Annotated in this window: 50 protein-coding genes (2 of these 50 running past the window's edge); 18 read left to right on the forward strand and 32 right to left on the reverse strand. The window is 69.9% G+C overall.

Annotation, left to right across the window (positions count from 1 at the left end; translation table 11 throughout):
• Both ASF65_RS19505 and hisC read right to left on the reverse strand, forming a co-directional pair.
• Positions 1–132, reverse strand: partial view of a prephenate/arogenate dehydrogenase family protein gene (locus ASF65_RS19505; protein ID WP_055893155.1) — the beginning only. The gene continues 825 nt to the left of window position 1, outside the view; the window shows 132 of its 957 coding nt (coding positions 1–132); it begins with the start codon at positions 130–132; the stop codon falls past the left edge of the window.
• Positions 129–1,232: a histidinol-phosphate transaminase gene (hisC, locus tag ASF65_RS19510; protein WP_055893158.1), complete on the reverse strand. Its 1,104-nt coding sequence runs from the start codon at positions 1,230–1,232 to the stop codon at positions 129–131. Before hisC ends, ASF65_RS19505 begins: the two co-directional genes overlap by 4 nt.
• A 344-nt stretch (positions 1,233–1,576) precedes the next feature.
• Here hisC and ASF65_RS19515 point away from each other — a divergent pair, with 344 nt between their 5' ends.
• The 3 genes from ASF65_RS19515 (at position 1,577) to ASF65_RS19525 (ending at position 4,276) form a co-directional block, all read left to right on the forward strand.
• Positions 1,577–2,758 (forward strand): homoserine O-acetyltransferase, encoded by a 1,182-nt coding sequence (locus ASF65_RS19515; protein ID WP_055893160.1) that lies wholly within the window; start codon positions 1,577–1,579, stop codon positions 2,756–2,758.
• Positions 2,755–3,414: a methionine biosynthesis protein MetW gene (gene metW, locus ASF65_RS19520; RefSeq protein WP_082505864.1), complete on the forward strand. Its 660-nt coding sequence runs from the start codon at positions 2,755–2,757 to the stop codon at positions 3,412–3,414. Before ASF65_RS19515 ends, metW begins: the two co-directional genes overlap by 4 nt.
• A 157-nt stretch (positions 3,415–3,571) precedes the next feature.
• Positions 3,572–4,276, forward strand: a complete 705-nt coding sequence (locus tag ASF65_RS19525; protein ID WP_055893167.1) for a hypothetical protein — start codon at positions 3,572–3,574, stop codon at positions 4,274–4,276.
• A gap of 58 nt (positions 4,277–4,334) precedes the next feature.
• Here the strand turns inward: ASF65_RS19525 and ASF65_RS19530 are convergent, their stop codons facing one another.
• Both ASF65_RS19530 and ASF65_RS19535 read right to left on the reverse strand, forming a co-directional pair.
• Positions 4,335–5,318: an aldo/keto reductase gene (locus ASF65_RS19530; RefSeq protein ID WP_055893170.1), complete on the reverse strand. Its 984-nt coding sequence runs from the start codon at positions 5,316–5,318 to the stop codon at positions 4,335–4,337.
• A gap of 34 nt (positions 5,319–5,352) precedes the next feature.
• Positions 5,353–6,117, reverse strand: a complete 765-nt coding sequence (locus tag ASF65_RS19535) for a methyltransferase domain-containing protein (protein WP_055893414.1) — start codon at positions 6,115–6,117, stop codon at positions 5,353–5,355.
• A 74-nt stretch (positions 6,118–6,191) separates the two neighbouring features.
• Here ASF65_RS19535 and gloB point away from each other — a divergent pair, with 74 nt between their 5' ends.
• Together gloB and ASF65_RS19545 are read left to right on the forward strand one after the other, a co-directional pair.
• The gene (gene gloB / locus ASF65_RS19540; protein WP_055893173.1) at positions 6,192–6,962 is read left to right on the forward strand and encodes a hydroxyacylglutathione hydrolase; all 771 of its coding nucleotides are present in this window, start codon (positions 6,192–6,194) and stop codon (positions 6,960–6,962) included.
• Positions 6,959–7,405, forward strand: coding sequence for a cupin domain-containing protein (locus tag ASF65_RS19545; RefSeq protein WP_055893176.1), 447 nt, complete (start codon positions 6,959–6,961; stop codon positions 7,403–7,405). Before gloB ends, ASF65_RS19545 begins: the two co-directional genes overlap by 4 nt.
• An 18-nt stretch (positions 7,406–7,423) precedes the next feature.
• On the opposite strand, the gene ASF65_RS19550 is transcribed toward ASF65_RS19545, so the two are convergent.
• Complete coding sequence (locus ASF65_RS19550) at positions 7,424–9,346, reverse strand: methyl-accepting chemotaxis protein (RefSeq protein WP_055893179.1); 1,923 nt, start codon at positions 9,344–9,346, stop codon at positions 7,424–7,426.
• Positions 9,347–9,592: 246 nt separating this feature from the next.
• On the opposite strand from ASF65_RS19550, the gene ASF65_RS19555 reads away from it, so the two are divergent.
• From ASF65_RS19555 to ASF65_RS21600, 3 genes are all read left to right on the forward strand, one after another.
• Complete coding sequence (locus ASF65_RS19555; RefSeq protein ID WP_055893182.1) at positions 9,593–10,432, forward strand: PhzF family phenazine biosynthesis protein; 840 nt, start codon at positions 9,593–9,595, stop codon at positions 10,430–10,432.
• A gap of 30 nt (positions 10,433–10,462) precedes the next feature.
• Positions 10,463–11,053 carry a hypothetical protein gene (locus tag ASF65_RS19560; RefSeq protein ID WP_055893185.1) on the forward strand — a complete coding sequence of 197 codons (591 nt, stop codon included), beginning with the start codon at positions 10,463–10,465 and terminating at the stop codon, positions 11,051–11,053.
• A 128-nt stretch (positions 11,054–11,181) separates the two neighbouring features.
• Positions 11,182–11,340, forward strand: coding sequence for a hypothetical protein (locus ASF65_RS21600; protein WP_156369398.1), 159 nt, complete (start codon positions 11,182–11,184; stop codon positions 11,338–11,340).
• 175 nt (positions 11,341–11,515) lie between these two features.
• Here ASF65_RS21600 and ASF65_RS19565 read toward each other — a convergent pair whose 3' ends face one another.
• Positions 11,516–12,895, reverse strand: a complete 1,380-nt coding sequence (locus ASF65_RS19565; protein WP_162239510.1) for a polysaccharide biosynthesis/export family protein — start codon at positions 12,893–12,895, stop codon at positions 11,516–11,518.
• Positions 12,896–13,097: 202 nt separating this feature from the next.
• Between ASF65_RS19565 and ASF65_RS21730 the strand changes: the two genes are divergently transcribed.
• The 3 genes from ASF65_RS21730 to ASF65_RS21605 all read left to right on the forward strand — a co-directional run bounded on the left by ASF65_RS21730 (position 13,098) and on the right by ASF65_RS21605 (position 14,356).
• Positions 13,098–13,400, forward strand: coding sequence for a putative quinol monooxygenase (locus ASF65_RS21730; RefSeq protein WP_055893190.1), 303 nt, complete (start codon positions 13,098–13,100; stop codon positions 13,398–13,400).
• A 17-nt stretch (positions 13,401–13,417) separates the two neighbouring features.
• Positions 13,418–14,119, forward strand: a complete 702-nt coding sequence (gene trmD, locus ASF65_RS19575) for a tRNA (guanosine(37)-N1)-methyltransferase TrmD (RefSeq protein WP_055893193.1) — start codon at positions 13,418–13,420, stop codon at positions 14,117–14,119.
• 75 nt (positions 14,120–14,194) lie between these two features.
• Entirely contained in the window at positions 14,195–14,356 is a 162-nt protein-coding gene (locus ASF65_RS21605) for a hypothetical protein (protein ID WP_156369399.1), read from the forward strand.
• 153 nt (positions 14,357–14,509) lie between these two features.
• On the opposite strand, the gene cysC is transcribed toward ASF65_RS21605, so the two are convergent.
• The 4 genes from cysC to ASF65_RS19595 form a co-directional block, all read right to left on the reverse strand.
• Positions 14,510–16,132 carry an adenylyl-sulfate kinase gene (cysC, locus tag ASF65_RS19580; RefSeq protein ID WP_055893195.1) on the reverse strand — a complete coding sequence of 541 codons (1,623 nt, stop codon included), beginning with the start codon at positions 16,130–16,132 and terminating at the stop codon, positions 14,510–14,512.
• A gap of 32 nt (positions 16,133–16,164) precedes the next feature.
• Positions 16,165–17,022 carry a 3'(2'),5'-bisphosphate nucleotidase CysQ gene (gene cysQ / locus ASF65_RS19585; protein WP_055893198.1) on the reverse strand — a complete coding sequence of 286 codons (858 nt, stop codon included), beginning with the start codon at positions 17,020–17,022 and terminating at the stop codon, positions 16,165–16,167.
• A gap of 113 nt (positions 17,023–17,135) precedes the next feature.
• Entirely contained in the window at positions 17,136–17,825 is a 690-nt protein-coding gene (locus ASF65_RS19590) for an exopolysaccharide biosynthesis polyprenyl glycosylphosphotransferase (protein ID WP_055893201.1), read from the reverse strand.
• Positions 17,826–18,160: 335 nt separating this feature from the next.
• Positions 18,161–19,042, reverse strand: coding sequence for a LysR family transcriptional regulator (locus ASF65_RS19595; RefSeq protein WP_055893203.1), 882 nt, complete (start codon positions 19,040–19,042; stop codon positions 18,161–18,163).
• 108 nt (positions 19,043–19,150) lie between these two features.
• On the opposite strand from ASF65_RS19595, the gene ASF65_RS19600 reads away from it, so the two are divergent.
• Both ASF65_RS19600 and ASF65_RS19605 read left to right on the forward strand, forming a co-directional pair.
• Positions 19,151–20,647 (forward strand): CoA-acylating methylmalonate-semialdehyde dehydrogenase, encoded by a 1,497-nt coding sequence (locus ASF65_RS19600; RefSeq protein ID WP_055893207.1) that lies wholly within the window; start codon positions 19,151–19,153, stop codon positions 20,645–20,647.
• A 116-nt stretch (positions 20,648–20,763) separates the two neighbouring features.
• Positions 20,764–21,690: an AEC family transporter gene (locus ASF65_RS19605; RefSeq protein WP_055893210.1), complete on the forward strand. Its 927-nt coding sequence runs from the start codon at positions 20,764–20,766 to the stop codon at positions 21,688–21,690.
• 11 nt (positions 21,691–21,701) lie between these two features.
• Here ASF65_RS19605 and ASF65_RS19610 read toward each other — a convergent pair whose 3' ends face one another.
• The 14 genes from ASF65_RS19610 to ASF65_RS19675 form a co-directional block, all read right to left on the reverse strand.
• Positions 21,702–22,340: a nucleoside triphosphate hydrolase gene (locus ASF65_RS19610; RefSeq protein ID WP_055893212.1), complete on the reverse strand. Its 639-nt coding sequence runs from the start codon at positions 22,338–22,340 to the stop codon at positions 21,702–21,704.
• 20 nt (positions 22,341–22,360) lie between these two features.
• On the reverse strand, positions 22,361–23,890 hold the full coding sequence (gene cysG, locus ASF65_RS19615) for a siroheme synthase CysG (protein WP_055893214.1): 1,530 nt from the start codon (positions 23,888–23,890) through the stop codon (positions 22,361–22,363).
• The gene (locus ASF65_RS19620; RefSeq protein ID WP_055893216.1) at positions 23,859–26,522 is read right to left on the reverse strand and encodes a nitrate reductase; all 2,664 of its coding nucleotides are present in this window, start codon (positions 26,520–26,522) and stop codon (positions 23,859–23,861) included. The genes cysG and ASF65_RS19620 overlap by 32 nt, the downstream gene beginning before the upstream one ends.
• A gap of 1 nt (position 26,523) precedes the next feature.
• Entirely contained in the window at positions 26,524–26,967 is a 444-nt protein-coding gene (gene cynS / locus ASF65_RS19625; protein WP_055893218.1) for a cyanase, read from the reverse strand.
• A 10-nt stretch (positions 26,968–26,977) separates the two neighbouring features.
• Positions 26,978–27,328, reverse strand: coding sequence for a nitrite reductase small subunit NirD (gene nirD / locus ASF65_RS19630; protein ID WP_082505866.1), 351 nt, complete (start codon positions 27,326–27,328; stop codon positions 26,978–26,980).
• Positions 27,325–29,778: a nitrite reductase large subunit NirB gene (nirB, locus tag ASF65_RS19635; RefSeq protein ID WP_055893222.1), complete on the reverse strand. Its 2,454-nt coding sequence runs from the start codon at positions 29,776–29,778 to the stop codon at positions 27,325–27,327. Before nirB ends, nirD begins: the two co-directional genes overlap by 4 nt.
• A 78-nt stretch (positions 29,779–29,856) precedes the next feature.
• Positions 29,857–30,657, reverse strand: coding sequence for an ABC transporter ATP-binding protein (locus ASF65_RS19640; RefSeq protein WP_055893225.1), 801 nt, complete (start codon positions 30,655–30,657; stop codon positions 29,857–29,859).
• Between the two features lie 29 nt (positions 30,658–30,686).
• Complete coding sequence (gene ntrB, locus ASF65_RS19645; protein ID WP_055893228.1) at positions 30,687–31,586, reverse strand: nitrate ABC transporter permease; 900 nt, start codon at positions 31,584–31,586, stop codon at positions 30,687–30,689.
• A gap of 40 nt (positions 31,587–31,626) precedes the next feature.
• Positions 31,627–32,937, reverse strand: a complete 1,311-nt coding sequence (locus tag ASF65_RS19650) for a CmpA/NrtA family ABC transporter substrate-binding protein (RefSeq protein ID WP_055893231.1) — start codon at positions 32,935–32,937, stop codon at positions 31,627–31,629.
• Between the two features lie 346 nt (positions 32,938–33,283).
• Positions 33,284–34,483: a CmpA/NrtA family ABC transporter substrate-binding protein gene (locus tag ASF65_RS19655; RefSeq protein ID WP_055893233.1), complete on the reverse strand. Its 1,200-nt coding sequence runs from the start codon at positions 34,481–34,483 to the stop codon at positions 33,284–33,286.
• The gene (locus ASF65_RS19660; RefSeq protein WP_055893236.1) at positions 34,480–35,085 is read right to left on the reverse strand and encodes an ANTAR domain-containing protein; all 606 of its coding nucleotides are present in this window, start codon (positions 35,083–35,085) and stop codon (positions 34,480–34,482) included. Before ASF65_RS19660 ends, ASF65_RS19655 begins: the two co-directional genes overlap by 4 nt.
• A gap of 73 nt (positions 35,086–35,158) precedes the next feature.
• Positions 35,159–35,587, reverse strand: a complete 429-nt coding sequence (locus ASF65_RS19665) for a heme-binding protein (protein ID WP_055893237.1) — start codon at positions 35,585–35,587, stop codon at positions 35,159–35,161.
• A 69-nt stretch (positions 35,588–35,656) separates the two neighbouring features.
• The gene (locus ASF65_RS19670) at positions 35,657–36,916 is read right to left on the reverse strand and encodes an Hsp70 family protein (RefSeq protein ID WP_055893240.1); all 1,260 of its coding nucleotides are present in this window, start codon (positions 36,914–36,916) and stop codon (positions 35,657–35,659) included.
• A gap of 137 nt (positions 36,917–37,053) precedes the next feature.
• Positions 37,054–38,037, reverse strand: coding sequence for a glycosyltransferase family 2 protein (locus tag ASF65_RS19675; RefSeq protein ID WP_055893244.1), 984 nt, complete (start codon positions 38,035–38,037; stop codon positions 37,054–37,056).
• 126 nt (positions 38,038–38,163) lie between these two features.
• Between ASF65_RS19675 and ASF65_RS19680 the strand changes: the two genes are divergently transcribed.
• Genes ASF65_RS19680 through ASF65_RS19690 form a run of 3 tightly spaced genes read left to right on the forward strand, consistent with a single transcriptional unit; the run spans position 38,164 to position 41,062 of the window.
• On the forward strand, positions 38,164–39,381 hold the full coding sequence (locus ASF65_RS19680) for a glycosyltransferase (protein ID WP_055893247.1): 1,218 nt from the start codon (positions 38,164–38,166) through the stop codon (positions 39,379–39,381).
• Positions 39,378–40,184, forward strand: a complete 807-nt coding sequence (locus ASF65_RS19685; protein ID WP_055893251.1) for a WecB/TagA/CpsF family glycosyltransferase — start codon at positions 39,378–39,380, stop codon at positions 40,182–40,184. Before ASF65_RS19680 ends, ASF65_RS19685 begins: the two co-directional genes overlap by 4 nt.
• The gene (locus ASF65_RS19690) at positions 40,181–41,062 is read left to right on the forward strand and encodes a DUF6492 family protein (RefSeq protein ID WP_055893254.1); all 882 of its coding nucleotides are present in this window, start codon (positions 40,181–40,183) and stop codon (positions 41,060–41,062) included. Before ASF65_RS19685 ends, ASF65_RS19690 begins: the two co-directional genes overlap by 4 nt.
• A 13-nt stretch (positions 41,063–41,075) precedes the next feature.
• On the opposite strand, the gene ASF65_RS19695 is transcribed toward ASF65_RS19690, so the two are convergent.
• Positions 41,076–42,320: a lipopolysaccharide biosynthesis protein gene (locus ASF65_RS19695; RefSeq protein WP_244486851.1), complete on the reverse strand. Its 1,245-nt coding sequence runs from the start codon at positions 42,318–42,320 to the stop codon at positions 41,076–41,078.
• Between the two features lie 75 nt (positions 42,321–42,395).
• Between ASF65_RS19695 and ASF65_RS19700 the strand changes: the two genes are divergently transcribed.
• Together ASF65_RS19700 and ASF65_RS19705 are read left to right on the forward strand one after the other, a co-directional pair.
• On the forward strand, positions 42,396–43,505 hold the full coding sequence (locus tag ASF65_RS19700) for an endo-1,4-beta-xylanase (protein WP_055893260.1): 1,110 nt from the start codon (positions 42,396–42,398) through the stop codon (positions 43,503–43,505).
• Between the two features lie 98 nt (positions 43,506–43,603).
• The gene (locus ASF65_RS19705; protein ID WP_082505867.1) at positions 43,604–45,700 is read left to right on the forward strand and encodes a GumC family protein; all 2,097 of its coding nucleotides are present in this window, start codon (positions 43,604–43,606) and stop codon (positions 45,698–45,700) included.
• Between the two features lie 13 nt (positions 45,701–45,713).
• Here the strand turns inward: ASF65_RS19705 and ASF65_RS19710 are convergent, their stop codons facing one another.
• The 7 genes from ASF65_RS19710 to ASF65_RS19740 form a co-directional block, all read right to left on the reverse strand.
• Positions 45,714–47,669, reverse strand: a complete 1,956-nt coding sequence (locus ASF65_RS19710) for a nucleoside-diphosphate sugar epimerase/dehydratase (RefSeq protein WP_082505868.1) — start codon at positions 47,667–47,669, stop codon at positions 45,714–45,716.
• A 114-nt stretch (positions 47,670–47,783) separates the two neighbouring features.
• On the reverse strand, positions 47,784–49,598 hold the full coding sequence (edd, locus tag ASF65_RS19715; RefSeq protein ID WP_055893266.1) for a phosphogluconate dehydratase: 1,815 nt from the start codon (positions 49,596–49,598) through the stop codon (positions 47,784–47,786).
• 42 nt (positions 49,599–49,640) lie between these two features.
• Entirely contained in the window at positions 49,641–50,342 is a 702-nt protein-coding gene (pgl, locus tag ASF65_RS19720; protein WP_055893269.1) for a 6-phosphogluconolactonase, read from the reverse strand.
• Positions 50,343–50,349: 7 nt separating this feature from the next.
• Complete coding sequence (zwf, locus tag ASF65_RS19725) at positions 50,350–51,828, reverse strand: glucose-6-phosphate dehydrogenase (protein ID WP_055893272.1); 1,479 nt, start codon at positions 51,826–51,828, stop codon at positions 50,350–50,352.
• Between the two features lie 127 nt (positions 51,829–51,955).
• Positions 51,956–54,544 carry an HWE histidine kinase domain-containing protein gene (locus tag ASF65_RS19730; protein WP_055893273.1) on the reverse strand — a complete coding sequence of 863 codons (2,589 nt, stop codon included), beginning with the start codon at positions 54,542–54,544 and terminating at the stop codon, positions 51,956–51,958.
• Positions 54,541–55,215, reverse strand: a complete 675-nt coding sequence (locus tag ASF65_RS19735) for a biliverdin-producing heme oxygenase (protein WP_156369400.1) — start codon at positions 55,213–55,215, stop codon at positions 54,541–54,543. Before ASF65_RS19735 ends, ASF65_RS19730 begins: the two co-directional genes overlap by 4 nt.
• Positions 55,215–56,372, reverse strand: the 3' portion of a protein-coding gene (locus ASF65_RS19740) for an FAD-binding oxidoreductase (RefSeq protein WP_055893276.1). The gene runs 135 nt beyond the window's last position; 1,158 of the gene's 1,293 nt are visible here — the last part of the coding sequence; its start codon lies beyond the right edge, outside the window; the stop codon is at positions 55,215–55,217. The genes ASF65_RS19735 and ASF65_RS19740 overlap by 1 nt, the downstream gene beginning before the upstream one ends.

The raw sequence follows: 56,372 nt of genomic DNA on the forward strand, positions 1-56,372 counted from the left end.
CAGCGTCGCCTCGCGGCGCGTGGCGATCGAGACGTGGCGCGCAAGGCCCCGGTCGCGGATGTTGATCGCGATCGACGAGCCGATGAGGCCGATGCCGATCAGCGCGATCTTGTCGAAGAGCGGTTCGGTCATTGCGCGAGGAAGTCCTTCAGCGCCGCGACGACGCCCTCGTTGGCTTCGCTCGAGCCGACGGTGAGGCGCAACGCGTTGGGGAAGCCATAGCCTGCCACGCGCCGCAGGATGAAGCCGCGCTCGGTCAGGAAGGCGTCGGCATCGGCCGCGGTGCGGCCGGCCTCGTCGGGGAAGTGGACCAGCACGAAGTTGCCGACCGAGGGCGTGACCCGGAGGCCGAGCTCCGGCAGCTCGCGCGCCAAGCGCTCGAGCCACGCGTCGTTGTGCGCGACGGTCTTCTCGACATGGTCGCGATCGCGGATCGCGGCGGCGCCCGCGGCGATCGCCATGGCGTTGAGGTTGAACGGCCCGCGGATGCGGTCGAGCGCGTCGACGATGGCTTCGGGGGCGAGCATCCAGCCGATGCGCAGCGCCGCGAGGCCGTGGATCTTCGAGAAGGTGCGCGTCATCACGACATTGTCGAACGCGGCGACGAGCTTTTCGCCCGCCTCGTAGTCCTCGCGCCGGACGTATTCGGCATAGGCCGCGTCGAGAACGAGGAGGACGTGACCCGGCAGCGCGGCATGCAGCCGGCGGATCTCCGTCTCCGGCAGATAGGTGCCGGTCGGGTTGTTCGGGTTGGCGAGGAACACGATCTTCGTGCGTGTCGTGACGCAGGCGAGGATCGCGTCGACCTCGGCGCGCTCGTCCCACTCGCGCGCGACCACCGGCGTCGCCCCGGCGGCGCGAATGTAGATGTCGTAGACGAGGAACCCGTGCTCGGTGTGGATCGCCTCGTCGCCCGGCGACAGGAACGCCTGCGCGAGAAGCCCGAGAAGCTCGTCCGATCCGTTGCCGCACAGGATGCGCGAGGGGGCCAGCCCATGCACCTCGGCGATCGCCGCCTTCAAGGCGCCGGCCTGCCCGTCGGGATAGAGTTCGAGATGGGCCGCCACGTCGCGCAGCGCCGCCTGCACGTCGGGCGAGGCGCCGAACGGCGTTTCGTTGGACGAAAGCTTGTGCAGCTTGACGCCCGTCGGAGCCTTGCTCTTGCCCGGCACATAGGCCTCGATGTCGAGGACGCCGGGCTTGGGCTGGGGGCGCGCGGGAAGGCTGGTCATGGCGGGTCCTGACGGTCGGCCTGTGGGAGACATGCGCCCGCGCATACTCCCGACGGCCCGCCCTGTCGAGACGGGAGGGTGCCGCAGACCTGGGAGAGGGGGTGTCGGGTCGGCAAGGTTCAGCCCGGCCGTCGCACCCGATGACCTCGCTCATCCAACCTTTTCGGGCGGACGGGATCTGACCGCCGGAGTGCGTCGACGCCCTGGCCGATAGGCCCGCGATCGGTCGCGTCCGGATCCTTCCGGCCGTTCCGGAACCGTTCGCACGATCCCGATCCATGGTCCGGGGCGCCCTCGGCGCAACAATCCGTTGCGCTGCGGGACGGTCGGCGATAGCACGAGCCATGTCGATCATCGCCGATCCCGCCAACGAGGAAACCCTGAGCGCGCGCGAGGCACGCCAGCCGTCCTCGAAGGTCGCCTTCTTCGGCGAGGACGAGCCGCTGCGCCTCGACGCCGGCCGCACCCTTTCGCCCTTCCACATCGCCTACGAGACCTATGGCGAGCTCAACGCCGACAAATCCAACGCGATCTACGTCTGCCACGCGCTGACGGGCGACCAGTACGCGGCGAGCCCCAACCCGGTGACGGGCAAGCCCGGCTGGTGGACGAGCCTGATCGGGCCGGGAAAGCCGATCGACACCGACCGCTTCTTCGTCGTCTGCTCCAACGTCATCGGCTCCTGCATGGGCTCGACGGGGCCGGCCTCGGTCGACCTGTCGACGGGGCTTCCTTACGCGCTCGACCTGCCGGTGCTGACGATCGGCGACATGGTTCGGGCGCAGGCCATGCTGATGGATCGCCTCGGCATCGACCAGCTCTTTGCCGTGATCGGCGGCTCGATGGGCGGCATGCAGGTGCTGCAGTGGACGGTGGCCTATCCGGCCCGCGTCTTCGCGGCGCTGCCGATCGCCACGGGCGCGCGCCACTCCTCGCAGAACATCGCCTTCCATGAGGTCGGGCGGCAGGCGGTCATGGCCGACCCCGACTGGCGCGGCGGGCACTATCTCCAGGCCGGCACGCGGCCGCACAAGGGGCTGGCCGTCGCGCGCATGGCCGCGCACGTCACCTACCTGTCGGAGGCCGCGCTCCACCGCAAGTTCGGCCGCAACCTGCAGGACCGCGAGAAGCTCGGCTTCGGCTTCGAGGCCGACTTCCAGATCGAAAGTTATCTCCGCCACCAGGGCATGACCTTCGTCGACCGCTTCGACGCCAACGCCTATCTCTACCTGACGCGTGCCATGGACTATTTCGACATCGCGGCCGAGCACGGCGGGCGGCTTGCCGACGCCTTCAGAAACGCGAAGACGCGCTTCTGCCTCGTGTCCTTTTCGTCGGACTGGCTGTTCCCGACCAGCGAGAGCCGGGCGGTCGTCCATGCGCTGAACGCCAACGCCGCCTCGGTCTCCTTCGTCGAGATCGAGACAGACAAGGGCCACGACGCGTTCCTGCTCGACGAGCCGGAGTTCACCGGCGCCGTGCAGGGCTTCGTGTCGGCGGCCGCCAAGGCGAGGGGATTGCGATGAGTGCGGTGGAGAGCCGGCCCGTGCCGACGACGCCGGGCGTCGCGTTCGAGGACGCCGGCGCGCGCGTCGACCTGCGCACGATCGCCGAACTCGTCGAGCCGGGAAGCCGGGTTCTGGATATCGGCTGCGGCGACGGCTCGCTGATGGAACTGTTGCAGGCGCGGCGCGGGGTCGACGCGCGCGGCATCGAGCTGTCGCAGCCGGGCGTCAACGCCTGCGTGCGACGCGGCCTGTCGGTGATCCAGGGCGACGCCGACCGCGACCTCGTCCACTATCCCGATGCCGCCTTCGACTATGCGATCCTGTCGCAGACGATCCAGGCGACCGACAACCCCAAGCTCGTGCTCGCCGAACTCCTGCGGATCGGCCGGCGCGCCGTGGTGTCGTTCCCGAACTTCGGCCACTGGTCGGTGCGCTCGTCGCTCTTCTTCAAGGGGCGGATGCCGGTGACGAAGAGCCTGTCCTATTCCTGGTACGACACGCCCAACATCCACTTCTGCACCATCCGCGACTTCATCGAACTGACGCGCGAGGTCGGCGCCGAGGTGGAAAGCGCGATCGCGCTGGATTCGACCGGCAAACGTCTGGGGCTGAGCATGCCCTGGTGGTTCTGGAACCTTTTCGGACAGCAGGCGGTGTTCGTCCTGAAACGCTGACCCCGTGTCATTTTTGCGTGTGGAACTGGATGGTTTCGAATGCGTGTCTGTCGGGCGCCGTTCCGCCCCGTCGGAAGACTGGAGACCGAAAGTTCGAAAGTGCGACGGTATCCGGTTCCGAAAATTGTCGTCTCTGCCAGGCGGATATCCCGACGTCATGAGTTTTGATGAGATCTCGGCATTTTTGATTCACATGTTTCGCATCGTCGTGGGTCTTGCGACCGTTCCAGCGCTATTCTTTCTGACCGGCGTCGCCGTGTTCGCGCTGGCGACCGGCGGCGGGACGGAACAGGATCTTCAAGAGGCGATGCAGGTCAGCGGCATCTCGTTCGCCCTCATCGGTGCCATTCTGTTTGGCTGGGTCGTATTCGGTCTGCGCGGTGCGAAGCGCGTCGTTTCGGCCGTGCCGTGCGTCGGACTGTTTCTATTCGGCCTTCTCGGCGTCATCAGTAGCGACCACACCTATTTCGACCGCGCCAACCCCGACTACGCCCGGATTGCAGAACAACTCGGACAGGCCGTCCAAAGGGCCCGTCAGGGCGCAACGGATGCCGATGGCCTCGACCTCTCGACAATCCACGGAGGAAACTGGCGAACCGCTTGTCTCTTCGGGGGATACACCTATCCAAGCCGGACGATGCAGAGATTGGGCGCGAGGATCGATCCGCAGGATATGAATCGGCTCGCTCGACTTCGAGATCGCCTCGGCAGCCTCTCGGAAGTCGAGGAGTTCGACGCGATGGTCGCCTACGTCACTCCCGACGGTGGGGCCCGCTTCATCCACATTGAGGGTGCCTTCGGGTCCATGGGTCAGCACTTCGAGCGCTGTATCGAGAAGCCGTTGACCACGATCGCTTTGTAGGAACGCCCGATCGGTCTCGATCCGGCGCTCTTCGAAAGTCGGTGGTCCTGAACCCAGTTCAAAGCCCCACCGCCTTCATGCCCGCTTCCGGGTAGCGCTCGCCGGCGGCCGCTCCCGCCGGGAAGGCCTCGTCGATCTCGGCGAGATCGTCGGCGGTCAGCTCGACATGGACAGCCTCCGCGTTCTCCTCGAGATAGCGCATTCGCTTGGTGCCGGGGATCGGCACGATGTCGTCGCCTTGCGCGAGCACCCAGGCGAGCGCCAACTGCGAGGGGGCGGCGTTCTTCCGCTTGGCGATCGCCTTCACCGTGTCGACGAGCTTCAGGTTCTTGGCGAAATTATCCGGCGAGAAGCGCGGGCTCCCTTTCCGGAAATCATCGTCCGGCAGATCCTCGGGCGTCTGGAAGCGGCCGGTGAGGAAGCCGCGGCCGAGCGGCGAATAGGGCACGAAGCCGATGCCGAGCTCGCGCAAAGTGGGCAGGATCTCGGCCTCCGGGTCGCGGCTCCAGAGCGAGTACTCGGTCTGGAGGGCGGCGATCGGATGCGTCGCGTGCGCGCGCCGGATCGTCTCGGGGCCGGCCTCCGACAGGCCGAGAAAGCGCACCTTCCCTTCCTCCACGAGGCGGCCCATCTCGCCGACCGTGTCCTCGATCGGAACGTTCGGGTCGACCCGGTGCTGGTAGTAGAGGTCGATATGCTCGACCCCGAGGCGCTTCAGGCTGGCGTCGCAGGCGCGGCGCAGGTAGTCCGGTCGGCCGTTGATGCCGAGGCGCTCGCCGTTCGCTCCGCGCACGTTGCCGAACTTGGTGGCGAGCACCACACGGTCGCGCCGACCCTTCAGCGCGCGCCCGACGAGCTCCTCGTTGCGCCCGACGCCGTACATGTCGGCCGTGTCGAGGAAGGTGATGCCGAGGTCGAGCGCACGGTGGATCACGGACAGCGATTCGCCGTCGTCGCCCGCGCCGTAGAATTCCGACATGCCCATGCAGCCGAGGCCGAGGGCGGACACTTCGAGATGGGGGCCGAGCCTGCGCTGTTCCATGGATGCACTCCTGATCGATGGCCGAGGCCCGGAGCTAGGGTGCCTCGGGCGGCTTTTCGAGGTGCAGCGCCGGACGACCCTGCGGCACGAGGACCGGGCGCATTGCGCGGATGCGGCTGCGCTCGCGGCTGGTGACGGGAATGCCGCGATAGACGAGCTTCACCGCCTCGATGACGATCGCGCCCGCGAAGATCGGCCAGAAGCGGCGCCCGGCGCGATCCCAGGGGCCGGCGAGGTTGAGGAGGCGTTCGCGGCGGAATGGCGGAAAGAACAGCGCCTCCGAGAAGCCGGCGGGCGTGAACTGCGTGTCGCGCAGGAGGCGGGTCGCCTGCGCGCGCGACCAGGGGCGGCCGGAGCCGAAGGGCGTGTGCTCGAAGCGCGACCACATTCCGCCGCGGCTCGGCAGCACCATGACGAGGCGCCCGCCGGGCGCGAGGACCCGCCAGGCCTCGCCCAGCATCTCCGCCGGGTCCTCGGCGAACTCCAGCGCGTGCACCATGAGGATGCGGTCGACGGCCGCGTCGCCGAGCGGCAGTTCGGCGGGGTGGACGAGGGCGGCGAGCGACGGACGGTCGAGGGGCCAGTTCACCGCGCCTTGCGCGGCCGGCATGAAGGCGAGCGTGCGCTCCGACTCGCCGGTCAGCCGGTCGAGATAGGGGGTGACGTAGCCGAGCCCGACGAGGCGCTCGTCGCGGATCGGCTTCCACACGGTGCCGAGCGCCATGGCGAGCGAGCGCACGCAGGCATCGCCGAGCCGCGAGGCGTAGAAATCGCGCAGGTCCACGATGTCGGCGTTCACGGTCGTCATCCGCTCTCCCGGTGCAGGGCTCGCGCCCTACCTAGCGCGGGCAAGGCCAAGGCGCGAGGTTTGCGATGTCAGCGTATCCGATTCGGCAGTTTCCCTGCCGCGAGACCAATTTCGGTCTTCTCCTGCACGATCCGCAGGCGGGAAACACGATCGCGATCGACGCGCCGGAGGAGGGGCCGATCCTCGAAGCCCTGGAGCGCGAGGGCTGGCGCCTGACCCATATCCTGACCACCCATCACCACGGCGACCATGTCGCGGCGAACGCGGCGCTGAAGGCGCGGTTCGGGGCCGAGGTCATCGGCCCCGAGGCCGAGCGGGACCGCATTCCCGGCATCGACCGAGGTGTGCGCGGCGGCGACCGGTTCGAGATCGGGTCGCTCGGCGTCGAGGTGATCGACACGCCCGGCCACACCGCGGGGCACGTCGCCTACTTCGTCCCGCGCGCCAACGCGCTGTTTGCCGCCGATGCCCTCTTCTCGCTCGGCTGCGGCCGGCTGTTCGAGGGCGATGCGGCGACGATGTGGACAAGTCTCCAGCGCCTGCGCGCGCTGCCGGACGAGACGCTGCTCTATTGCGGGCACGAATACACCGCGACCAACGCGCGCTTTGCGGTCGACGTCGATCCCGGCAACCTTCTCCTGCAGGAGCGGGTGAAGGAGGTCGAGGCGCTGCGCGTGCGGGGCGAGGCGACGCTGCCCGTCGCGCTGGGGCGCGAGAAGCGCACCAACCCGTTCCTCAGGGCGGACGACCCGGAGCTTCAGGCCGCCTTCGGCATGGCGGGCGAGGACCCCGTCGCCGTGTTCGCGGCGCTTCGCCAGAAGAGGAACGGATATTGAGGGCGCGCGACGTCATTGCGGCGCTGAAGCTCGAACCCCATCCCGAGGGCGGCTGGTATCGCGAGACGTTCCGCGACACCGCCACGGACGAGACGGGGCGCGCGCGCTCGACCGCGATCTATTTCCTCTTGGATCTCGGCGAGACGTCGGAGTGGCACCGCGTGACGGATGCGGCCGAGACCTGGGCTTGGCATGCTGGCGCGCCGCTCGTCATCACCGTGTCGCCCAACGGGCACGACGCCTCGGCCCAGCGGCTGGGGCCCGGCATCCTCACCGGCGAGGCGCCCCAGTTCACCGTCCCGGCGGGCTGGTGGCAGACGGCGACGAGCCTCGGGGAATGGACGCTCGTCACCTGCACCGTCGCGCCGGGTTTCCGGTTCGAGAGCTTCGAGATGGCGCCGCCCGACTGGCGGCCGACGCCGCGCTCGCCGCGCTCGCGATAGCGCGGCGGACGAGCGGTCTCAGAACTCTTCCCAGTTGTCCTCGGCCGCTGCGGCATGGGAGCTTGCCTTCGCCTGAGCGACGCTTCGCATCTGGGCCACCGGCCGCGAGGTCGCCGGGACCGGGCGATGCGGAGCGCGCGCGGGCGCCGCCTCGGCGGCGAGGCCCCCGGCACGGGTGCGGAAGCGGCGGGTAAGGGCGGCGAGCTGCTCGGTCTCGGCCGAGAGCGCCTGCGCGGCGGCCGTCGTCTCCTCGACCATCGCCGCGTTCTGCTGCGTGACCTTGTCCATCTGGTCGGCGGCGGTCGACACTTCGCGCAGCGCCACTGCCTGCTCGCGGGCCGAACCCGCGATCTGGCCGACGATCCGGTTCATGTCGGCGACCTCGCCCATGATCTGCTCGAGGCTGCGCCCGGAGGCGGTGACGAGCTCGACGCCCGCATCGACCTGGGTGCCCGAGGCCGAGATCAGCGTCTTGATCTCCTTGGCGGCCTCGGCCGAGCGCTGGGCGAGTCCGCGCACTTCCTGCGCCACCACCGCGAACCCGCGTCCCGCCTCGCCGGCTCGCGCCGCCTCGACGCCGGCATTGAGCGCCAGAAGGTTGGTCTGGAAGGCGATCTCGTCGATCACGCCGATGATGCGGCTGATCTTGCCGGAGGAATCCTCGATCTCCGCCATGGCGGCCATCGCGCGCGCCACGACCGCGCCGCCGGCCTCGGCGTTCTTCTGCGTGGCGGCGGCCGATCCTTGCGCCTTGGAGGCGCCCTCGGCGGTGCCGTTGACCGCACGCGTCACCTCACCGAGCGCCGCGACGGTCTCCTCGAGATTGGCGGCCTGCTGCTCGGTGCGCTGGGCGAGATCGTTGGACGCGTTGGAAATCTCGCCGAGGCCGAGGCGGATCGTCCCGATCGCGCCGACCACCGCGCCGATCGCCGTCTCCAGCGAATCGACGGAGGCGTTGAAGGTCTGGCGGATCGGCTCGAACTCGGGCGCGACGCCCGCGTCCATGCGCACCGTCAGGTCGCCTGACGCGAGGCGTTCGAAGCTGGTCTCGACGAGGTGGACGAAGGCGCGCAGGTCCTCGGCGCGGGCGCTGTCGATCGCCGCCTGGCGTTCGCGGGTCGATGCCTGCGCCATGCGCGAGGCTTCGGCCTCGGCCTCCAGACGCTCCTTCGCGATCGCGGCGGTCTTGAACACCTGCACCGTCTCGGCCATGGCGCCGATCTCGTCGCGGCGTCCGAGGCCCGAGACCTCGACGGACTTGTCGCCTTCGGCCAGACGCCGCATGTCGGCCGTGAGGCGGATCACGGGCTTCGAGATCGAGCCGGCGATGGCGAAGGCCGCCCCGCACAGCGCGGCGAGGATCACCGCGCTCCAGCCGGCCGCCTTGTAGAGCGAGGAGCGGAACAGCGTCTCGAGGTCGTCGACGTAGACGCCGGTTCCGACCGTCCAGTTCCAGGGCGCGAACTGGGTGGTGAAGGAGAGCTTGGGCTGCGCCACGTCCTCGCCGACGCGGGTGCGATAGTAGCTGGTGAAGCCGCCGCCGTTCGCCGCGTTCGCGATCAACGCCCGGATGTGGTAGAGGCCGTTGCTGTCGCGCTCGTCCCAGCCGCTCTTGCCCTCCAGCTTCTGGTCGCCGTGGATGACGCGCGTGCCGTCCGGCAGGAAGGCGAAGACATATTCGCCCTTGCCGTAGCGCGCGTTGCGCACGGCTTCGCGAGCGGCGGTCTGCGCCTGGTCCTGCGTCAAGCGTCCCGCGTCCGCCTCCTCGGCGAAGTGCTTCATCACCGAAACGGCCGCCTCGACCTGCATCTGCAGCATGTGCTCGCGGTCGGCCCAGATCGTCGATCGCAGTTCCATGAGCTGGACCGCCATCACGGCGAGACTGCCCATCGCGGCGAGCGCGATGAGCATGGCGAGCTTGCGCGAAATCGTAAGACGCATGGTGCGGACGCTTCCCCCTTTGATCTTCTTGGAGGGGCAGGATCGCACCGCCGCCTTAATACTCTGTCTGCATTAGTATTGCTGGTGCGCGATCGATCTTGTCACGGCTGATCATCCTGGCGTCATGCGAGGAGCAATGGTGGATGCCGCCAGCGAGGTCGAGTTGCTGCACGCGGGCTCGGCTGGACGACGCCCCCGGCACGGCGCATAAGCCGGAACGGGCGAGACGAAGGGGAGGGCCAAGCCATGCGCCGTCGGTTCATTCAGTGCGATGTCTTTTCGGACGTTGCGACCCGCGGCAACGGGCTGGCCGTCGTGCTCGACGGGGCGGGGCTCGACGACGACGCCATGCAGCGGTTCGCCGCGTGGACCAACCTCGCCGAGACGACGTTCCTGCTGCCGCCGACCGACCCGCATGTGGCCGACTACCGCGTGCGCATCTTCACCACCACGGGCGAATTGCCTTTCGCCGGGCACCCGACGCTCGGCAGCTGCGCCGCATGGCTCCATGCCGGCGGCACACCGCGCGACGCCGTGCTGGTGCGCCAGGAATGCGCGATCGGCATCGTCGAGATCGACCGCGGCGGGTCGGTGCCGGCCTTCGTCGCGCCGCCGACCCGCATCCAGCCGATGGAGCCCGAGCGCCTCGCCGAGACGCTGGCGGCGCTGCGCATTCCGTCCGACGCCGTCCGCCGGGCCGTCCGGCTCGACAACGGACCGACCTGGGACGCGATCGAACTGGAGAGCGCTGAGGCCGTGCTTGCCGCCGACGCACGCGGTGCGAGCTTCCCGATCGAACGCCGCATCGGCCTGATCGGCGCCCATGCGCCCGGCGGGGATGCCGACGTCGAGGTGCGCATGCTCACCGTCTGGCATGGCATCAAGGAAGATCCGATCACCGGCTCGCTCAATGCGGCGCTGGCGCGCTGGCTGGAAGCCGAAGGCCGCCTGCCGGATCGATACACGGCAGCGCAGGGGACGGCGATCGGCCGTCTCGGGCGCGTCCACGTGCGCGCGGGCGGGGCGGGGTGCGTCCTCATCGGGGGTGCCGTGACGATCCTGATCGAAGGCATGCTCGAACTGTGAGTGATTGAGGATCGAGCGGGAGAACCGTCGATGCATCCCCTGTTTCTCGTTCTCGGCGTCCTCACCGGCCAACCGGCCGCCGCGCCGGCATCCGCGATCACCGGAGCGGTCTCGCCGCTTATCCCGAGCCTTTGCCAGCCCATCGAGGGCGGCGCCGGCGAGGGGGCTCCGCTCCGCTGCTCCGGTCTCGTCGGAACCGACGTGTTCCTGCGCGGACCCGAGACGGCGCGCGAGGTGGCGCTCGCAAAGCCCGTGGACTTCCTGCCGCCACCGCCCGCCGGCGGCCGCCTCGGGCGTTCCGTCACCTGGCGGCTCGAGGGCGCCCGGCCGTTCGCCGCGGTCCTGCGCTACCGTTTTCCGGACGCCGTGGCCGCGGCGCCCGATCTCCTCGTCGTCGTCAAGGTTCCGACGGACGGAAGTCCCGGCTGCGTCGCGGGCGCGGCGCAGGACGTCGCGGGTCCCACGGGTTCCGGCCTCGAGCGGGCCATCGCCTTCGCCGACCGCCGCGCGCCGCTGTTTCGCTGCGGCCGCGACGAGCCGGTCCTGGCCGGCGCCGTGTCGGAGCCGGCGCGCGCGATCCTCTCGGCCTGGTTCGGTACGATGCGGCCGGACGGCGGCTGACCGCCCTGGCCGTTTCCGGCTCGCGAGCCTTTGAAAAACGGGGTTTGCATCGAATTCGACGGATTTCTGACGGGATGCGTTAGCCGGTGGCCAGCCATTCTGGCGTCAGATCCATCGGGGAACTCGCCATGTCCGCTTCCGTCCTGTCGGCCAACCCGTCCCGCCGTCGTCAGCGCGCGGCCGTCGCCCCGGCCCCCGAGGCGCTGAAACCCGCGCGCGGCATCATGCTCGGTCTCGGCCTGTCCGCGGTGATCTGGACCGGCATCGGCGCCCTGATCTTCGGCTGATCGCCGCTGCGGACCGTCCTTCGACCGGGTCGAACGGTCGTCATCGTCCTTCGCACGCCCGCTCCGCTTCGGCTTTGCCCCTCGGTCGCGAGGCGGCGGCATCGCTCGATCCTCGCGCCGTGCCACGAGGCGAATTCACTGTCGTGCCGACCATCCGACCTGGTCGGACAACGCCCTAGCGAAGGGCCGGCGTCGGTGTCGGCACGCGGCCCGACGCCGCCGGCGCCGGCATCGCCGCTGTCTCGGCGAGAGAATCCGGTGCATGGAGGCTCGAAACGGCGGGGCTCGCCAGCGCGACCGTGCGCGTGACGGGGGCCGGCTGGCTTGCGGGTTCCATCAGCACGACGTCGACGAGGTCGCCCGGCTGCAGCACCGCGCTCGCCTCGGCCTCCCGCCGGGTGGACGTTCCGTCCGTCGCGCGGGTGATGAAGTAACGGATCGCCTCCGGCTCGTCGCCCACCCCCGAGACGATGCGCGCCTTGTCGCGCAGGCCCGCGATGCGGGCTTCGGCCTGGTTCACCCCGGCCGAGGCGACCTGGAGCGCCGCCAGATTGTCTATCCGCGCCGTGTCGTCGAGCTTCACGAGCTCGCGCTGGAGGTCGGTCACGTCGCGCTCGACCTGACTGATCGCCGACAGCGTGTCGAGCGAGCGCGTCGAGACGAGAAGCGCGCCGCGCTGCGCCGCCCGCAGCCGGTCGATCGGCGTCAGTCCCTTCTGTAGGAGTTCCTCGACCCGCTTGATCTCGTCGTCGTAGTTGCGCGTCTCGTCCTCGAGATTGCGCTGCGTCTGCCGGAGGAAACCGAGGCGCGCGACGGACCCGGCGATGCTCGTGCGGAGGTTGTCGCGCGTCTTTTCGCGGTCGTCGCGGCGGGCGGCCAGCTGCTCGCGCACCAACGTGCGGAACCGCTCCGCCAGCGCCGGCTCGATCCCGTCCGCCGGAACCGCGGCAAGGTCCGGCTCGCCCGGTCCCGCCAGGTCCGCCTCCAGCCGCGCCACCTGGAGGCGCGCCTGGAACAGTGCGGAGAAGGTTTCGGTCTCCTCCTCGCCGAGCGCTGCGCTATCCAGCGAATGGTCCTGGCGCGAGCGCGACACGCTCGGGCCGCCGACGACCGCCACGACCTGCGCCACCGTGAGGCCCGCGCGGAACGGCTGGGCGCTCGGGGTCAGGACGTCGCCCGAGACGTAGACGGGGCGGAACTCGCCGATGTCGAGAAGGACGCCTTCCGGATAGATCACGCTCCAGACGGCCGCGCCCTGCGCGTCGACGCCGGCGGGATAGGACACGGTTCGCAGGCGCTGTGCGACGCTCTCGCGCAGGGCCTCGATCGTCAGGCCGGCGGCGGGAAAGCGGCCGCCGAGCGGGATGCTGATCGTGCCATCCTGGTCGATCATGATCTTGCGCGCCACGGGAAGCGTTCCGAGGATCGAGAAGTCGATCGTATCGCCGACCTGCAGCCTGTACGGCTCGCCGGCCTCAGCGACAGGGGCGGCGACGACCAGTCCTGCGAATAGGGCTGCGCCGAGGGTGGACAGGCGGCAAGCGATCCAAGGCATGCGCGACATCCTCTGTCCGTTAGGCGGCAACATCCTTATCTTTGCCGTCTCCGGTGGAGCGACGTCAAGAACGATGCTGCAGCGCGTCATTCCGCGCGCCCGTGGTCGTCCGGCGAACGTCGCGTTGCGCGCGACCGGCGCACGCGATAGGCCAGACGGGAACGCGGGCCGACCGACGGCCGCGCTGGAGGGATGCGAGCCGATGATCGTCGTTGCCGGGATCTTGAGACTGACGCCCGAGGGCCTTGCCGCCGTTCGCGAGGTCGCGCGCGCGACCGTCGCGACGACCAACGCCGAGGCCGGCTGCATCGTCTACGCCTTCGCCGAGGACCTTCGCGAGCCCGGCCTCATCCGCATCTACGAGGAATGGGAAAGCCGCGAGGCGCTCGACGCCCACGGCAAGGCGGCGCACATGACCGTGTGGCGCGATGCGCTGAAGACCGTCGAGGTCCGGGAACTGCAGCTGAAGCTGATCGAAACGGCCTCGGTCGAGCCCTTCGCCTGACCAGAGCGATCCCCGCGATGCCGTTTCACGCCAGCGTCCTGACGCTCTATCCCGAGATGTTTCCCGGCCCCTTGGGCGTTTCGCTCGCCGGTCGTGCGCTGGAGCGCGGCGACTGGCGGCTGGAGGCGCGCCAGATCCGCGACCACGGGATCGGACGGCATCGCACCGTGGACGACACGCCGGCCGGCGGATCGCCCGGCATGGTGCTGCGGCCCGACGTCCTCGCCGAGGCGATCGACGCGGCGTCGCCCGCGGGCGACGAGCGGCCTCGCCTCCTGATGAGCCCGCGCGGGCGCCCGCTCGACCAGGCGCGCGTGCGCGAGATCGCGGCGGGGCCGGGCGCCGTGATCGTCTGCGGCCGGTTCGAGGGCGTGGACGAGCGGGTGATCGAGGCGCGGGCGCTCGAAGAGGTCTCGATCGGCGACTACATCCTGTCCGGCGGCGAGATGGCGGCGCTGGTTCTCCTGGACGCCGTGGTGCGCCTGCTGCCCGGTGTCATGGGCAATGCCCAGTCCGGCCAGACCGAGAGCTTCGAGGACGGGCTCCTGGAGCACCCCCATTACACGCGCCCCGCGGTGTGGGAGGGACGGGAGATCCCGGCGGTATTGGCTTCCGGCCATCATGGCGCGGTGGCACGCTGGCGCCGCGAAGCGGCCGAGCGGCTGACGGCGCAGCGTCGTCCCGACCTTTGGGCGCGGCGCGGATCGACGACATCCTGAACGCGAGTTTAGGCGACAGGCGCGGCGCGATCCGTTAACCTTGCACCGACCGGCATCGAGCGAAGGGCTTCATCCATGACGGGATCGCTGGAACTTGCCGCTCTCCTCCGGCGCGCCGCGGCCAAGGCCTACGTGGAATGCCCGGATGTCCTGCGCCCGGCGCGGGGCCTGGCCGTCGGGCTCGCGCTGTCGGCCATCCTGTGGCTCGCCGTCGTCAACGTCGCGTTGCTGGTCTAGCGCGTTCCGACCGCGCCGAACGGTCGTTCTTCGGACGCCCGCCCCGCGCCGGCGTTGCCCGTCGGTCGCAAGACGACGGCATCGCTCCATCCGCGTCTTGCCACGAGGCGACATCACCCTCGTGCCGACCATCCCACCCGGTCGGACACCGCTCTAGCGGTCGCCCGCATCGAGAAAGCCCGCCCGATCGAGATAGACGACGACCTCGTCCGCGAGTTCGTCGGCGGAGCGGCGATGGGTCTCGAGGTGCAGTTCCGGCGCGGCCGGGGCCTCGTAGGGGCTGTCGATGCCGGTGAAGTTCGGGATGCGACCGGCGCGCGCCTGGGCATAAAGCCCCTTCGGATCGCGCGCTTCCACGACGCCGAGCGGCGCATCCACGAAGACCTCGACGAATTCGCCCTCGGCGAGGAGATCGCGCGCCAGCTGCCGCTCGGCCCGAAACGGCGAGATGAACGAGGCGAGCGTGATCAGCCCGGCGTCCACCATGAGCTTGGCGGTCTCGGCGACGCGCCGGATGTTCTCCACCCGGTCGGCCGCGGTGAAGCCGAGGTCGCGGTTCAGCCCGTGGCGCACGTTGTCGCCGTCGAGGAGATAGGTGTGGTGGCCGAGCGCGAAGAGGCGCTTCTCCACGAGGTTGGCGATGGTCGACTTGCCGGCACCGGACAGGCCGGTGAACCAGAGGAGCGCCGGGCGCTGCGCCTTGGCGGCGGCGCGCGCGGCCTTGCTCACGTCGACCGCCTGCCGGTGGATGTTGGCCGCGCGGCGCAGGGCGAAATCGATCGTGCCGACGCCCGTCGCACGGCCGCTCTGCGCATCCACGACGGCCAAGGTGCCGAGCGCCCGGTTGCGGCGGAACGGCTCGAAGGCGACGGGCTGCGCCAGCGACAGGTTCACACGGCCGCGATCGCCCGCGCGAAGCGTGCCGGCCGCAACCGGCGGCGCGCCGGGACCGGCGATCCGGTGCTTGATGCGGGTCACGCTGCCCGCGACCTGCCGCGTGCCGATCTCGATGCGATAGGCGCGGCCGGGCAAAAGCGGCTCCGGGCCGAGCCACAGGAGGTCGGCGGCGAACTGGTCGCAGGTTTCCGGCCGGTCGCCTGCCGCCGCAAGAACGTCGCCTGCGACAGCGCCGACCGAGCCCTCCAGTCGAAGCGTGACGGTCTCGCCTGCGACCGCCCGCGCCCGGTCCCTGCCGTCCGCCTCGACGGCCGCGATCGCGCTGGCGCGACCCGTCTCGACCGAAGCGATCCTGTCGCCGGTGCGCGCGGCGCCCAAGAGCACAAGACCGGACATCATCTCCGGGGACGGCGTCTGCGAGACGACAAAGCGGAGCGGCCCGTCGGCTGCGGGGTCGATCGACGACAGGCCGGACAGCCAGGTGCCCAGCCCCGCAGATGCGTCGCGCGCGGACGCCGTCGACGAGGAGGCGTCGAAATCGAGGGCACCCGACATCTCTGCAAACTTCTCGGACAAGCCTGCGGAGGGCTCGCCATCGACGAGGAGCTGCAATTGGCGCAGCCCAGCCAGCCGCACGACCTCGAGAGTGCGTCGCAAGCTGTCATCGAGACCATGATCGGCGTCGGTCACGGCGACGGCGGCGTCGCATCGGGCGGCGGTGAGCGCCAGCGCGCCGAAATCCTCGTGTCCCCTCAGGTCGACGACCGCAAGCGGCCGGCCGTCGGCCGCCGAAAACGGCAGCCCGAGGTCGGTCCCCGCAGCGGGGCCGCAGACGAGGAGGCGGAGCGGGCCGGGCGCGCCGGGATCGTGTGAAGCCATGCGACGGGTCTTCCGGAGACTGGGGCGGCGGATCACGAAGCCGGGGATGCGGCGTCGGGGCAGGCGCGCGGCAGGATGGCGGGATCGCCGAAGGCGAGGAAGTGCGGGTTGGCGAAATCGGCGTCGTGCGCCTGCTGTCGCTTGCCGTAGCGCAGCGGCTGCCCGTCGCAGGTCGTCACGCACCCGCCTGCCGCCCGCAGGATCGCGTCGCCCGCCGCCGTATCCCATTCCATCGTTCGGCCGAAGCGGGGGTAGAAGTCGGCCTCGCCCGCCGCGAGCATGCAGAATTTCAACGACGAGCCGCAGGCGGCAAAACCGGCGACCGGCAGCCGTTCGAGGAAGTCGGCGGTTTCGGCCGAGCCGTGACTGCGCGAGCCGACGACGGTGAGCGGGCCGGGCGCCGCGCGCACACGCATCGGATCGCGGCCGTCCTCGCCGTTGCGGCACCAGGCGCCCTCTGGGCCTCCGGCAAAGAGACGCCCGAGCGCCGGAGCGTAGACGACGCCGAGGACCGGAACGCCGCTCTCGATGAGGGCGATGTTGACGGTGAACTCGCCGTTGCCGGTGATGAACTCGCGCGTCCCGTCCAGGGGATCGACCAGGAAGAATCGGGCGCTGGCGTCCGGGCACCGCCCGGCCGCGGCTTCCTCTTCCGCCACGACGGGAATGTCGGGCGCGAGCCGCGCCAGTCCTTCGAGGATGATCGCTTCGGCCTCGCCGTCGGCCTGCGTGACGGGCGAGCCATCGCCCTTCGTCACCACTGCGACGTCCGGCCGGTAGTGCCGCAGGATGCAGGCGCCGGCCTCCAGCGCGAGGGCGCACAGCGGCTCGAGAAGCGCATCGAGGTCGAGCGGCGGCCGGGCGGACGAGACGGTGGGACGGTGCGTCATGCCCGCAGTCCTTCGCACGAAGCGCGTCGGCGATAAAGCGGCGTCGCCACGACAAAAAAGGGGAAGGTCCTTAAAAGACCTTCCCCTTTCAGCTGAGTCTGAAGCCGCTGCGATCAGCAGCTGCCTTCGCGTTTCATCACGACCTTGACGGTCTTGACGAGGATCTGGATGTCGAGCCACAGCGACCAGTGGCGGACGTAGTAGGTGTCGAACTTGACGCGCGAGGCGTAGCTCGTGTTCGACCGCCCATTGACCTGCCACATGCCGGTGACGCCCGGACGGGTGCGCTTGTAGGCCTCGAAGCGATGCGTGTAGCGGTGCACCTCCTCGTCGACGATCGGGCGCGGGCCGATCAGGCTCATCTCGCCGCGCAGCACGTTGAAGAGCTGCGGCAGTTCGTCGAGGCTGGTCTCGCGCAGGAAGCGGCCGAGGCGGGTGACGCGCGGGTCGTTGCGCAGCTTCTGCGTGGCTTCCCATTCGGCGCGAGCGGCCGGGTCGGTCTGCAGCAGGCGCTGCAGAAGCTCGGCCGAATTGGTGGCCATCGAGCGGAACTTGTAGCAGCGGAAGTGGCGGCCGTCGAAGCCGACCCGCTTGTGGCCGAAGAAGACCGGGCCGGGGTCGCTGATCTTCATCGCGGCGATGATGATCAGCATCAAGGGGCTGAGGACGAGGAGGGCGCCAAGGGTCAGCGTGAGGTCAACGGCCCGCTTCAGCGATCCGCCGACCGGGCGGGAAAGATCGACCGCTGCAGGTTGTCGAGTGACGTCGCTGGTGGTGGTCGCCAACGTGGTGATCTTTGCCATCGGATTCCCGTCGGGTTCTTTAAAGAACGGTAAGCATCTTATAGAGGAGTTGAGGCTTCCCGGCAACGCTCCGTTCGCACCTGCACAGTGCAGGGCCGCCCTGCGCTGAGCGCACAGGTTACGGGAGAGGCCCCCCGAAGCCGCGAGAGAAAGCGGTTTCAACAACTTCCAGGTTCATCGAACCGTCAGGAAACCCGCAGATAAATCGTTATAACCAGCCTGTAACGATCCGTGAGACACACCCTCTTCGATACACTTTTGCCCGTCCGGCCGAGCCGCCCTGTCGGTTTCCGTCATGCTGCATTGCGATATGATCGCGCGGCACCGCGTGCGCGTCAGGCGAAGATCGCGCGTTCCGCATCGACCAGTTCGGCGATGTAGCGGGCGACGGCCTGCACGCGCGACAGATCGCGCGCGCTCTCGTGGTAGACGAGCCAGTACTCTCGGCGAAGCTCCCGCTCGGGCAGGACGCGCTCCAGGCCGGTGCGCCCGGCGGCCGAGAAACTGTGCAGGATGCCGATGCCCAGACCTGCCGCCACGGCCTCCGTCTGGCCGAGCGCCGAGGAGATCTCGATCCGGCTCTGCCACCCCGGCGCGAACTCGGCCGCGTATTGCAGCGAGGCGCTGTAGAGAAGGTCGTCGACGTAGCCGATGAGCGAATGGGCGGCGAGATCGCCGACGCCTTGCGGCCGCCCCGCCCGGTCGAGATAGTCCGTCGAGGCGTAGGCGCGCAGGCTGTAGGACACGAGACGCCGGGCGACGAGCCGCCCCTGCTCGGGCCGCTCCACCGTGATCGCGATGTCGGCCTCGCGCCGCGACAGCGAGAAGGCGCGCGGCACCGGCACGAGCTGCAGCGTCAGGCCTGGATGGCGCTCCATCAGGGGCCCGAGGCGCGGGGCGAGGAACGCCGTGCCGAACCCGTCCGGCGCACCGATCCGCACGGTGCCGGAGAGGGCGAGGTCCGCCTCGCCGATCAGCGCCCGCGCGTTCTGCGCCTCCGCCTCCATCCGCTCGGCCGCCGGCAGGAAGGCCTCGCCCTCGCCGGTCAGCGCGCAGCCGCCCGGCCGCCGCTCGAAGAGGCGGGTGCCGAGCGCGCCCTCCAGCGCGTCGAGCCGACGACCGACGGTCGCGTGGTTGAGGCCAAGCCGCCGCGAGGCCGCCAGGATCTGCCCGGCGCGCGCCACCGCCAGAAATACGCGCACGTCGTCCCAGTTCACCCCGACACCTCCCAAGACTTCGATTTTCGCACAATGGATGCACGATCGCGCCCCTTGCGTTCAAGGGCGGGTGGCGGCCACAAACAGGCAACACAAGGGAGAGACGGCATGAACGAGATCGGTCACTTCATCGACGGGCAGCGCGTGGCGGGCGCCAGCGGGCGCTTTGCCGACGTCTTCAACCCGGCGACCGGCCAGGCGACGGCGCGTCTGTCGCTCGCCAGCCGCGACGAACTGCAGCGCGCGGTGGATGCGGCGCGCGAGGCCCAGCCGAAATGGGCCGCCACCAACCCGCAGCGCCGCGCCCGCGTCTTCATCAAGTTCGTCGAACTTCTCAACGCCCACATGCGGGAGCTGGCCGAGCTTCTGTCCTCCGAGCACGGCAAGACGGTCGAGGATTCCAAGGGCGACATCGTGCGCGGCCTCGAGGTCTGCGAGTTCGTGATCGGCATTCCGCACCTGATGAAGGGCGAGTTCACCGAAGGCGCGGGGCCGGGCATCGACATGTATTCGATCCGCCAGCCGGTCGGCATCGGCGCCGGCATCACGCCGTTCAACTTCCCCGCGATGATCCCGATGTGGATGTTCGCGCCGGCGATCGCCTGCGGCAACGCCTTCATCCTGAAGCCCTCGGAGCGCGACCCGTCCGTTCCGATGCGCCTGGCCGAGCTGATGATGGAGGCCGGCCTGCCGAAGGGCATCCTCCAGGTCGTCAACGGCGACAAGGAAGCGGTCGACGCGGTGCTGGAGCATCCGGAGATCGGAGCGATCTCCTTCGTCGGCTCGACGCCGATCGCCGCCCACGTCTATGCCGAGGCGACGAAGCGTGGCAAGCGCGCCCACACGTTCGGCGGCGCCAAAAACCACATGATCATTATGCCCGACGCCGACCTCGACATGGCGGCGGACGCGCTGATCGGCGCGGGCTACGGCTCGGCTGGCGAGCGCTGCATGGCGATCTCGGTGGCGGTGCCGGTGGGCGAGGAGACCGCCAACGCCCTGATCGAGAAGCTGATCCCGAAGGTCGAGGCCCTGAAGATCGGCCCCTACACCGATGCCGGCGCCGACTATGGCCCGGTCGTCACCAAGGCGAGCCAGGAGAAGATCCTCGGCCTCGTCGAGACGGGCGTCCGGGAGGGCGCCAAGCTCGTCGTCGACGGGCGCCAGTTCCGGATGCAGGGCTACGAGGACGGTTTCTTCGTCGGCTCCTGCCTCTTCGATCACGTCACGCCCGACATGGAGATCTACAAGGCCGAGATCTTCGGGCCGGTCCTGTCTGTGGTGCGCGCCAAGGACTACGAGGCCGCGCTCGCCCTGCCGACCCAGCACGAATACGGCAACGGCGTCGCGATCTACACGCGCGACGGCGATGCGGCCCGCGACTTCGCCAGCCGCGTTCCGATCGGCATGATCGGCATCAACGTGCCGATCCCGACGCCGCTCGCCTACCACTCCTTCGGCGGCTGGAAGCGCTCGTCCTTCGGCGACCTCAACCAGCACGGACCGGACTCGATCAAGTTCTGGACCCGCACCAAGACGGTGACGAGCCGCTGGCCGTCCGGCATCAAGTCGGGCGCCGAGTTCTCGATGCCTGTGATGCGTTGAAGGCGCGGGACCTGTGATGCGCTGAAGGCGCGGGCAGAACCTCGCCATGAAATCGTAAGCATGCCAGAAGGGTCGGCGGTCGCTCCGCCGGCCCTTCATCGCTTTGTCCCGGCCCGATGTTCCAGATCCTTCTCTTCTCGCTCGCGCCGGTCTTCTTCGTGATCGGGCTCGGCTTCGTGGCCGGTCGCCGCCGCTGGGTGGATGCGAATGCCACCGGCATGCTCGGCGCCTTCGTCGCGCAGTTCGCGCTGCCGACGGCGCTGTTCCTGGCGATCGTCACGGCCCCGCGCAGCCTGCTCACGGCCGAACTCGCGCCGACCGCCGCCTATGTCGCGACGTTCTCGGCGCTTCTCGGGCTGACGCTCCTCGTCTCGCGGCGCTGGGGCCTTTCGTCGATCACGACGGCGCTCTTCGCCCAGACCATCGGCGTCCCCAATCTCGGCGGCATCGGCCTCGGGCTGTTCCAGGCCCTGGAAGGGCCGGGGTCCGAGGTGACGCTGGCCGTCATCAACCTCGTCGGCACGCTGATCGTCACGCTCTACTGCTTCGTCCGGCTGGAGATGCAGGGCGGGGGCCACATCGGCCGGGCCGTCGGTGCGGCCCTCGTCAAGCCGATGACGATCCTGCCGGCCCTCGGCTTCCTCATCGCCTTCGCCGAAGTGCCATTTCCCGCGCTCGGCATCGCGGTCCTGAAGCCCCTGGCGCAGGCGACCGGCGGCGTCGGCCTGTTCCTGACCGGGGTGATCCTGTCGACGCAGCGCCTGCGCCTGTCGCGCACCAGCCTTCTCGCCGTCGCGCTGTCGAACGTCCTGCGCCCGGCGCTGGCGCTGGGGCTCTGCCTTCTCCTGTCACTGCCGCCGGCGATCGAGGCGCGGATCGTCGTCGCCATGGCGATCCCCGCGGGCTTTATCGGCACGATCCTGTCGGCGATCTATCGCGAGGGCACGGCGGAATCGGGCGGCGCGCTGGTCGCCACCACCGTCGCCTCGCTGGTCACGCTGCCGATCTGGATCACGGTCGCGGTCTGGCTCGCCGGGCCTTGAGCCCTCGTCAGCTAAGCGTCGGAGCGCAGCACGAGGTCGGCCGGCCGGCTCTTGGCCAGCACGAGGCGCATGTTGGGCAGGTCGTTGCCCTCCATCTGCCGGACCATCGCTTCGGGATCGAGCTGGAACCCCATCCAGCGCTCCGTGAGCCGGCCGATCAGCACCTCTTCGCTCGCCTCGACCATCACGGTGAGGTCGAAGAGGTCGCCGAGGTCGCGCCAGCCGGGTTCGTCGAGGAGGAGGTAGTTGCCCTCCGTCAGCACGATGCGCGTCGACGGTTCGATGATGCGGCCGCCCGCGCGCGCGATCTCGATCGAGCGGTCGAAGACCGGCACGGCGACCTCGCGGCCGCCATCGGCGCGAAGGCGCTCCAGCGCCGTGCGGTAGCCGTCGAGATCGAACGTGTGCGGCGCGCCCTTGCGCGCGCGGTGGCCGCGCGCGTTCAGCACCATGTCGTCGTAGTGGAAGCCGTCCATTGGGAAGACGTCGGCGACGCCCGCGCGGCGCGCGTTGAGGCGGTCCTTCAGCTGTTCGGCCGTGGTGGACTTGCCGGACCCCGGCGCGCCGGCGATCGCGACGATCCGGCGACGCTCGCCCTCCTCGCTGAGAAGCGCGTTCGTCAGTCCCGCCAGCGTCACCTGCTCGCCCATGTCCGTCCTCCCCGAAGTGGTCAGACGGCCTTTGCCTGAAGGCGCGAGGTTTGGCGAGAGGGATCGAGCCGCTCGGGCTCGTAGCCGAGGAGGGCGGCCGGTTCGACATCGGCGAACACGCGTCCGACGCCGATCAGGATCGGGCGGTCGATGCCGACGCGCGCGACGATGTCCCCGAGCGTGGCGAGCGGTCCGACCACGCGGATCTCGTCCGGCCGGGTGAGCGCCGCGGCGACGGCGACCGGCGTTTCCGGCGGCAGGCCGTGGGCAACGAGCTGCTCGGCGATGCGCCGCGCCATGCGCCCACCCATGTAGAAGATCGTGGTGGCGTTGTCGTCGGCGAGCGCCCGCCAGTCCATGTCGTCGGGCAGGTCGCCCTTTTGGCTGTGCGCGGTGACGAAGCGCACGGCCTGCGCCCGGTCGCGGTGGGTCAGCGACACGCCGAAGGCGCCGGCCATGGCCGAGGCCGCCGTGATGCCCGGCACGATCGCGACGGGAATGCCCTGCGCCCGTAGGTCGGCGATTTCCTCGCCCGAGCGCCCGAAGACCGAGACGTCGCCGGACTTCAGCCGCACGACATGCTTACCCGCGCGGGCGAACTGCGCCATCATCGCGTTGATGTCTTCCTGCCGGCAGCTTTCGCGCCCGCCGCGCTTGCCGACCAGCATGCGCTTGGCCTCGCGGCGGGCGAGCTCCAGGATGTCGTCGGACACGAGATCGTCGAAGAGGATGACGTCGGCGGCCTGGAGGGCCCGCACGGCCTTCAGCGTCAGAAGCTCGGCGTCGCCGGGGCCGGCGCCGACCAGCGTCACCCGACCGCCGGCCTGCGGGCGATTGGCGAGATCGCGCACGAAGGCGCGAGCCTCCAGCTCGGCCGCCTCGTCGGGCGCACGGCGCGTGAAGGCGTCGTCGGAAAAGCGCTCCCAGAAGGCGCGGCGGGACGGGCCCGGTGCGAGCCGGTTCATCACCTCGGCGCGCACACGCGCGGCCATCTTCGCCCAGCCGGTGAGGGTGGCGGGCAGCAGCGTCTCGATGCGCCGGCGGATCGCCTGGCCGAGGATGGGCGCCGCGCCGTCGGTCGAGATGCCGACGACGACGGGCGAGCGGTTGACGATCGTGCCGAAGCGGAACTGGCAGAAGGCCGGCTTGTCGATGACGTTGACCGGCACGCCGGCGGCGCGCGCCGCGCAGAAGAAGGCCTGCGCTTCCGTCTCGCTTTCGCAGTCGGCGACCGCGAGCGAGGCGGCGGCGAAGACGTCGAGTGCCCAGGGGCGGTCGTGATGGCGGATCTCGCCGTCGGGAAAGTCGAGGGCGAGGACGGTGCGCATCTCCTCGCCGAGGTCGTCGGCGGGGCAGTAGAGATCGACGCTCGCGCCGGAGGCGGCCAGCAGTTCGGCCTTCCACGCGGCGCCGTCCGAGCCGCCGGCCATCGCCACGCGCTTGCCCTTGAGGTCGAAGAAGACGGGCAGGGTCGCGAGCTCGCCCATGCGCTGCGGACGCTGGCGGGCGGGCGCGGTGTCAGCTTGGCTCGAGGACACGTCGTTCCGCATCGATCAATCCCTGGATCTCGGTTCTGCAGGAGCCACAATTCGTGCCCGCCCGCAAGCTCTGGCCTACGGCCGCGACGCTTGCGCAGCCGCCGCCCACAGCCCGCCTGATGTCGTTGGCCCCGACGCCGAAACAAGAGCAGACGAGCGCGCCTGGGTCGGGCCGCTCGGTGCCGGGGCGTCCGGCGAGGATGCCGGCGCGCGCCTGACGCTCGAAGGCGGGGGCGTCGAGCAGCGATGCGGCGAAGGAGCGCGAGACGGCGACAGGCGCGGGCGACAGCCAGAGCGCGGCGAGGAGCCGGCCGGCGTCGTCGAAGGCGGCAAGGCGCCGGTCGCCGCCGCGGTCGGTATAGTCGAGAAGGTCGCTCGCGGGGTCGAGACCGAGAAGCGCATGGGGCTCGGGCGCGGGGCCGTTGCCGGCGAGTTCCACGCGCCAGCCGCCGGGTGCCCGGGCTTTCGCCCAGTAGAGGAGATCGCCTGTCGCCAGCTCCTGGCGCGACACGGCAAAGCCGTACCACGCGGCGGACACGCGCTCGACGGCGGCCGGCACGGCCTTGGAGGCGGGCTGACCGGAGGCGGGATCGGTGCGGGCGGGAACGAGAGCGTTGATGCGGGCCGTGCCCGAGAACTGGCCGGTCCAGTGCATCGGGGCAAAGAGCGTGCCGGGTGCGACGCGTGTCGTGAGGAGGGCGCGCAGCGTGGCGGAGCCGTGGTCGGTCGAGACCGCCACGAGGTCGGCCTCCGCAATGCCCAGCCGCATCGCGTCCGCCGGATGGATCTCGCAGAAGGGCTCGGCGAGATGGGCCGACAGGCGCGCCGAACGCCCGGTGCGCGTCATCGTATGCCACTGGTCGCGGATGCGGCCGGTGTTGAGGACGAAGGGATGCGCCGAGGTGACGGCCGGCCGCTCGGCCGGGGCGACGGCGGCGAGCCGGGCACGGCCGTTCGGCGTGAAGAAGCGACCGTCCGCAAAGAAGTGCGCGCAGGCCCCGCCGTCCGCCGGGCGCGGCCACTGCGTGGGCGCCAACGTCTCGAAGGCGGCGTCGTCCAGCGTGGCCAAGGCGCCGATGTCGAAATCGCGCGTGCCGGCGTTCTCGAACGCCGAGAGCGCGGCGTGCTCGCGAAAGATCGCGGCGGCGTTCGGATAGTCGAAGGCGGTGCCGAAGCCGAGGCGTCTGGCGACTTCGGCGAGCTGCCACCAGTCCGGCCGCGCGTCTCCGGGCAGGGCGAGGAAGCCGCGCTGGCGCGAGATGCGTCGCTCCGAATTCGTCACCGTCCCGTCCTTCTCGCCCCAGGCGGCGGATGGCAGGGCGACATGGGCGAACGGCATCGTGTCCGTATCGGTCACGACGTCGGAGACGACGATGAAGGGGCAGCGGCGGAGCGCCTCGGCGACGCCGTCGGCTTGGGGAAGCGAATCGACGGGATTGGTCCCCATGATCCACAGCGCGCGCACCCGGCCGTTGGAGACCGCCTGGAAGAGGTCCACGGCCTTGAGGCCGGGCGTCTGCGCCACGGTCGGCGCCTGCCAGAACCGGCGCACGAGATCGGCATGGGCCGTGTTGCCGAGATCCATATGCGCAGCAAGCTGGTTGGCGAGCCCGCCGACCTCGCGCCCGCCCATCGCGTTGGGCTGGCCGGTGACGGAAAACGGCCCCATGCCCGCGCGCCCGATCCGGGCCGTCGCGAGGTGGCAGTTCAAAATGGCCGACACCTTGTCGGTGCCGCCCGCCGACTGGTTGACGCCCTGGCTGTAGACGGTGACGGTCCTCGGCGTGCGCGCATAGAGGTCGAGGAAGGCCGCGAGCCTGTCCGTGTCGAGCCCGGTCGCATCGGCGAGACGCGCGAGATCGGCAAAGGGTCGGGCGGCCTCCAGCGCGGCGTCGAGGCCCTCCGTGTGCGCTTGCGTGTAGGTGCGGTCGATCGCCCCCGCCGCCTCGATGGCCGCCAAGGCGCCGAGGAACAGTGCCGTGTCGCCGTCGGCGCGGATCGGCAGATGCAGATCGGCCTCCCGCGCGCTCGCCGTCTCGCGCGGATCGATCGCGACGAGGCGCATCTCCGGGCGTCGCTCGCGCGCTGCCTGGATGCGCTGGAACAGCACCGGATGGCACCAGGCGAGGTTAGAGCCGACCAGCACCAGAAGATCGGCCTCCTCCAGATCCTCGTAGGTGCCGGGCACGGTGTCGGAGCCGAAGGCTCGTTTGTGGCCGGCGACCGAGGAGGCCATGCAGAGGCGCGAGTTGGTGTCGATATTGGCCGTGCCGACGAAGCCCTTCATCAGCTTGTTGGCGACGTAGTAGTCTTCGGTCAGGATCTGACCGGAGACATAGAGCGCCACCGAATCCGGCCCGTGGTCGCGGATCGTCTGCGAGAAGCGCGCCGCCACGAGGTCGAGCGCGGCGTCCCAGGATACGCGCTCGCCCCCGATCTGCGGATGCAGCAGCCGGCGGTCGGGAATCAGCGTCTCGGCGAGAGCCGAGCCCTTGGAGCAGAGGCGACCGAAGTTGGCGGGATGCGTCTCGTCGCCTGCGATCGCCACCGTTCCGTCGGGGCGGGGCGTCGCGACGACACCGCAGCCGACGCCGCAGTAGGGGCAGGTGGTGCGGGTCGCGCCCGGGGTCGCCAGCGTGTTCATCTCACCACGCGTTGTAGGCGAGGTACTTGCCGCTCATGCGCACCTCGATCCGGTCGCCCTTGGGGTTCGGCACCTTCTCGACCTCCATGTGGAAGTCGATCGCGCTCATGATGCCGTTGCCGCACTTCTCCTGCACGAGCTCCTTCAACGTGTCGCCGTAGACGCCGACGATCTCGTAGAAGCGGTAGATGCAGGGATCGGTCGGAACGCTGCGGTCCCAGACCTTGGTCGGGTACTCGGCCAGCGTGACGGCCGCCTCCTGCGGCAGGCCGAGATTGGTCACGAGGAGGTCGGCCTTGTCGCGCGGCAGGGCGTTCATGCCGAGGCAGGCGGAGGTCGTGAAGACCTCGCTCATGCCGATCCCTTCCGCGATCGAGGCCCAGGACAGGCCCGCCTGGCGCTTGCGCTCGTAGACGAGGTCGGTGACGTCCTTCTTCGACAGCATGGTGCGTCTCCTATTCCGCGGCTTCTCGAAAGGCTTCGGCTTCCAGCAGGATTTCCAGCGCCCCGTCCGCGCCGACGCGAACGGGAAAGGTGCGCACCCGGCCCTCGTCCGGCCCCTGCACCAGCCCGGTGTCGAGGGCGATCACCTGCGAGTGGAGCGGGCAGGTGACGGAGCCGCCGTGGACGATCCCTTGGGAGAGCGGCCCGCCCTTGTGGGGGCAGCGGTCTTCCGTGGCGAAGACCTTGTCGTCCATCGTGCGGAACACGGCGATCCGGCCGAGCGGCGAGGTCACGCAGCGCGCGCCGCGGCGGGGGATGTCGTCGAGGCGGCCGATCGCCGCCCATGCGCCTTGCATCGTCATTCCGCAGCCTCCCGGAAACCGATCTCCGCCATGGGTTTGAACTCGTGCGAGGCGACGCCCTTCGAGGCGCGCTCGGCCCAGGGGTCGACCTGCGCGAACTGCTGGGAGAACACGAAGCGCTCGAAATAGGCCTGGCGCTTCTCGAGGTCGTCGACGACCGCCGCCCGGATCGAGTCCATGCCGACGCGCTTCAGCCACTTGTAGATGCGCTCGAGATAGTGGCCCTGCTCGCGATAGAGCTGGGTCAGCGCCGCGATGACCACCACCGCTTCGTCCTCGGTGTCGACATGGCAGAGGACCTGCGTGCCGTGGATGTCGAGGCCGGCGGCGCCCGCGAAGTGGATGTCGTAGCCACTGTCGACGCAGATCACGCCGATGTCCTTGCAGGTCGCCTCGGCGCAGTTGCGCGGGCAGCCGGAGACGGCCATCTTCAGCTTGGCCGGGGTCCAAGAGCCCCACATGAACTTCTCCAGCCGGATGCCGAGCCCGGTAGAATCCTGCGTCCCGAAGCGGCACCAGTCGGTGCCGACGCAGGTCTTCACCGTGCGCAGGCCCTTGGCGTAGGCGGCGCCTGAAACCATGCCGGCGGCGTTGAGGTCGGCCCAGACGGCGGGCAGGTCTTCCTTCTTCACGCCCAGCATGTCGATGCGCTGGCCGCCGGTGCATTTCACGGCGGGAATGGCGAACTTGTCCACGACGTCGGCGATGGCGCGAAGCTCGGCGGACGAGGTCATCCCGCCCCACATACGCGGCACGACGGAATAGGTGCCGTCCTTCTGGATGTTGGCGTGGACGCGCTCGTTGATGAAGCGCGACTGCTTGTCGTCCTGGTACTCGCCCGGCCAGTCGGCGAGGAGGTAGTAGTTCAGCGCCGGGCGGCACTTGGCGCAGCCGCAGGAGGTCGTCCACTCCAGCTCCTGCATCACCGCCGGGATGCTCTTCAGCCCCTTCGCCTTGATCAGCCGCCTGACGTCGCCGTGGCCGAGCGTGGTGCAGCCGCACATCGGCTTCACGGCATTCGGGTTGAAGGCGCTCCCGAGCGTGACGCTCATCAGCTGCTCGACGAGGCCGGTGCACGAGCCGCAGGAGGCGGACGCCTTGGTGTGGGCGCGCACGTCGTCGAGCGTCGTCAGGCCCTTGGTGGTGATGGTGGACGTGATCTTGCCCTTGCAGACGCCGTTGCAGCCGCAGATCTCAGCGTCATCGCCCAAGGCTGCAACGGCCGCCATAGGGTCCAGCGGGGACCCTCCCTGGTAGCTCTGGCCGAAGATCAGCGTGTCGCGCATCTCGGCAATGTCGGTGCCCTTCTTCAGAAGGTCGCCGAACCAGCCGCCATCCGCCGTCTCGCCGTAGAGCACGGCGCCGAGGATGCGGTTGTCCTTGACGACGAGGCGCTTGTAGACGCCGGCCGAGGCGTCGCGCAGCACGATCTCCTCGCGGTCGGGCGCGTCGGCGAAGTCGCCGACGGAATAGAGGTTGATGCCGGTGACCTTCAGCTTCGTTGGGGTGTCGGAATGGCGGAAGCCTTCCGCCGGCTGCCCGGCGAGGCGACGCGCCGCGACTTCCGCCATCTGGTAGAGCGGGGCGACGAGGCCGTAGACGCGCCCGTCGAGCTCGACGCATTCGCCGAGCGCCGAGATGCTCTCGTCGGAGGTGACGAGCTGGTCGTCGACATGGATGCCACGCCCGACCGCCAGCCCTGCGTCCTTCGCAAGGCCCGCCGACGGACGGATGCCGACGGCCATGACGACGAGGCTCGCGGGGATGACGCGGCCGTCCTTGAGCTTCACGCCCTCGACATGGGTCGTGCCGAGCACCTCTTCCGTGTTGGCGTTGCAGATCACCTCGATGCCGCGTTTCTCCAGTGCGCGCTGGAGGAGGAAGCCGGCGGCGGGGTCGAGCTGGCGCTCCATCAGCGTCGGCATGAGGTGGAGGACCGTGACCTCCAGTCCTTGCGCGCGCAGACCCGCCGCGGCTTCGAGGCCGAGGAGGCCGCCGCCGATGACGACGGCCTTGGCGCGGGACTGGGCGGCAAGGATCATCGCGTCGACATCGTCGAGGTCGCGATAGGCGAGGACGCCGGGAAGGGTGTGGCCGGGGACGGGCGGGATGAACGGCGTCGAGCCGGTGGCGATGACGAGGTGGTCGTAGGGCGCCGTGATGCCCTTATCCGAGGTGACGGTCTTCGCCGCCCGGTCGATCGCGACGACGCGGTGGCCCTTGTGGAGCGTGACGCCGTGGCTGACGTACCAGCCGTCGCCGTGGATCACGATGTCCTCGAAGCTCTTCTCGCCCGACAGCACGGGGGAGAGCATGATGCGATCGTAGTTCACGCGGGGTTCGGCATTGAAGATCGTCACCTCGAAGGCGTCCGGCGCCAGTTCGAAGAGGTGTTCCAGCATCCGGCCGGGGGCCATGCCGTTGCCGACGACGACGAGTTTCTGGGTCATGGGTCTCATCCCGAAACGGAAAGGTTGAGAAGGGCGTCCGGCGCGGCGTCGGTGGCGCGCCGGGCGGTCAGTCCGGCGTCAGGCCGCTTCGACGAAGCGGTTGCGCTCGTAGAGGAACCGCAGCACCGCCTGGCGACACTTGAGGTAGGTCGGGTCCGTCGCGAGCCTGATGCGGTCGCGCGGCCGGGCGAGCGGCACGGCGAGGATCTCGCCGATGTTGGCCGAGGGGCCGTTCGTCAGCATCACGATGCGATCCGACAGGAGCACGGCCTCGTCCACGTCATGGGTGATCATCATCACCGTGGTGCCGAGGTCGGCTTGGATCTGCATGACCTGATCCTGGAGATGCGCGCGGGTGAGCGCGTCGAGCGCGCCGAAGGGCTCGTCGAGCAGCAGGATCTTCGGCTCCATGGCGAGCGCGCGGGCGATGCCGACGCGCTGCTTCATGCCGCCCGAGATCTCCGACGGGCGCTTGTCCCGGGCGTGGCCCATGTGGACGAGCTCGAGGTTGCGCATCACCCATTCGCGGCGCTCAGCTGCCGATTTCGTCTTGCCGAACACCTTGTCCACGGCGAGCGCGACGTTCTCGTAGACCGTGAGCCAGGGCAGGAGCGAGTGGTTTTGGAACACGACGCCCCGGTCGGGGCCCGGCTGGTCCACGACCTTGTCCTCGAGGAGGACGACGCCGGTGGTAGCCTTCGTCAGGCCCGCCACGATGTTGAGAAGCGTGGACTTGCCGCAGCCGGAATGGCCGATGATCGAGATGGTCTCGCCCTTGTCCACCGTCAGGTCGATGCCCTTGAGGACCTGGGTGGTGGCGGCGCCCCGCTTGAAGGTCATGTCGACGCCTTCGATCGACAGGAACGGCTTGGCTTGCATGGGTTCGCTCCGGGTCTGTCGAGGAGGGATCAGGCCGCGGCCGTGCCGCGGGTGACGAGACGGCCGACCAGCGCCACGATCCGGTCGAGCACGAAGCCGACGAGGCCGACATAGGCGAGGGCGACGATGATGTCGGAGATCAGCGACGAGTTCCAAGCGTCCCAGATGAAGAAGCCGATCCCGACGCCGCCGATCAGCATCTCGGCCGCGACGATGGCGAGCCAGGACAGGCCGACGCCGATGCGAAGCCCGGTGAAGATGTAGGGGGCGGCCGCCGGCAGCATGATCTTGGCGAAGAACTCGAAGCCGTTGAGGCGGAGCACCGCGGCGACGTTGCGGTAGTCGGCCGGAATGTTGCGCACGCCCACGGCCGTGTTGATGATGATCGGCCAGACCGAGGTGATGAAGATCACGAAGATCGCCGCGGGCTGGCCGTTCTGGAAGGCGGCGAGCGAGAGCGGCAGCCAGGCGAGCGGCGGCACCGTGCGCAGCACCTGGAAGATCGGATCGAGGCCGCGCATGGCAAGCTGCGACTGGCCGACGAGGACGCCGAGCGAGATGCCGACGACAACGGCGATGGAATAACCGACGGCGACGCGCTGTAGGCTCGCCCAGATCTGCCAGCCGAGGCCGACGTCGTTGCCCGAATTGACGTAGAACGGATGGGCGATCAGCTCCCAGCTGTCGCTGAGCACCTGGCTCGGCGCCGGAAGCGCGGCGCCGGGATGGGCGCACAGGAGCTCCCAGAGGCCGAGAAGCACCGCGAGCGTGACGATAAAGGGCAGGATTTCGGCCGCCCGGTCGCGCGTGCGCCGGGCGAGAGCGGGGCCGACGGGCGCACGGCGCGTCGGCAGCGCGAGGACGGCGGCGCCGGCTTTCGCCGCGGGCGCCGGGCCCTTCAGGGGCAGCTGGGTGACGGTCTGGGACACGGGGGACGGCCTCCGTTGAAGCGAGGGGGCGGGACGGGCTTCAGGCGATGCGCTTGATCGAAAGGCTCGCGAGGTAGGCGTCGGGATCGGCGGGATCGAAGGTCTTGCCGTCGAAGAAGGTCTCGACGCCGCGCGAGGTCGAGGCCGGGATGTCGGCCGCCGCGACGCCGAGGTCCTTGGCTGCCGCGCGCCAGATGTCCTCCCGGTTGACCGCCGCGATCAGCGCCGCCTTGTCGAGCCCGGCGGGCAGGTAACCCCAGCGCTGGTCCTCGGTGAGGAACCAGAGGTCGTGGCTCTGGAAGGGGTAGGAGGCGTGGTCGCGCCAGAACTTCATGACGTGGGGCGAGTTCTCGACCACCGGCTTGCCGTTGCCGTAGTCGTAGGTGCCCTTGAGGCGGTCGACGATGTCGGCGGGGGCGACGTTGAACCAGGCGCGCTTGCCGACGATCTGGCTGAGCTCGTCCTTGTTCTCCATCGCGTCGCACCACTGCTGCGCCTCGAGGACCGCCATGGTCAGCGCCTTGGCGGCGTTGGGGTGGGCGGCGACCCAGTCGGCGCGCATCGCGAAGCTCTTCTCGGGGTGCTTGGCCCAGAGCTCGCCCGTCGTGATGGCGCTGTAGCCGACGTCCTGGTTCACCATCTGCTCGTGCCAGGGTTCGCCGACGCAGAAGGCGTCCATCGTGTTGACCTTGAGGTTCGCCACCATCTGCGGCGGCGGCACGACGATGGTCTCGACGTCGGAATTCGGATCGATGCCGGCGGCGGCCAGCCAGTAGCGCATCCACAGGTCGTGCGTGCCGCCGGGGAAGGTGACGGCGACCTTCGACACGGTGCCGGCCGCCTTCTTGGCCGCGAACGCGTCGCGCAGGACACCGGCGTCGAGGCCGACATTCTCCTTGCGCAGGCCGGTCGCGACCGAGATGCCCTGTCCGTCGAGGTTGAGACGGGCGAGAATCTGCATCGGCAGCGGCGCGCCTTGCGTGATCGTTCCGGCGCTCATCAGGTAGGGCATGGGGGTGAGGATGTGGGCGCCGTCGATGCCCGATCCCGCCGAGCCGAGCACAAGGTTGTCGCGCGTCGTGCCCCAGGACGACTGCTTCACCACCTCGACATCGGGCATGCCGTGCTTGGCGAAGAGGCCCTTTTCCTTGGCGATGATGAGCGGCGAGGCGTCGGTCAGCGCGATGAAGCCGAGGACGGCCTTGGTGGTCTCGGGAACCGCACTTTCAGCAAACGCACCGCCGGGAAAGCTCACCGAAACCGCGGAAAACAGCGCGGCGGTGCCCGCGGTCGCGGCGGTGCCGAGAAGGAACCGGCGACGGTTCAGGCCGGAAATGTCGGAAGCGGGCATGGCGGTCCTCGGCGGGTGAGGGAAGGCCAAACGAAAACGACGCCGCGGACCACATGCCCCGTCCGCGCCTCGTCCGGCGTGGGTTGGGTGGCATCGGGTTCGCGACGTCGCTGTCGTCGAGGCTCGGGAGAAGCTCGGTGACCCTGTCGTCCTTGACGGGTCATGGTGCTATCCAACCGCAGAAGCGTCATTTTGCAAAGCACAAATGTACGCCAGATGGGCACGCCTAAAGTTTCATCATAACGGTTCCAGATTGCGGTGCCGCAGGCGTTTGGCGCTGCTCCAGCTTCGCGCGCGTTCCGCGGTCAGAGCGCGCAAATATTGGGCAGCGACCTGAGAGCGCCCGTCAGTCGCCGCTGGCCGTCCCGCCGAAGGGCGCCGGAAGGTTCTGCGCGAGCGCCGCCTCGATCGCGTTCGGATCGAAGTCCGGGCCGCCATCGGGCGAGCGTTCGATACGACTGTCGGGCAGCGCCTCGGCACGTCCGGGCAGGGCCGAGCGATAGACGTCGGGCCGGAACGCCTGCGCGGCTTGTCGCGCGGCCTCGGGGGTATAGGCCGCCTGTCCCCAGCGCACCATCTGCGCGAAGACCCAGAGCGCCTGCGAACGACGCGGCAGGTTGGCGGCCTCCGGCCGGAAATCGACATAGGCGGCGAGCGCGCGGCGGGTGCCGTCCGGGTCCACCGGCAGGTCGCCGCCCAGCACCGTCTCGAACAGGGCGGCACGGCCGCCGACATGGGCGGGCTCGGCGAGGATCGCGGCGAGTTCCCGCCGGTTGGCGGGCTCGGCGCACCAGAGAGCGCTGGCGTCGAGCGCCGCGAGTAGACGCTCGGCCGTGTCGCGCTGGTCCTGCCACCAGTCCGGCCGAAGGCCCAGCACCTTCTCCGGCGAGCCCGGCCAGATGTCCGCCTTCACCGCCACGATGCGCCCGATGCCTTCCTCCACCGCCATCACGTTCCACGGGGCGTTGACGCAGAACCCGTCGATCAGCCCGGCGCGCAGGGCATCGGCGGTCATCGGCGGCGGCACGACCGTCAGCGTCACGTCGCGGTCGGGGTCGATCCCGGCCGAGGCCAGCCACAGCCGGAACTCGTAGGCATGGGAGGAGAACGGATAGGTCACGCCGAACACCGGGGCGGCTTCGCCCGCCCGGCGCCGGCGCTCGAGTTCGCGCTTCAGCGCCCGCGCATGGGCGCCGGCCGTGTCGGGATAGTCCTCGCCGTCCATCGCCGCGAGCATGGCGGCCATCAGCGGCGTCGAGAGCGTGATGGCGTTGCCGCCCTCGGCCAGCGCGAAGGGGGCGATCACCTTGTGCGGATTGGAGCCGAGACCAAGTTCGCCGGCGACCGCCATGGGGCCGAGCATATGGGCGACGTCGAACTGGCGGAAGGCGAGGCGGTCGCGGATGTTCGACCACGACACGTCGCGCGTCAGCTCGATCCGCACGCCCTCGCGCCGGTCGAGGCCGAGCGCCGAGGCGGCCAAGAGCACGGCGGCGTCGAGAAGCGGGATGAAGCCCGCGCGCACGATCCGTTCGGAAGCGCTCATCCGCAATCCTCCCCGCCGAGAAGGCTGGCGGCCGTCACCAGCGAGCGGGCGATGTCCACGAGCTTCTTCTTCTCGTTCATGGCGGTCTGGCGCATCAGGCGATACGCCTCCTCTTCCGACAGGCCCCGCATCCGCATGAGAAGACCCTTGGCGCGCTCCACCACCTTGCGGTCGGCAAGTTCCGAACGCGCGTCCTGCAACTCGCGCTCCAGCCGCGAATAGGCCTCGAAGCGCAGGACGGCCGTGTCGAGGATCGGCTTGACGCGCTCCTTCTTCAGCCCGTCCACCACATAGGCCGAGACCCCGGCGGCGATCGCGGCCTCCATGGAGGCGGCGTCGGAGCGGTCGACGAACATGGCGATCGGACGGCGCACCGAGCGCGAGACCTGGAAGAACGCCTCCAGCCGATCGCGATTGGGGTTTTCGAGATCGACCACGATCACGTCGGGCCGGAACGCCTCGATCTCGCGCACCAGCCCCTGCGCATCCGCCACGATGTGGACGCGCGCATGGCCCCCCTCGCGCAGGCCCTCCTCGATGATCGCGGCCCGCGCCCGGTTCTCGTCGACGATCAGGACGGCAAGGGCGGGACGGGGTTCCATGGCACGAAGAGTGGCAAAGAGGCGAGGGCGGCGCAATATCCCGCGCGCCGCCTGTGTTGCGATGCGGAAGAAATCAGCCGGCGTCGGCGGTGAGGCCGACGGCCTGGATGCCGGCCGCAGCCGCCGCCTCGTCGTTGTTGGACGTGTCGCCGGTGATGCCGACCGCGCCGACGACCTTGCCGCCGTCGCGGATCAGCACGCCGCCCGGTACCGGCACGAGCGAGCCGTTCGTCAGCGTGTTCATTGCGTTGATGAAATAGGCCTGCTCCTCGGCGCGCTTCCACAGGGCGCGCGAGCCGACGCCCATCTGCACCGCGCCGTTGGCCTTGCCGATGGCGATCGCGGGGCGCAGCGGCGAGGCGCCATCCTCGCGCTCCAGCACCAGAAGGTCACCGCCGGCGTCCAGGACCGCGACGGTCAGCGGCTTCAGGCCGAGCTCGCGCCCCTTGGCGCGGGCGGCCTCGACGATGCGGCGGGCGGTGTCGAGCGTCAGTGCGGTCATGGGCTCAAGGACTCCTCGTGTCGGGGAGCCCTCCCTAGCGCGCGGCGACCGCCGCTGGCAAACCGCCGCTCAGGCGAAGCGGCGGGCCGCGTCGAGGCCGAGACCGAGGCCGACCGAACCGAAGGCGTCCGACAGGGCGACGCGTGCATGCGGAAAGCGCGCCGTCGCCGCCCTCGCCACGGCCGGCACCTGCGCGCCGCCGCCGGTCAGGATCACCGTCTCGATCGCCTCCGCACCGATGCCGGCGAGCTGGAGCGAGGCGGCGATCGCGCCGTCGATCCGCTCCACGAGCTCGGCCGTCGCCGCCTCGAACTCGGGCCGCGTCACCGGAGCCTCCAGCGTCAGCCCCGATTCGCGAAGGCTGATCGTCGCCTCCTCCTCGTGCGTGAGGGCGATCTTCGCCCGCTCGACCGCCCCGGCGAGCCGGTGGCCGGAGCGGTGCGCCAGCATGTGCTCCATGCGCTTCAGCTTTTCCGGCTTGGCGGCTTCCTTGCCGAGTGAGCGGATGTCGGCCAGCACCTTCGGCGTATAGAGCGTGTTGATGCGGTGCCAGGTCGCGAAATCGTTGAAGTACCAGACCGGCAGCGTCCGCTTGCCGTCGGCCGTGGCGGAGCCGAGCCCGAGCAGCGGCTGCATGCGGGCGATGTTCAGGAGCCGGTCGAAATCCGTGCCGCCGACATGGACGCCCGTGGTGCCGAGGATGTCGTCGGCGCGGTCGGGGCGCCGGGCGCGCTCGGGGCCAAGGCGCAGGATCGAGAAGTCGGACGTGCCGCCGCCGATATCGACCACGAGCGCCACCTGCTCGGCGTTCATGCCGCTCTCGAAGTAGAGGGCGGCAGCGACCGGCTCGTACTGGAACTCGACATGGGCGAAGCCTTGCGCGCGCGCGGCCGAGGCGAGCTGGTCCTCGGCTTCCTGGTCGGCCACGTCGCTTTCGTCGACGAAGCGCACGGGCCGGCCGAGTACGATGCGGTCGACCGGCCCGTCGCTCTCGCGCTCCAGCGTCTTGCGCATGTGCTCGAGGAAGGTGCCGATCAGCGCCTCGAAGCTCATGCGCTGGCGCCCGACCTGCGTCGTCTCCTTCATCAGCGACGAGCCGAGGATGCTTTTCAGCGCCCGCATGAAGCGGCCTTCCGCGCCGTCGACATATTCGAAGACGGCCCGGCGTCCGAAATAGGTCTGGCCGTCCTCCAGCGAGAAGAACAGGGCCGAGGGGATCGTCAGGTGGTCGCCCTCGACGGGCAGGAGCCTCGGCATGCCGCCGGGGGCGCAGAGCGACAGGGTCGAGTTCGTGGTGCCGAAATCGAGGCCGGCGAAGGAGGCGGACATGGGGGCGGGCTCATGCAGGAACGGCGTCGCCACCTCGGCCGGGCGAGGCGTCGAAACGGGGAACGGGGCGGGGCGGCCCGTCTAGCCCATCGATCTGCCGAAGGGAAGGGGCGGCCGTGCCGGCAGGCCCGATCCCGTCAGTTCGCTTCCGGCTTGCGGTACTGCTCGCCGATCCGTCCGAACTCGCCCTGCACCCGGCCGAGCGCGATCTGCAAGGGATAGAGGCCGATCAGGAGCGAGCGCTGGCGGATCGCCTGCAGAACGGCGCGGGGCGGGGCGGCGAGAAGGAGCGCCGCGGTTTTCGCCGCCGAGCGCACGCGCCCGTCCCGCCGCCGCTGGATGGCGCTCGACAGGGCGCCGTTGCGCAGCGAGCGCGCATGGAGCCACGACCATTCGGTACGGCGCGCCGGCACCGTCTCGTCGACCGGAGCCTCCGCGCACCAGCCGAAGCGGGCGCCCTTTCGGGCGGCGCGCGAGAAGAAGTCGGAATCGCCCCCGCCGGTGAAGTTGAAGGCGGTGTCGAAGACCGGATCGCCCATGCGCTCCAGAAGCGCGCGCGTCAGGCAGAGATTGCCGGACGACAGGAGGATCGGCACGCGGCCCGTCGCGCCGTAGGGCGGGCGGAACACGGGATGGCGGGCGACGGCGTCGCGCGCCGGCCCTTCGAAGACCGGCACCTGCGGCGCGCCGACGACGTCGACGTCGAGCCGCTCGACCGTCTCGATCATCCGCTCGGCCCAGTCCGGGCCCGCCGCTTCGTCGTCGTCGATCACGAGGCAGTGGCGCATTGCGGGAAACTCGGCGAGCGCGACCTTGAAGCCGGCATTGTAGGCCGAGCAATTGCCGCGCTCGTGCGCGACGAGGACGAGCCCTGCCATCGCCCCGGTCTCGAACAGGTCGCGAGCCGCCGCAAGGCCCGCCCGTCCGTCCGCGTCGTTTTCCATCACGACGACGGCAAGGTTCCTCTTCGTCACCTGCGCCGCCAGCGAGGCGAGCGTCCGCAGGAGCCCGTCGGGGCGGCGAAAAGTCGGCAGGATCACGACCGCGTCGAACCCGCCCGCCGCGTGCGGCGAGCGCGCTTCGATCGTGACGCAAGGGGAGGCGGGCTTCTGATCTTCCATGACCGGTACGCTAGCGCGGCGATCCTGAATAAGCGGCGAAGATGACGCGTTAAAACGGCGGCTTTGACGAAATCGCAACGGGCGGGGTGGCAATGTGGCGCTCAAACAGGGTGAATCGTAGCGCCGATGCATATCCTCTTCGCGACATCGCTCCTGCCCGAGCGGGAGCCGGCCACGGGTTTCGAAATCGCCAACCGTGCGATCGCCGACGCCTATCGCTCGGCCGGGGCGCGGGTGACGGTGGCGGGCTTCCGCCGCCCCGGCGCGGCGCTGCCGGACGTCGCCCATGTCGACCTCGGCGAGATCGCGATCGAGAACGCGGGCGCCGGGCGCGCGCGCAAGGTGCGGTGGGTGCTGGACGCGCTCCGCCGCGGCCTGCCGGTCGGCGCGGCCAAGCTCCGGGTGATGCCGGAGGCAACGCTTCTCCGCCGCCTGCGCGCGGCCGGACCTTTCGATGCCGTGGTGCTGTCGGCGGCCCAGCTGCCGATCGCCTTTCCCGGCCTCCTCACCATCGCGCCGCCGATCTTCGTCGCGCACAATGTCGAGCACCTCTCGGCGGCCGAGATGGGCCGGAGCGCCGGCAGCGCTGCATCCCGCCTTCTCTATCGCCGCGAGGCGAAGCTCCTGCGCGCGGCGGAAGAGCGCCTGTGCGCCGCCGCGCGCGTCGTCCACAGTCTGGCTGTTGCCGACGCCGAGCGGCTGGGGCTTGCGGGCGATCCGCGCTCGATCCCGCTCAGCCTCGGCATCGGGCGCGGTGCGGCGCCCGCCGACGACGGCGCGCGGCGGTTCGACGTCGTGATGATCGGCACCTGGAGCTGGGCGCCCAACCGCCTCGGGCTCGACTGGTTCGCCGCCGAGGTCGCGCCGCGCCTGTCGCCCGGCATCGCGGTCGGCGTCGCCGGCCGCTTCGATGGCGCGCCGCCGCCAGCACCCCGCAACGTGTCCTTCCTCGGCCGCGTGCCGGATGCACAGGCCTTCGTGCGGTCGGGCCGCGTCGTGGCGCTGGCGACACGCGGCGGCACCGGCGTGCAGCTGAAGACGATCGAGACCCTGGAAGAGGGCATGCCGGCCGTCGCGACCCCGTCCGCGCTGCGCGGCATCGGCGCGGCGCTGCCGGGCAACGTGCGCGTGGCGAGCGACGGGGCCGCGTTCGCCCAGGCCCTCGAAGACCTCGTGACCCGAGAGCGCGCCGGTGAGGCGGTGCGTCTCGACGGCCGCGCCTTTGCCGAACGCCAGCGGCTCGACTGCGAGCGGGGCGTGCGCGCCGGGCTTGCGCTCGTCGGTCTCGGGGGGAAGGAAGCGAGCGGACCCGCGGTCCCGGTGATGGAGGCTCTTGCGTCATGATCGAACCCGCGCCCATCCAGCCCGCGGCCGGCAAACCCGTCGCCATTCGTCGGCGCGCCGCCGCCCAGCCGTCCGTGCGCCGCCTCGGGCAGCTCGACGTCGCCGTCATCACGGGGGCGGAGGCGATCGCGCGCATCGACGGGGCCATCGCCTCGCGCCGGCGCCTGCAGATCGCCTTCGTCAACGCCCATTGCGTCAACGTGTCGGTGACCGACACGGACTACGCGTCCGTGATGTCCGAGATGCTGTGCCTGCCCGACGGCATCGGCGTCGATGTCGGCTCGCGCATGCTGTTCGGCGAGCCGTTTCCCGAAAACCTCAACGGCACCGACTTCCTGCCGCGGTTCTTCAGCGAGACACAGGCCGAACTGCGCGTCGGCCTCGTCGGCGGCGAGCCGGGGATCGTCGATCGGGCGGCCGAGCGGTTCGGCGAACGCTTTCCGCGCCATCGCTTCATCGCGGTCTCGCACGGCTTCTTCGCGGAAGGCGAGGAGACCGAGCGGCTGCTTGACTGGATCCGCCTCGCGCGGCTCGACGTGCTGCTCGTCGGCATCGGCGTTCCCCGGCAGGAGCGCTTCCTCGCCCGCCATGTCGGCGTGCGCGAGGCGCCCGTCGCCTTCGCCGTCGGGGCGCTCCTCGACTTCACCGCCGGCAAGGTGGCCCGGGCCCCCGCCTTCGTGCGGCGCCTGCGCATCGAGTGGATCTGGCGCCTCCTGATGGAGCCGCGGCGTCTGGCGCGCCGCTATCTCGCGGGCAATCCGGCCTTCCTCGCGCGCATCGCCCGCCAGCGCATCCGCAAATGACGCCGCTGCAGTTCGCGCTCGTCACCTCGAGCTATCGCGGCGACCTCGATCGCTGCCGGTTGCTGTGCGACAGCATCGATCGTTTCGTCACGGGCTTCGAGACGCACTATCTCCTCGTCGAGGCGCGCGATCTCGCGCTGTTCAAGGGCTTCGAAGGGCCGCGTCGCCGCGTCGTCAGCGAGCGCGATCTCCTGCCCTGGTGGCTGCGGCCAGTGAACCACCCCCGGCAGCGCGGACGCCGGCTCTGGATCCATCCGTTCGGCCTGCCGCTGCACGGCTGGCACGTCCAGCAGCTGCGCCGCTTCGCCATGGCCGAGACGATGGCGGAGGCGGCGATGGTCTCGCTGGATTCCGACGTCGTCTTCGTGAAGCCGTTCGACGTCCGGTCGATGGAGGCGGGCGGGCGCGTCGCGTTCTACCGCGTGCCGGACGGGATGGACCGCGTCCTTCCTCACCTTCGGGCCGAGCACGAGACCTGGGCCCTGCGTGCCGCGCGGCTGATCGGGCTCCGCCCGCCTGTCCCCACCCGGACGACCTATATCGGCACGCTGATCGCGTGGCGTCGCGACACGGTGCGCGACCTTCTCGCCCGCATCGCGGCGGTCGGCCACCGGCCGGCGATGATGGCGCTGTCCGCTTCGCGCGCCCTTTCGGAATGCACGATCTACGGACGTTTCGTGGAAGAGGCCGAGGCGCGGCCCGACCGCCACGCGCCGGAAGCCACGCAGCGCTGCGCCGTCTACTGGGACGGGCCGCCGCTCGACGAGGCGGGCCTTACCGCCTTTCTCGACCAACTCGCGCCGCACCATGTGGCGATCGGGCTCCAGTCCTTCACCGGCACCGACCCCGCCCTGATCCGCCGCGCCGTCGGCCTCTGACTCCGCCGGCCGATCAGGCCGGCCGGGCGATGGGGAAGCGGCGTGCGTCGAGCGCGGTGTAGGTCGCCATCGCGGACGCCAGCCAGAGGGCCGCGAACACCCCGTTGAGGCCGACCACCCAGGCCGTGTCGCCCGCCGCCTCGCCGCCGCGCAGCACCAGCGTCAGGAGCGCGCCCTTCGTCAGCGTGAGGACGGCGAGGATCACGGCCCGCGTGCCCGTGCGGCCGCGGGCGTAGAGGAGTTCGCCCTCGTATTCCACGAGATTGCGGAAGGCCGGCACGAGGAGCGCCATCAGGACGAGCGGCGCGGCGTCCGCGACGTTTGCGCCGAGCAGCGTCGGACGCACGTGGAGAATGAGGCCGAGCACGGCGAGGCCGCCGGCCGAGACCAGCGCGATTCCCGCCTCGACGCCCCAGCGCACGCGCCAGGAATCCAGCCGGTCCGGCCGGCGCATCAGCGCCTGCACCGCCATCATGTTGAAGGAGCGCACGGGCAGCGCGGTGAGGTCCACGAGGCGCATCAGCATGGCGTAGAGGCCGGCGATGTGTGGGCCGCCGAGCGACAGGACGAGCAGCTTGTCGAGTTCGGACTGGAGATAGAACAGGACCTCGGCCCCCGCCACCGCGAAGCTGTCGGCGGCGCGCCGGCGGTAGAGGTCCGGCCGCCAGCGCAGGCGCTGGCGCGGGTAGAGGAACAGGATGCCGCCGAGCGCGGCCATGCCGTTGGCGGCGAGGTAGAAGAGGCTCCAGGCGGCGAGCCCGCCCTCGCGCCCGGTGGTGGCTGCGAAGACGAGTGCGGCGAGCGCCTTGGCGCCCGTGCCGATCACCACGAGCACGGAGGCGCGGCCGAAGCGGTTCATGCCGTTGTTGACGATGCAGACGACCTCGAGCGCCCGCCAGCAGACGATCTCGGCGGCGAGGATCGCGGCGAAGGGCGCCAGCGCCATGTCGCCGGCGAAGACGCCGAGGTAGAACAGCGCGGCGCCGAGCGCGACCAGCGGCAGCGACAGGGCGAAGGCGGCGAGAAGCCCGGCGGTGTAGGTGCCCACGAGATGGGGCTTTCGCGTCGCCGAGCGGTAGAGCGGCGAGACGAAGCCGAGCCCGGCCACGCGCGACAGAACGATGCCGGTAGCGGACGCCGTGGCGAAGAGGCCGAATTCGGAGACGGTCAGGACGTTGGCGACCGCGGTGAAATAGGCGAGCGACAGCACGAGCCGGCCGCCCGACCCGCCGAGCAGCTTGGCGTAGTCGCGTGCCATCTTCAGCTTTGCTTCAAGACTTCCTGTCAGGAATCCGGGGCGTCGCATGAGGCACCTTGAAACGGCGGGGGACGAATGACGAACGATGAGAGCAGCGCCTCCCGCGCCGCGCCGCGCTCCCCCTTCCATACCGGCCCGAGCTTAACGCGGCGTTCGCTCCTCGCCGGCGCTGCCGCCCTCGCCGCGGGTATTCCGGCCGCAGCGTCGGCGCGCGCCTCAGGGATCCCGTTCGGCGCCGCGATCCAGAACGAGTATTTCGACGACCTCGGCTATCGCCAGCTGTTCACCAGCGAATGCGACCTCGTGATGCCGATGAACGAGCTGAAGTTCGCGCTGGTCCAGCCGGAACGCGGGCAGTTCGATTTCAGCCGCGCCGATCGCCTCCTCGCCTTTGCGCAAGCCAACGGGCAGAGCGCGCGCGGTACGACCTTCGTCTGGTGGTCGACCAACCCGCCCTGGCTCGAGGCGATCGAGGATCCCGTGGACCTCGAACGCGCGCTCGTCGAGCACATCGAGCGCGTCGCCGATCACTGCAAGGGCCGGCTGACGAGCTGGGACGTCGTCAATGAGGTGATCGCTCACGATCCGCAGGAGCATCGCGGCCCCTTGCGCGACACGTTCTGGCTGCGCCACCTCGGGCCCCGGCACATTCCCGTCGCCTTCCAGGCCGCCGCGCGCGCCGACCCGGCGGCGCGGCTCGTCCTCAACGACTACGACCTCGAGTTTCGCGGGCCCCGCTTCGACCAGCGCCGCGCCATCGTGCTGTCGATCGTGCGGCAGCTCCAGAAGGCCGACATCCGCATCGATGCGGTCGGCATCCAGGGCCATCTCTACGCCCATCAGGAGATCGACGTGGAGGCGCTGGCGCGCTTCGGCGCCGACCTGAAGGCGCTGGGGGTCGGGCTCCTCGTCACGGAGCTCGACGTCATCGACTTCCAGGTTCGGGGCGGACCGGCGGAGATCGATGCGGCCGCGGCGAAGGTCGTCGGCGACTTCCTCGACGGGCTGATGGGCGGCCAGCGCCCCGAGACCGTCATCACCTGGGGGCTGACGGATCGCTACAACTGGGTCGAGGACGTCATGCCGCGCGGCGACGGCGCGCCGTGCCGCCCGCTGCCCTTCGACGCCGACCTGCAGCCCAAGGAATGGTACGGGATGCTGCGCCGCAGACTGTCGCAGGCCTGACGGCGCCATGACGAACGGCAGGGGATTAACGGTTTCTTTGCCATGAGCGGTGAAAGGTGCGGACTGCAAACCGCGCCGTTCCTGTCCAGGGCCTTTCCATGTTCTATGCCGAGGATGCCGCATCCCGCCCCGCGTCCCGCTGGGACCCCGTTCCGGAGGCGCAACCCGTGCGCCGCCACGAAAGCTTCCTCGACCCGGCCTATCTCGCCGCGTCGGTCTGGCGGGCGAAGCGCAAGATCCTCCTCGCAGGGGTCCTCGGCGCGGCCGTGGCCGGCGCCTTCGCCCTGTCGCAGCCCAAACAATACACCGCGACGTCGCAGATCGTCCTCGACCCGCGTGAACTGAACCTCGTCCAGAACGAACTGACCCCGACGGCGAACGGCCTCAACACGGACGCCGCGCTCGCCCTCGTCGAGGGGCAGATCTCGGTGATGACCTCGAACAGCGTGCTCCTGCGCGTGGTGCGCGAGGCGAACCTGACCGCCGATACCGAGTTCAACGGCCTGCGCGAGACCTGGCTCGGCAACCTGTCGGCGACGCTGTCCGCGCTCATGTCGGACGATCCCGTCGCGGCGGCCGACACGCGCGAGCTTCGCACCGTCACCAACCTGTGGCGCCATATCTCGGCGGTGCGCAACGCCAACAGCTTCGTCATCAACGTCTCGGTGACGAGCGAGGACGCCGACAAGGCAGCGCGCCTCGCCAACCTGACGACGCAGAACTTCATTGCCGAGCAGGGGCGCGCGCAGTCCGACCTCGCCCGGCGTGCGACCGAGGCGCTGTCCTCGCGTCTGGCCGAGCTTCGCACCCGCGTCGTCAAGGCCGAGGACGCGGCGGAGGCCTACAAGGCGCAGAACCAGCTCGTCGGCGTCGGTGGACGGCTCATCGACGACGACTACATCACGCGCGTCAACAACCAGCTGGCCGACGTCCGCTCGCAGATCACCTCGCTCAACGTGCGCGCCCGTTCGCTGCGCGAAGCGAGCGTCGAGGACATCGCGGCCGGCTCCTTCCCCGAGGGCCTGAACTCGGAATCGCTCCTGCGCCTGCGCCAGGTCTATTCCGAGGCGGCGCAGAACCAGGCCATCCTCGCCTCGCGCCTCGGGCCCCGCCATCCCCAGCGCATCGCCGCCGACCAGGCGCTCGGCACCGCGCGCCGCGCGATCGAGACCGAACTGTCGCGCATCGTCGCCTCGGCCCAGACCGAACTCGCCAGAGCCCAGGCCACCGAGCGCGACCTGACGGGCCAGATCGACACCCTTCGCTCGCGCCAGATCGAGACCAGCGGCGCCTTCGTGCGGCTGCGCGAGCTGGAGCGCGAGGTCGACGCCTCGCGCGCGGTCTACGAGGCCTATCTCCTGCGCGCGCGCCAGACCGGCGAGCAGGAGCAGCTTAACACCACCAACGTGCGCGTGATCTCCGAAGCCACCGTGCCGTTCCAGCCGTCCAGCCTGTCGCGCAAGATCGTCGTGATCCTGGGCTTCCTTGGGGGCATCGGCCTCGGCATCGCCCTGTCGCTTCTGCTCGCCATGGTGCGCGCCATCAACGGCACGGCCTCACCCGCCGTGGCGGCGCCGGCAAAGGCCACCCGCACGAGGGCGCGGAGGCAGCCGGACCACGCGCCGGAGCCTGCCATGGTGCCGGTCGCGGCCGTCGCTGCGGCAGCCCCCGTGGCGGCAGCGCCCAAGCCCTCCGAACCTGAATCCGCCCCGGCGCTCGACACCAGCGAGGGCGACTGGGTGCTGCGCGGCGGCTCGTTCGACGCCGCCGAGGCGCAGGCCCACGAGGTCGAAGAGGCGCATGCCGAGACGAGCGAAGCCGACGACGCCCCGCCGCAGGAAGCTCGGAGCGTCGAGCCGGTCGCCGCCGAGGACCCGGACGAGCACATTGACGAGGTCGCGGCCGAACCCGCGCCTCCTGTGGCGGCCGCAGTCGCAGAGACGCCTTCCGACGACGCGGATCACCTCCCGACGGGGGCCAGCGAGATCGAGGCGCGCCGCGAGGCGCTGCGACAGCGGATTCGCGAGCTCGGCGCCGTGCGCGTCGCCCGTGGCCTCGGCGCGCCGCATCTTGCCCCCGGCGCGCCCGGAAACCTGTCGGCCGACGAACGGCGCGAGCGCATCAGCCTTCGCCTTGCCGCCGCCCGCGGGCGGCGTGCCGACATCGTCAATCGCGCCGACGTCGAGCACGGCTGAACGCCAAAGGGCCCTACGCCTCCGAGCGAGGCGCCGGCAGTGCAGGACTGATGAGGGCCGCGTTCGACAGGCGAGCGCGGCCGAATTCGGGCACCACCTCCGAGAGGAGCGCCACCGCCGCTCGCGCGTCGCCCGCGGCGACGGCCTGCGCGATCGCCTCGAAGCGGGCGCGCAGGAAGGCGACGTCCGAGACGCGCGACCGGGCGATCAGGAGCCCCGGCAGGCCGGTGTCCTCGCGCGTCTCGCCCTCGCCGAAGAGTTCCTCGTAGAGCTTCTCGCCCTTTCGAAGACCGGTGTATTCGATGCGGATGTCCTTGTGGGGGCGAAGACCCGCCAGCTGGATCAGCCGCTCGGCGAGTTCCGTGATGCGGATCGGCTCGCCCATGTCCAGCACGAAGATCTGCCCCTCCGCCGCCCGGTCGGCGATGCCGTGGCCCGCGGCATGGAGGATCAGCCGCGAGGCTTCCGGGATCGTCATGAAGAAGCGGGTGATGTCGGGATCGGTGACGGTGAGCGGCCCGCCGCGCGACAGCTGGTTCTGGAACAGCGGGATCACCGAGCCGGCCGAGCCCATGACGTTGCCGAAGCGCACGGTCATGAAGCGCGTGCCGGCCTGGGTCAGGTCCAGCGCCTGGCAATAGGCTTCCGCCGCGCGCTTGGTGGCGCCCATCACGTTGGTCGGGTTCACCGCCTTATCGGTCGACACCATGACGAAGGCCGCGGCGCCGCAGCTAAGAGCTGCGTCCGCGACGTTGCGCGAGCCGAGGAGATTGGTCTCGATGCCCTCGAGCGGGTTCTCCTCGACGATCGGTACGTGCTTCAGAGCCGCCGCGTGGAAGATCACCTCCGGCCTCCACTCGTCGAAGATCGCCATGATGCGCGCGCGCTGGCGAACGTCGGCCACGCGCTCCACGGTCTCGACGCCGGGATGCTGGTCGGCCATGCGGCGGCCGACGGTGTAGAGGTTGAACTCGCCGGCATCGATCAGGATGAGGCGCTTCGGCCGGAACGAGGCGATCTGGGCCACGAGTTCCGAACCGATCGAGCCGCCGGCGCCGGTCACGGCGATGCAGCGGCCCTCGATCAGTCGCGCGACCTCGTCGATGTCGAGCCGGATTTCGTGGCGCCCGAGAAGGTCCTCCAGCGAGACGGGGAGCACCTCGATCGGCGCCTCGCCGAGATCGCCGGCGCGCGAGATGTCGGGAAGGCGCTTCACCGCGATCTTGAGCGGCGCCGCGACCTCGACCACGGCGGCGAGTTCGGCGGGGGGCACCTGCGCCTTCGCGACGATCAGCTGGTTGATCGGCATCGCGCCGAGTTCGGCCCGGCGGGCGATCTCGGGCAGGTCGGAGAGGGCGCCCAGCACCTTCACCCCGTGGAGCTGGCGTCCCCGGTTCTTCGACTTGTCGTCCACGAGGCCGACGATGTGGACGCCGTGATGGGAGCGGCGCGCGTCGCGGATGAAGAGGTCGGCATTGTCGGTGAAGCCGTAGATCACGACGGTCTCGACGGGCACGCGGATGCCGCTCGTGTCGAAGAAGCGCGCTGACAGGCCGCGCTCCTTCCACAGGCGATAGGCAAGGCGCGGCCCCCCGAGGCCGACGATCATGATGAACCACGTCATCACCAGCGACGAGCGCGGCAGATAGAGGCCGCGGAACAGGATGAAGTGGCCGGCGAGGAACACGACGTTGATCGCCGTCACCGCCTTGACGATCGACAGGACGTCGAGGAGCGAGGCGTAGCGCCAGGCGCCGCTGTTCAGCGAGAACAGCGGGAACATGGCGGCCGACAGCGCCGTGAACGCGACGATCAGCGACCAGATCTGCCAGTTGTGGAAGGTGATGCTGAAGCCGAACGCGAGGCCGAGCGCCAGCGAGATCGCGATCGCCGCGATCAGGACGTCGTGGACGATGCCGAGCGAGCGGAACGAGCCGCGAGGCAGAAGGGACAGAAGGCGAGGCAGCATCGGCAGTTCCGAAGGGCAGGGGCGCGGGAAAGCCGCCGAAGCGGCCTCACCTCCCGCGAACCTCTAACCGAACGGCGGCAAATGTCACGCGAACGGCCGGTGGCCGCGCCCGCGTCAGAAGACGCTGGCGCCGGTGTCGGCGGTGCCGACGGCACGGCGGAACACGGCGAAGAGTTCGCGCCCAAGCCCGACCTCGTTGGCCGAGAGGTCCGCCTCGGCATTGGGGCGGCGCGCGAACTCGGCCGGATCCACCAGCACTTCCAGCGTGCCGGCCTCGCCGTCGAGGCGAATGAGATCGCCGTCGCGGATCTTGCCGATCGGCCCGCCGTCGAGGGCTTCCGGCGTGACGTGGATCGCGGCCGGCACCTTTCCGGACGCGCCCGACATGCGCCCGTCGGTGACGAGCGCCACCTTCTGGCCCCGGTCCTGCAGGACGCCGAGCGAGGGCGTCAGCTTGTGAAGCTCGGGCATGCCGTTGGACTTCGGGCCCTGGAAGCGGACGACGGCGACGAAGTCGCCCGTGAGTTCGCCGGCCTTGAAGGCACGCTGCAGCGCGTCCTGGTCGTGGAACACGCGGGCCGGCGCCTCGACGACGCGCTTTTCCGGCTTCACCGCCGAGACCTTGATCACGGCCTTGCCGACGTTTCCGGTCAGCATGCGAAGGCCGCCGTTCGCGGAGAAGGGCTTGTCGGCCGTGGTGAGCACCTTCGGATCGCCGCTCGTCGCGGGCGCCGGCACGCGCACGACCTGCCCCCCGTCCCCAAGCTTGGCCTCGACCGTGTAGGCCGACAGACCCGGTCCCCAGGCGGTGCGCACGTCGTCGTGCAGGAGCCCGTGGCTGAGAAGCTCGCGGATCAGGAAGCCCATGCCGCCGGCCGCCTGGAAGTGGTTCACGTCGGCCAGCCCGTTGGGGTAGACGCGGGCGAGCAGCGGCGTCACCTCCGACAGCTCGGAAATGTCGCCCCAGGTCAGCTGGATGCCGGCGGCGGCCGCCATCGCGACGAGATGCAGCGTGTGGTTGGTCGAGCCGCCGGTGGCATGGAGCCCGACGACGCCGTTCACCACCGCGCGCTCGTCGACCACGAGGCCGGCCGGCGTGTATTCGTTGCCGAGCGCGGTGATCGAGAGGGCGCGGCGCGTCGCCTCGCGGGTCAGGGCGTCACGCAGCGGCGTGTTCGGGTTGACGAAGGACGAGCCCGGCGTATGGAGGCCCATGATCTCCATCAGCATCTGGTTGGAGTTGGCCGTGCCGTAGAAGGTGCAGGTGCCCGGCCCGTGATAGCTCTTCGACTCGGCTTCGAGCAGCGCGTCGCGGCCGACCTTTCCTTCCGCGTAGAGCTGGCGGATCCGCGCCTTCTCGTCGTTCGGAAGGCCGGTCGTCATCGGACCCGCCGGCACGAAGATCGCCGGCAGGTGGCCGAAGGAGAGCGCCGCGATCACGAGGCCCGGCACGATCTTGTCGCAGACGCCGAGATAGACGGCCGCGTCGTACATGTCGTGGCTGAGGCCGACGGCAGCCGACAAGGCGATCACGTCGCGTGAGAAGAGCGACAGCTCCATGCCGATCTGGCCTTGCGTGACGCCGTCGCACATCGCCGGCACGCCGCCCGCGACCTGCGCCGTCGCACCCGCCTCGCGCGCCGTCTGGCGGATGATCTCAGGGTAAGTCTCGAACGGCTGATGGGCCGAGAGCATGTCGTTGTAGGAGGTGATGATGCCGAGATTGAGCGTGGTGTCGCCGGTCAGCCGCGCCTTGTCGGTCGGGCCGCAGGCGGCAAAGCCATGAGCGAGGTTGCCGCAGTTGAGCGCGGCGCGCTTGGGGGCGCTCTCGCCCTTCAGGCGGATGCGGTCGACATAGGGTTCGCGCGTCGGCTTGGAGCGCTCGCGGATGCGGTTGGTGATCTCTTCGATGCGGCGGTCGGCGGCCATGGCATCATCCCTTCGGGTCGCAGGGGCGTGGTTTGCGGCGCGTCAGGGCGCCCAGAAGACTTGCAAGGGTTCGTCGCGCGGCGCGCGCAGGACGGAGCGGACCGGCATGTCGGGCACCGGACCGTCGGCCAGCGCCTTCGATAAGGTTTCGCGCTTCTCGTCGCCCTCGATGTGAAGCGCCAGGAACCGCGCCTCCAGAAGGAAGGGCAGCGCCAGCGTGATGCGCGGCTCGTCGGCCCCCGGTGCCTGGATGGCGACGACGCGGTGACCCGCCTGCGGGTCGATCGCTTGCGCCAGCCGGTCGGCGCCGGGAAAGAACGATGCGGTGTGGCCGTCGTTGCCCATGCCGAGGATCACGGCGTCGAACGGGCGGGGCAGGGCGGAAAGGCGCCGCGACACCTCGTCCTCGGCCTCGCGGGCGCTCGGCCCCTCCTCGAACAAGGGTTCGAGCCGCGCGCTCGCGGCGGGTCCCGTCAGGAGGTTCTCGCGCACGAGGCGCGTGTTGGAGCGATCGCTCGTCTCGGGCACCCAGCGCTCGTCGACGAGGCAGACGGTGACGCGCGACCAGTCGAGTTCGGCTTTCGCCAGCGTCCGGAAGAAGAGCTTCGGCGTCGAGCCGCCGGAGACCGCGAGCACCGCCTGGCCGCGCGTTGCGATACCTCCGCAAAGGACCGCGGCGACGCCGGTCGCCAGTGCCTCGGCCAGCGCCTCGCGCGTCGGATAGTGGTGCTCGCGTATCGTCATCCCAGCCTCAATCGGGTTCGTGCCAAGTGCGCCCGTCGCGCTCGATCAGCGCGATCGAGGAGGAGGGGCCCCAGGTGCCGGACGTGTAGCCCTGCGGACGCACGGCCCGCGCGTCCCAGGCCTTGAGGATCGGGTCGACCCACTCCCAGGCCGCCTCGACCTCGTCGCGGCGCATGAACAGGGTCTGGTTGCCCCGGATCACATCCATCAGAAGACGCTCATACGCGTCCGGGTTCCGCACGTGGAAGCTCTCGGCGAAGCTCATGTCGAGCGGCACGTGGCGCAGGCGCATGCCGCCGGGGCCGGGATCCTTGATCATCAGCCACTGCTTCACGCCCTCGTCGGGCTGCAGGCGCATGACGAGCTGGTTCTGCTGCACGTGGCCGGCCGAGCCCTCGAAGATCGAGTGCGGGATCGGCCGGAAGGTGACGACGATCTCGCTCATGCGCTCCGACAGGCGCTTGCCGGTGCGGATGTAGAAGGGCACGCCGGCCCAGCGCCAGTTGTTGATCTCGGCCTTGATGGCGACGAAGGTCTCGGTGTCGCTCGTCGGCTCGCCGAGATCCTCGAGATAGCCCTTCACCGCGCCGCCGTTGGAGGCGCCGGCCTTGTACTGGCCGCGCACGGTGAGGTGCTCGATGTTGCTCTCGTCGATGCGCTTCAGCGAGCGCAGGATCTTCAGCTTCTCGTCGCGCAGCGCGTCGGCGTCCATCGCGGACGGCGGCTCCAGCGCCACGAGGCAGACGAGCTGCAGGATGTGGTTCTGCACCATGTCGCGCAGCGCGCCAGCCTTGTCGTAGTAGCCCGCGCGCCCCTCGAGGCCGACGCTCTCGGCCACCGTGATCTGGACGTGGTCGACATAGGCCGAGTTCCAGAGCGGCTCGTAGAGCATGTTGGCAAAGCGCAGAGCCATCAGGTTCTGCACCGTTTCCTTGCCGAGATAGTGGTCGATGCGGAAGACCTGGCTCTCGTCGAAGTGCTCGCCGATCAGGGCGTTCAGGGCCTTCGCCGAGGCGAGATCGCGCCCGACCGGCTTCTCGACGACGATGCGCGTCTTCTCGTGGGCCAAGCCGTGGCGCTTCACCGAGGACGCGAGGTCGCCGAAGAGGCTCGGGCTGACGGCGAGATAAAAGGCGCGGATGCGGTCCTGACCGGCCTCGTCGAGAAGGCTCTTCAGCTCGGCCCAGCCGGTCTCGCTCTTGGCGTCCACCTGCCGGTAGAAGAGGCGCGACAGGAAGCGCTCGACGGCCTCCTCCGTGCGATGGGCCTCGCCGACGAAGGCGTTCAGCGCCTCGCGGCCGAAGACGCGGTATTCCTCGTCGGAAAAGGGCGTGCGCGAAGCGCCGATGATGCGCGCGCCGGGCGGGATCTGGCCGTCGAGGTCCCGATGGTAGAGCGCTGGCAGGAGCTTGCGCTCGGCCAGGTCGCCGTTGCCGCCGAAAACGATGTAGTCGAAGCATTCGACAGGAATGATCTGACTGGACACGCGATGCCTTCTCCGTTCAGCGGGGAACCGGTTTATGGCCGATCCGATCCCGCAGCCGTGGATAATTCAATCGATTGAAAAAGGAAAGGTCGATCCGTGCGGGCCTCGGCCCGGACGGATCGACGTATCATGGCTTGTGGGGACGGCGCGCGGCCGCTCGCGCGATCGCGCTGATCAGGAGATCGCTGACGAACGGCTTCTTCACCGCGTCGGCACCGCGCGCTTCCTCGGGGAACTCGATCGCCTCGCCGTAGCCGGTGACGAACACGAAGGGGATGCCCCTGGCGTTGAGGTCGCGCACCAGCGGGAACGAGGTTTCCGAGCCGAGATTGACGTCGAGAAGCGCGACGTCGACCGGCCTCGTGTCGATCACCTTGCGCGCCTCGCCGACGCTGGCGGCGGTGAAGACTTCCGTCATCCCGTGTTCGGCCAGCAGCTGCTCGGCATCGAGCGAGATGATGAGGTTGTCCTCGACCACGAGGCCGCGAAGACCGGCGAGCGCCGCGACCGGCGCCGGCGAGGCATGGGCTTCGATGGGCGCCTGCGCGATCGGGGCGCCGACATCGCCAGCCAGATGGAAGACGTTGCCGGGCAGGGTGAAATGCGCACGCACGCCCGCCAGATGGTAGTCGATGCGCGCCTCGCCCGAGAGATCGTGCGGGATCGAGCGCTCGATGATCGTGGAGCCGAAGCCCCGGCGCGTCGGCGCGGTGACCGGCGGCCCGCCGCTCTCCGCCCATTCGATCCGGCAGGCGTCGTTGTCGTCGATGAACCAGTTCACCGCGACGCTGCCGGACGAGTCGGACAGGGCGCCGTACTTCGCCGAGTTGGTCACGAGTTCGTGGAAGACCAGCGCCAGCGTCGAGAAGGTCACGGCCTCGACGACGATCTCGGGCCCCGACATCAGGACGCGGCTCGCCTTCTCGCCGATATAGGCCGAGACCTCGGTGCGGATGATGTCGCTCAGCGTCACCGCGCCGGCGTCCGCGCTCGTGATCTGGTCGTGGGCGCGCGCCAGCGCCTGGATGCGCCCGCCGATGATCACGGCGAAGTCGTCGACGGTCGACGCGCCCGGCTTCGACTGCACCACCAGCGCCCGGATCAGGCTGAGAATGTTGCGCACGCGGTGGTTCAGCTCGGCGATCAGGAGTTCCTGGCGCTGCGTGGCGAGCGTCTGCTGGCGCTGCGATTCCTCGTTGAAGCGCAGGAGCACCTCGAGGATCGAGACGCGCAGCCCCTCGGCGGCCTTGGTCTCGCTGACGGTCCAGGGCACGCTCTTGCCGTGGACGGTCTGCTTCCAGGCCTCGAAGCTCTTGCGCGGCGTCAGGCGCACGCCGTTCGGGCCGACCGTGCGCTCCTTGGTCTTCGGATCGCCCGCCCAGGTCACCGTCTGGATGATCTCGCGGCGGAAGAACAGGAGATAGTCGCGCGGCGAGCGCGAGATCGGGATCGCGAGAACGCCGGATGCGCGTTCGATATAGTCGGCCGCCGGCGGGTGGACCGCCGACATCTCGTCGGTCGCGAAGATCCGGCCGGAGCCCGCGCGATTGAGAAAGCGCGCGAGATGGGCGATCTCTTCCGGCGTCGGGCAGTGGCCGTAGCACTGCGCTTCGCCCTTGACGTAGACCGCGAAGCCGTCGGCCGGGATGATCTCGCGCAGGTCGTCGGCGAACTCACCGATCGTGTCGAGCGTCGAGGACGCCGCGACGATGCGCGAGACGAAGCGGTCGTGCAGGACGCGGCCAGCTTCCTCGAGCTGGCGCTGCTCCTTGGCGAGGCGCCCCTCGATGATCAGCGACACCATCTGGCCGAACAATTCGGCCGCGGCGCGCACCTCCATCGCGAGATGTCGCGGCGCGTAGTTGTGGAGCGCGAAGAGACCCCAGAGCTGGCCGTCGATGACGATCGACACCGACATGGAGGCGGAAACGCCCATGTTGGTGAGGTATTCGATGTGGATCGGCGAGACCGAGCGCAGCACCGAGAGCGACAGGTCGAGCGCCTTGCCGTGCGGGTCGAACTCCGGGATCACCGGCACGGTCTCGGACTGGACGTCCGCGATGAGGCGCACCTGGTTGCGGATGTAGAGGGCGCGCGCCTGGGGCGGGATGTCGGTTGCCGGGTAGTTCAGGCCGAGAAACGAGCCGATGCCGGAGCGCGCGGCCTCCGCGATCACGGAACCCGCGCCTTCGCTGGCGAAGCGATAGAGCATCACGCGGTCGAAGCCTGTGATGCCGCGCAGCTGGCGCACGCTTTCCTTGTACAGGCCGTCGAGCCCCTGCGTCTTCTGGACCCGCGTGATCATGCTCTTGACGAGCGCGCCCGGGTTGGTCGACGGGCGCTCGGCCTGCGGCTCGGCCTCGATGATGATCGAGCCGCCGGACACGTGGATCGCCACGTCGAAGCGCATGCCCGTGCCGAAGAGGTCGACGCCGACGATGCGCTCGGCGCCATTGTCGCCCGACAGGATCTGCAGGCGGCCGCGGATCGAGTGGAGCGCGCTTTCCGAGACGATGGTGAGAACGGACTCGCCGAGCAGGCTCTCGGGCTCGCGCCCGACGACGTCACCGATATTGGTCGAGACGCGTTCGATCAGCCAGTCGGTCGACACCGCCAGGAGATAGCCGAAGTTCTGGATCCGACCCAGGAACTGGATCGGCTCGCGCTCGCAATTGGTGATGTCGACGTCGCCGAACGGCGGTGGCTGGATCGTCAAGCGCGGGTCGTCCTCTCGTCGTCGTCCCCGCACAGCATGCGGAAGTAGCGGAACGTCGCGTCCGCCGCTGCCGTCGCCCGCCGCATGTCGTCCTCGCTCGCCGGCTCGGCCGCCATGCGATCGAGCAGCCGTGTGAACGGGCGCGCGTCGCTGGAAGCCTCCAGATAGTGAGTCGGCCACCGCGCGCCAGAAAGTCGTTCATCACGATTGATGGCGCGCAACATATATTTAGCGCCCAGACGCGAGCCTTCCAGCACGTAGGCGATGCCGAACGCCTCGAAGATATCGGGTCGCGGCAAAGGAAAAGGCGAGGCCGGGCGCGGCTCGATCCCGAGCGCCTGCGCATCGCGCTGCGCCGCGTCCAGGCGGTCGGCGTGGTCGCCGCCCGCGCCCGGACGCCCGAGCGGACTCCCGGCCAGCACCGGCTCGATCGCCTCGTGAGCCTCGCGGTTCATGGCGATGAAGCGCCGGTACTGCGCGCCGGAGGCATCGGCGAACATGTCGGAGAACGAAGCGTCGAGGGCTTCGTGCGCGTCACGCGTGTCCGTGCGCAGCCGATCCCGCAAGGACGGTTCGGCGCGGGATGGGGCAGGGGTGGCGCTCAAATCGACGACTTCTGAGGGATCGGACAAAATGGAAACGCAGGCGTTCCTTTCGCCCTTTTCCGTCATCACAACCGATCGCGCAAGGCGTACCACGTCATGGCGAGAAACAGGAGCGGCGCCCGCAGCCAGGTGCCGCCGGGGAAGGCGGGAATGTCGAGATCCCGCAGTTCGGCGAGAGGGTCGCCGCGACCCGTCAGCCGGTCGGCGTAGAGCTTGCCCGTCCAGTGCGTCAGCATCACCCCGTGGCCCGAAAATCCCGCAACGACGTCGAGACCGGGCTTGGCTTCCGCGACATAGGGCATGCGCGGCATGGTGACGGCGACCGAGCCGCCCCAGGCATGGGTGAAGCGCACGTCCGAGAGATGCGGCCAGATCGAGACGACCTGTTTGCGGATCTGCCCGGCGATGTCGCCCGACGCCGAGGTGTAGGCCTCGCGCCCACCGAACAGGAGCCGCCCGTCGGCGCTCTTGCGGAAATAGCGCACCACGAAGCGGGAATCGTCCGCCGCCTCGTTGCCGGGCAGGACGCGGTCCGGCTCGGCCAGGGGCTCGCTCGCCGCGATGAACGAGCGGATCGGCATGACATGCGCGGCGCTTTCCGGCTCGAGCCGGCCACCATGGGCGTTGGTCGCGAGAAGCACGCGCGCGGCGGTGATCGTGCCACGGGCCGTTCGCGCCTCCCAGAGCCCGCCTGCGGTGCGCGTCAGGCCCTCGATGCGCGTGTCCTCGCAGAGCCGCGCGCCGGCGCGGGCCGCCGCACGCCCGAGGCCGACGAGAAGCTTCATCGGATGGAGGTGCCCGGTGCCGATGTCGCGAAGGCCGGCATGGTAGGTGCCGGAGCCGAGGCGCGCGGCGGTCTCATCGCGGTCCATGAACCGGAGGTGCGGGTAGTCGTAGCGCTCGGCGAGGAGGTCGGCGTGCCGGCGGAACTCGTCGACGTAGCGCGTCCGGTGGGCGAGCGAGATCTGGCCCGGTCGGAAGTCGGCGACGATGCCCTCGCGCATCATGGTTTCGTGCAGCCCGGCTTTCGCGTCCTCCGCCATCGCGAAAAGGCGGCGGGCCGTCTCCAGCCCGTATTTCTCTTCCATCTCCTCCGGCCACAGGCGCTGACCGGTGCCGAACTGGCCGCCGTTGCGCCCCGAAGCGCCGTCGCCGAGCCGGGCCGCCTCGCAGAGCACCACGTCGATGCCGGCGCGGGCGAGGTGGAGCGCGGCGGACAGGCC

This window comes from Aureimonas sp. Leaf324 (assembly GCF_001423245.1).
Classification (GTDB): domain Bacteria; phylum Pseudomonadota; class Alphaproteobacteria; order Rhizobiales; family Rhizobiaceae; genus Aureimonas.

Coding starts and splice junctions, on each gene's coding strand:
- ASF65_RS19620 (WP_055893216.1), bottom strand. CDS start 26,522: ATGAACACGCTGGCGACCCCGGGCGCGACCCGCACCACCTGCCCCTAC.
- ASF65_RS19710 (WP_082505868.1), bottom strand. CDS start 47,669: ATGCTGCCTCGCCTTCTGTCCCTTCTGCCTCGCGGCTCGTTCCGCTCG.
- metW (WP_082505864.1), top strand. CDS start 2,755: ATGAGTGCGGTGGAGAGCCGGCCCGTGCCGACGACGCCGGGCGTCGCG.
- ASF65_RS19565 (WP_162239510.1), bottom strand. CDS start 12,895: ATGCCTTGGATCGCTTGCCGCCTGTCCACCCTCGGCGCAGCCCTATTC.
- cysG (WP_055893214.1), bottom strand. CDS start 23,890: ATGCGGAACGACGTGTCCTCGAGCCAAGCTGACACCGCGCCCGCCCGC.
- ASF65_RS21600 (WP_156369398.1), top strand. CDS start 11,182: ATGTCCGCTTCCGTCCTGTCGGCCAACCCGTCCCGCCGTCGTCAGCGC.
- ASF65_RS19555 (WP_055893182.1), top strand. CDS start 9,593: ATGCGCCGTCGGTTCATTCAGTGCGATGTCTTTTCGGACGTTGCGACC.
- ASF65_RS19650 (WP_055893231.1), bottom strand. CDS start 32,937: ATGCCCGCTTCCGACATTTCCGGCCTGAACCGTCGCCGGTTCCTTCTC.
- ASF65_RS19605 (WP_055893210.1), top strand. CDS start 20,764: ATGTTCCAGATCCTTCTCTTCTCGCTCGCGCCGGTCTTCTTCGTGATC.
- hisC (WP_055893158.1), bottom strand. CDS start 1,232: ATGACCAGCCTTCCCGCGCGCCCCCAGCCCAAGCCCGGCGTCCTCGAC.
- ASF65_RS19675 (WP_055893244.1), bottom strand. CDS start 38,037: ATGGAAGATCAGAAGCCCGCCTCCCCTTGCGTCACGATCGAAGCGCGC.
- ASF65_RS19590 (WP_055893201.1), bottom strand. CDS start 17,825: ATGGCAAAGATCACCACGTTGGCGACCACCACCAGCGACGTCACTCGA.
- nirD (WP_082505866.1), bottom strand. CDS start 27,328: ATGACGATGCAAGGCGCATGGGCGGCGATCGGCCGCCTCGACGACATC.
- ASF65_RS19560 (WP_055893185.1), top strand. CDS start 10,463: ATGCATCCCCTGTTTCTCGTTCTCGGCGTCCTCACCGGCCAACCGGCC.
- ASF65_RS19670 (WP_055893240.1), bottom strand. CDS start 36,916: ATGTCCGCCTCCTTCGCCGGCCTCGATTTCGGCACCACGAACTCGACC.
- ASF65_RS19550 (WP_055893179.1), bottom strand. CDS start 9,346: ATGCGTCTTACGATTTCGCGCAAGCTCGCCATGCTCATCGCGCTCGCC.
- ASF65_RS19705 (WP_082505867.1), top strand. CDS start 43,604: ATGTTCTATGCCGAGGATGCCGCATCCCGCCCCGCGTCCCGCTGGGAC.
- ASF65_RS19640 (WP_055893225.1), bottom strand. CDS start 30,657: ATGCAAGCCAAGCCGTTCCTGTCGATCGAAGGCGTCGACATGACCTTC.
- ASF65_RS19530 (WP_055893170.1), bottom strand. CDS start 5,318: ATGGAACAGCGCAGGCTCGGCCCCCATCTCGAAGTGTCCGCCCTCGGC.
- ASF65_RS19660 (WP_055893236.1), bottom strand. CDS start 35,085: ATGGAACCCCGTCCCGCCCTTGCCGTCCTGATCGTCGACGAGAACCGG.
- ASF65_RS19700 (WP_055893260.1), top strand. CDS start 42,396: ATGACGAACGATGAGAGCAGCGCCTCCCGCGCCGCGCCGCGCTCCCCC.
- nirB (WP_055893222.1), bottom strand. CDS start 29,778: ATGACCCAGAAACTCGTCGTCGTCGGCAACGGCATGGCCCCCGGCCGG.
- ASF65_RS19680 (WP_055893247.1), top strand. CDS start 38,164: ATGCATATCCTCTTCGCGACATCGCTCCTGCCCGAGCGGGAGCCGGCC.
- ASF65_RS19735 (WP_156369400.1), bottom strand. CDS start 55,215: ATGACGGAAAAGGGCGAAAGGAACGCCTGCGTTTCCATTTTGTCCGAT.
- ASF65_RS19600 (WP_055893207.1), top strand. CDS start 19,151: ATGAACGAGATCGGTCACTTCATCGACGGGCAGCGCGTGGCGGGCGCC.
- ASF65_RS19685 (WP_055893251.1), top strand. CDS start 39,378: ATGATCGAACCCGCGCCCATCCAGCCCGCGGCCGGCAAACCCGTCGCC.
- edd (WP_055893266.1), bottom strand. CDS start 49,598: ATGGCCGCCGACCGCCGCATCGAAGAGATCACCAACCGCATCCGCGAG.
- ASF65_RS19610 (WP_055893212.1), bottom strand. CDS start 22,340: ATGGGCGAGCAGGTGACGCTGGCGGGACTGACGAACGCGCTTCTCAGC.
- cynS (WP_055893218.1), bottom strand. CDS start 26,967: ATGCTGTCGAAGAAGGACGTCACCGACCTCGTCTACGAGCGCAAGCGC.
- ASF65_RS21730 (WP_055893190.1), top strand. CDS start 13,098: ATGATCGTCGTTGCCGGGATCTTGAGACTGACGCCCGAGGGCCTTGCC.
- pgl (WP_055893269.1), bottom strand. CDS start 50,342: ATGACGATACGCGAGCACCACTATCCGACGCGCGAGGCGCTGGCCGAG.
- gloB (WP_055893173.1), top strand. CDS start 6,192: ATGTCAGCGTATCCGATTCGGCAGTTTCCCTGCCGCGAGACCAATTTC.
- cysQ (WP_055893198.1), bottom strand. CDS start 17,022: ATGACGCACCGTCCCACCGTCTCGTCCGCCCGGCCGCCGCTCGACCTC.
- trmD (WP_055893193.1), top strand. CDS start 13,418: ATGCCGTTTCACGCCAGCGTCCTGACGCTCTATCCCGAGATGTTTCCC.
- ASF65_RS19690 (WP_055893254.1), top strand. CDS start 40,181: ATGACGCCGCTGCAGTTCGCGCTCGTCACCTCGAGCTATCGCGGCGAC.
- ASF65_RS19665 (WP_055893237.1), bottom strand. CDS start 35,587: ATGACCGCACTGACGCTCGACACCGCCCGCCGCATCGTCGAGGCCGCC.
- ASF65_RS19695 (WP_244486851.1), bottom strand. CDS start 42,320: ATGGCACGCGACTACGCCAAGCTGCTCGGCGGGTCGGGCGGCCGGCTC.
- ASF65_RS19515 (WP_055893160.1), top strand. CDS start 1,577: ATGTCGATCATCGCCGATCCCGCCAACGAGGAAACCCTGAGCGCGCGC.
- cysC (WP_055893195.1), bottom strand. CDS start 16,132: ATGGCTTCACACGATCCCGGCGCGCCCGGCCCGCTCCGCCTCCTCGTC.
- ASF65_RS21605 (WP_156369399.1), top strand. CDS start 14,195: ATGACGGGATCGCTGGAACTTGCCGCTCTCCTCCGGCGCGCCGCGGCC.
- ASF65_RS19655 (WP_055893233.1), bottom strand. CDS start 34,483: ATGAGCGCTTCCGAACGGATCGTGCGCGCGGGCTTCATCCCGCTTCTC.
- ASF65_RS19525 (WP_055893167.1), top strand. CDS start 3,572: ATGAGTTTTGATGAGATCTCGGCATTTTTGATTCACATGTTTCGCATC.